This window comes from Phaeovulum vinaykumarii, assembly GCF_900156695.1.
Lineage (GTDB): Bacteria > Pseudomonadota > Alphaproteobacteria > Rhodobacterales > Rhodobacteraceae > Bieblia_A > Bieblia_A vinaykumarii.
Window position 1 is genome coordinate 221,108 of the sequence record NZ_FTOM01000002.1, and the last position, 54,175, is coordinate 275,282.

General features: G+C 66.8%; 60 protein-coding genes and 1 tRNA gene (1 of these 61 only partly in view). 54 read left to right on the plus strand and 7 right to left on the minus strand.

Translation table 11 applies throughout. From position 1 onward, the window contains the following. The 4 genes in view from rapZ to BW949_RS05400 are tightly spaced (at most 60 nt apart) and all read left to right on the plus strand, a layout consistent with a single transcriptional unit that may run on beyond the window. Positions 1-304: the 3' portion of an RNase adapter RapZ gene (gene rapZ / locus BW949_RS05385; protein WP_076363923.1), read on the plus strand. Its footprint begins 674 nt before the window's first position; only the last 304 of its 978 coding nucleotides appear in the window; the start codon falls outside the window, past its left edge; the stop codon is at positions 302-304. Then, positions 301-702, plus strand: coding sequence for a PTS sugar transporter subunit IIA (locus BW949_RS05390; protein WP_076363924.1), 402 nt, complete (start codon positions 301-303; stop codon positions 700-702). Before rapZ ends, BW949_RS05390 begins: the two co-directional genes overlap by 4 nt. Before the next feature lie 28 nt (positions 703-730). Further along, positions 731-1,006 (plus strand): HPr family phosphocarrier protein, encoded by a 276-nt coding sequence (locus BW949_RS05395; protein ID WP_076364801.1) that lies wholly within the window; start codon positions 731-733, stop codon positions 1,004-1,006. Between the two features lie 60 nt (positions 1,007-1,066). Beyond that, positions 1,067-1,945 (plus strand): lysophospholipid acyltransferase family protein, encoded by an 879-nt coding sequence (locus tag BW949_RS05400; RefSeq protein WP_076363925.1) that lies wholly within the window; start codon positions 1,067-1,069, stop codon positions 1,943-1,945. A 25-nt stretch (positions 1,946-1,970) separates the two neighbouring features. Here the strand turns inward: BW949_RS05400 and BW949_RS05405 are convergent, their stop codons facing one another. Beyond that, entirely contained in the window at positions 1,971-2,846 is an 876-nt protein-coding gene (locus tag BW949_RS05405) for a 3-hydroxybutyryl-CoA dehydrogenase (RefSeq protein WP_076363926.1), read from the minus strand. A 174-nt stretch (positions 2,847-3,020) separates the two neighbouring features. Between BW949_RS05405 and BW949_RS05410 the strand changes: the two genes are divergently transcribed. Further along, positions 3,021-3,842 carry a DUF6473 family protein gene (locus BW949_RS05410; RefSeq protein WP_076363927.1) on the plus strand — a complete coding sequence of 274 codons (822 nt, stop codon included), beginning with the start codon at positions 3,021-3,023 and terminating at the stop codon, positions 3,840-3,842. A gap of 69 nt (positions 3,843-3,911) precedes the next feature. Here the strand turns inward: BW949_RS05410 and BW949_RS05415 are convergent, their stop codons facing one another. The 3 genes from BW949_RS05415 to BW949_RS05425 form a co-directional block, all read right to left on the minus strand. Continuing rightward, a complete protein-coding gene (locus tag BW949_RS05415) occupies positions 3,912-4,838 on the minus strand; it encodes an electron transfer flavoprotein subunit alpha/FixB family protein (RefSeq protein WP_076363928.1) in 927 nt (308 codons plus the stop codon). Continuing rightward, the gene (locus BW949_RS05420) at positions 4,838-5,596 is read right to left on the minus strand and encodes an electron transfer flavoprotein subunit beta/FixA family protein (protein WP_076363929.1); all 759 of its coding nucleotides are present in this window, start codon (positions 5,594-5,596) and stop codon (positions 4,838-4,840) included. The genes BW949_RS05415 and BW949_RS05420 overlap by 1 nt, the downstream gene beginning before the upstream one ends. Before the next feature lie 174 nt (positions 5,597-5,770). Further along, positions 5,771-6,598, minus strand: a complete 828-nt coding sequence (locus BW949_RS05425; RefSeq protein ID WP_076363930.1) for an SDR family NAD(P)-dependent oxidoreductase — start codon at positions 6,596-6,598, stop codon at positions 5,771-5,773. A gap of 49 nt (positions 6,599-6,647) precedes the next feature. Here BW949_RS05425 and parC point away from each other — a divergent pair, with 49 nt between their 5' ends. Then, the gene (gene parC / locus BW949_RS05430; protein WP_076363931.1) at positions 6,648-8,909 is read left to right on the plus strand and encodes a DNA topoisomerase IV subunit A; all 2,262 of its coding nucleotides are present in this window, start codon (positions 6,648-6,650) and stop codon (positions 8,907-8,909) included. A 103-nt stretch (positions 8,910-9,012) separates the two neighbouring features. Then, the gene (gene tuf / locus BW949_RS05435; RefSeq protein WP_076363932.1) at positions 9,013-10,188 is read left to right on the plus strand and encodes an elongation factor Tu; all 1,176 of its coding nucleotides are present in this window, start codon (positions 9,013-9,015) and stop codon (positions 10,186-10,188) included. 85 nt (positions 10,189-10,273) lie between these two features. Here the strand turns inward: tuf (BW949_RS05435) and BW949_RS05440 are convergent, their stop codons facing one another. Both BW949_RS05440 and BW949_RS05445 read right to left on the minus strand, forming a co-directional pair. Continuing rightward, complete coding sequence (locus BW949_RS05440; RefSeq protein WP_235816211.1) at positions 10,274-11,311, minus strand: M23 family metallopeptidase; 1,038 nt, start codon at positions 11,309-11,311, stop codon at positions 10,274-10,276. A gap of 86 nt (positions 11,312-11,397) precedes the next feature. Next, positions 11,398-12,795: a diguanylate cyclase gene (locus tag BW949_RS05445; protein ID WP_076363933.1), complete on the minus strand. Its 1,398-nt coding sequence runs from the start codon at positions 12,793-12,795 to the stop codon at positions 11,398-11,400. Between the two features lie 104 nt (positions 12,796-12,899). Here BW949_RS05445 and BW949_RS05450 point away from each other — a divergent pair, with 104 nt between their 5' ends. From BW949_RS05450 to BW949_RS05485, 8 genes are all read left to right on the plus strand, one after another. Continuing rightward, entirely contained in the window at positions 12,900-13,184 is a 285-nt protein-coding gene (locus BW949_RS05450; RefSeq protein ID WP_076363934.1) for a DUF3572 domain-containing protein, read from the plus strand. Between the two features lie 32 nt (positions 13,185-13,216). After that, the gene (locus BW949_RS05455) at positions 13,217-13,948 is read left to right on the plus strand and encodes an HAD family hydrolase (RefSeq protein WP_076363935.1); all 732 of its coding nucleotides are present in this window, start codon (positions 13,217-13,219) and stop codon (positions 13,946-13,948) included. A gap of 162 nt (positions 13,949-14,110) precedes the next feature. Continuing rightward, positions 14,111-15,832, plus strand: a complete 1,722-nt coding sequence (locus BW949_RS05460; protein WP_076363936.1) for a DUF4153 domain-containing protein — start codon at positions 14,111-14,113, stop codon at positions 15,830-15,832. A 114-nt stretch (positions 15,833-15,946) separates the two neighbouring features. Further along, positions 15,947-16,552 (plus strand): heme NO-binding domain-containing protein, encoded by a 606-nt coding sequence (locus BW949_RS05465; protein WP_076363937.1) that lies wholly within the window; start codon positions 15,947-15,949, stop codon positions 16,550-16,552. Continuing rightward, the gene (locus BW949_RS05470) at positions 16,549-17,628 is read left to right on the plus strand and encodes a GGDEF domain-containing protein (RefSeq protein WP_083947599.1); all 1,080 of its coding nucleotides are present in this window, start codon (positions 16,549-16,551) and stop codon (positions 17,626-17,628) included. The genes BW949_RS05465 and BW949_RS05470 overlap by 4 nt, the downstream gene beginning before the upstream one ends. A gap of 254 nt (positions 17,629-17,882) precedes the next feature. Continuing rightward, positions 17,883-18,494 carry a nicotinate-nucleotide adenylyltransferase gene (locus tag BW949_RS05475; RefSeq protein ID WP_076363938.1) on the plus strand — a complete coding sequence of 204 codons (612 nt, stop codon included), beginning with the start codon at positions 17,883-17,885 and terminating at the stop codon, positions 18,492-18,494. 132 nt (positions 18,495-18,626) lie between these two features. Then, positions 18,627-20,141 (plus strand): D-alanyl-D-alanine carboxypeptidase/D-alanyl-D-alanine endopeptidase, encoded by a 1,515-nt coding sequence (gene dacB, locus BW949_RS05480; RefSeq protein WP_076363939.1) that lies wholly within the window; start codon positions 18,627-18,629, stop codon positions 20,139-20,141. Positions 20,142-20,209: 68 nt separating this feature from the next. Then, positions 20,210-21,325 (plus strand): THUMP domain-containing class I SAM-dependent RNA methyltransferase, encoded by a 1,116-nt coding sequence (locus tag BW949_RS05485; RefSeq protein ID WP_076363940.1) that lies wholly within the window; start codon positions 20,210-20,212, stop codon positions 21,323-21,325. A 13-nt stretch (positions 21,326-21,338) separates the two neighbouring features. On the opposite strand, the gene BW949_RS05490 is transcribed toward BW949_RS05485, so the two are convergent. Then, positions 21,339-22,223, minus strand: coding sequence for a hypothetical protein (locus BW949_RS05490; protein WP_076363941.1), 885 nt, complete (start codon positions 22,221-22,223; stop codon positions 21,339-21,341). Between the two features lie 150 nt (positions 22,224-22,373). Between BW949_RS05490 and BW949_RS05495 the strand changes: the two genes are divergently transcribed. The 39 genes from BW949_RS05495 (at position 22,374) to BW949_RS05685 (ending at position 54,119) form a co-directional block, all read left to right on the plus strand. Beyond that, a tRNA-Trp gene (locus tag BW949_RS05495) sits at positions 22,374-22,449 on the plus strand. Positions 22,450-22,637: 188 nt separating this feature from the next. After that, positions 22,638-22,829, plus strand: coding sequence for a preprotein translocase subunit SecE (gene secE, locus BW949_RS05500; RefSeq protein ID WP_076363942.1), 192 nt, complete (start codon positions 22,638-22,640; stop codon positions 22,827-22,829). Positions 22,830-23,078: 249 nt separating this feature from the next. Beyond that, on the plus strand, positions 23,079-23,615 hold the full coding sequence (gene nusG, locus BW949_RS05505) for a transcription termination/antitermination protein NusG (protein ID WP_076363943.1): 537 nt from the start codon (positions 23,079-23,081) through the stop codon (positions 23,613-23,615). A gap of 81 nt (positions 23,616-23,696) precedes the next feature. Next, on the plus strand, positions 23,697-24,149 hold the full coding sequence (gene rplK, locus BW949_RS05510; protein WP_076363944.1) for a 50S ribosomal protein L11: 453 nt from the start codon (positions 23,697-23,699) through the stop codon (positions 24,147-24,149). Positions 24,150-24,152: 3 nt separating this feature from the next. Continuing rightward, positions 24,153-24,851 (plus strand): 50S ribosomal protein L1, encoded by a 699-nt coding sequence (gene rplA / locus BW949_RS05515; RefSeq protein ID WP_076363945.1) that lies wholly within the window; start codon positions 24,153-24,155, stop codon positions 24,849-24,851. Positions 24,852-25,095: 244 nt separating this feature from the next. Next, the gene (gene rplJ, locus BW949_RS05520; RefSeq protein ID WP_076363946.1) at positions 25,096-25,611 is read left to right on the plus strand and encodes a 50S ribosomal protein L10; all 516 of its coding nucleotides are present in this window, start codon (positions 25,096-25,098) and stop codon (positions 25,609-25,611) included. Between the two features lie 66 nt (positions 25,612-25,677). After that, complete coding sequence (rplL, locus tag BW949_RS05525; RefSeq protein WP_076363947.1) at positions 25,678-26,055, plus strand: 50S ribosomal protein L7/L12; 378 nt, start codon at positions 25,678-25,680, stop codon at positions 26,053-26,055. A 461-nt stretch (positions 26,056-26,516) separates the two neighbouring features. Continuing rightward, a complete protein-coding gene (gene rpoB / locus BW949_RS05530) occupies positions 26,517-30,650 on the plus strand; it encodes a DNA-directed RNA polymerase subunit beta (RefSeq protein WP_076364807.1) in 4,134 nt (1,377 codons plus the stop codon). A gap of 49 nt (positions 30,651-30,699) precedes the next feature. Further along, positions 30,700-34,944, plus strand: a complete 4,245-nt coding sequence (gene rpoC / locus BW949_RS05535; protein WP_076363948.1) for a DNA-directed RNA polymerase subunit beta' — start codon at positions 30,700-30,702, stop codon at positions 34,942-34,944. 264 nt (positions 34,945-35,208) lie between these two features. Further along, positions 35,209-36,042, plus strand: coding sequence for a DMT family transporter (locus BW949_RS05540; protein ID WP_076364809.1), 834 nt, complete (start codon positions 35,209-35,211; stop codon positions 36,040-36,042). Between the two features lie 79 nt (positions 36,043-36,121). Then, on the plus strand, positions 36,122-36,889 hold the full coding sequence (locus BW949_RS05545) for a phosphatase PAP2 family protein (RefSeq protein WP_076363949.1): 768 nt from the start codon (positions 36,122-36,124) through the stop codon (positions 36,887-36,889). A 264-nt stretch (positions 36,890-37,153) separates the two neighbouring features. Further along, positions 37,154-37,525 (plus strand): 30S ribosomal protein S12, encoded by a 372-nt coding sequence (gene rpsL / locus BW949_RS05550; RefSeq protein ID WP_076363950.1) that lies wholly within the window; start codon positions 37,154-37,156, stop codon positions 37,523-37,525. Between the two features lie 12 nt (positions 37,526-37,537). After that, the gene (rpsG, locus tag BW949_RS05555) at positions 37,538-38,008 is read left to right on the plus strand and encodes a 30S ribosomal protein S7 (protein WP_076363951.1); all 471 of its coding nucleotides are present in this window, start codon (positions 37,538-37,540) and stop codon (positions 38,006-38,008) included. A 12-nt stretch (positions 38,009-38,020) separates the two neighbouring features. Next, a complete protein-coding gene (fusA, locus tag BW949_RS05560) occupies positions 38,021-40,144 on the plus strand; it encodes an elongation factor G (protein ID WP_076363952.1) in 2,124 nt (707 codons plus the stop codon). A gap of 47 nt (positions 40,145-40,191) precedes the next feature. Next, positions 40,192-41,367: an elongation factor Tu gene (tuf, locus tag BW949_RS05565; RefSeq protein WP_076363932.1), complete on the plus strand. Its 1,176-nt coding sequence runs from the start codon at positions 40,192-40,194 to the stop codon at positions 41,365-41,367. 154 nt (positions 41,368-41,521) lie between these two features. Continuing rightward, positions 41,522-41,830 carry a 30S ribosomal protein S10 gene (rpsJ, locus tag BW949_RS05570; protein ID WP_071469578.1) on the plus strand — a complete coding sequence of 103 codons (309 nt, stop codon included), beginning with the start codon at positions 41,522-41,524 and terminating at the stop codon, positions 41,828-41,830. A 16-nt stretch (positions 41,831-41,846) separates the two neighbouring features. After that, positions 41,847-42,560: a 50S ribosomal protein L3 gene (rplC, locus tag BW949_RS05575; protein WP_076364811.1), complete on the plus strand. Its 714-nt coding sequence runs from the start codon at positions 41,847-41,849 to the stop codon at positions 42,558-42,560. Then, a complete protein-coding gene (gene rplD / locus BW949_RS05580; RefSeq protein ID WP_076363953.1) occupies positions 42,557-43,177 on the plus strand; it encodes a 50S ribosomal protein L4 in 621 nt (206 codons plus the stop codon). Before rplC ends, rplD begins: the two co-directional genes overlap by 4 nt. Continuing rightward, positions 43,174-43,470 carry a 50S ribosomal protein L23 gene (locus tag BW949_RS05585; RefSeq protein WP_076363954.1) on the plus strand — a complete coding sequence of 99 codons (297 nt, stop codon included), beginning with the start codon at positions 43,174-43,176 and terminating at the stop codon, positions 43,468-43,470. The genes rplD and BW949_RS05585 overlap by 4 nt, the downstream gene beginning before the upstream one ends. Positions 43,471-43,642: 172 nt before the next feature. Further along, complete coding sequence (gene rplB / locus BW949_RS05590; protein ID WP_076363955.1) at positions 43,643-44,479, plus strand: 50S ribosomal protein L2; 837 nt, start codon at positions 43,643-43,645, stop codon at positions 44,477-44,479. 3 nt (positions 44,480-44,482) lie between these two features. Continuing rightward, entirely contained in the window at positions 44,483-44,761 is a 279-nt protein-coding gene (gene rpsS / locus BW949_RS05595; RefSeq protein ID WP_076363956.1) for a 30S ribosomal protein S19, read from the plus strand. Between the two features lie 3 nt (positions 44,762-44,764). Beyond that, a complete protein-coding gene (gene rplV, locus BW949_RS05600) occupies positions 44,765-45,145 on the plus strand; it encodes a 50S ribosomal protein L22 (RefSeq protein ID WP_076363957.1) in 381 nt (126 codons plus the stop codon). Then, positions 45,145-45,855, plus strand: coding sequence for a 30S ribosomal protein S3 (rpsC, locus tag BW949_RS05605; protein ID WP_076363958.1), 711 nt, complete (start codon positions 45,145-45,147; stop codon positions 45,853-45,855). Before rplV ends, rpsC begins: the two co-directional genes overlap by 1 nt. A gap of 13 nt (positions 45,856-45,868) precedes the next feature. Continuing rightward, the gene (gene rplP / locus BW949_RS05610) at positions 45,869-46,282 is read left to right on the plus strand and encodes a 50S ribosomal protein L16 (protein ID WP_076363959.1); all 414 of its coding nucleotides are present in this window, start codon (positions 45,869-45,871) and stop codon (positions 46,280-46,282) included. Between the two features lie 240 nt (positions 46,283-46,522). After that, positions 46,523-46,723, plus strand: a complete 201-nt coding sequence (gene rpmC / locus BW949_RS05615) for a 50S ribosomal protein L29 (protein ID WP_076363960.1) — start codon at positions 46,523-46,525, stop codon at positions 46,721-46,723. 13 nt (positions 46,724-46,736) lie between these two features. Beyond that, entirely contained in the window at positions 46,737-46,976 is a 240-nt protein-coding gene (rpsQ, locus tag BW949_RS05620) for a 30S ribosomal protein S17 (protein ID WP_076363961.1), read from the plus strand. Between the two features lie 70 nt (positions 46,977-47,046). After that, positions 47,047-47,415: a 50S ribosomal protein L14 gene (rplN, locus tag BW949_RS05625; protein ID WP_022705624.1), complete on the plus strand. Its 369-nt coding sequence runs from the start codon at positions 47,047-47,049 to the stop codon at positions 47,413-47,415. Next, positions 47,415-47,720, plus strand: a complete 306-nt coding sequence (rplX, locus tag BW949_RS05630; protein WP_076363962.1) for a 50S ribosomal protein L24 — start codon at positions 47,415-47,417, stop codon at positions 47,718-47,720. Before rplN ends, rplX begins: the two co-directional genes overlap by 1 nt. Then, positions 47,720-48,280: a 50S ribosomal protein L5 gene (gene rplE, locus BW949_RS05635; RefSeq protein WP_076363963.1), complete on the plus strand. Its 561-nt coding sequence runs from the start codon at positions 47,720-47,722 to the stop codon at positions 48,278-48,280. The genes rplX and rplE overlap by 1 nt, the downstream gene beginning before the upstream one ends. 19 nt (positions 48,281-48,299) lie before the next feature. Then, positions 48,300-48,605, plus strand: coding sequence for a 30S ribosomal protein S14 (gene rpsN, locus BW949_RS05640; protein WP_076363964.1), 306 nt, complete (start codon positions 48,300-48,302; stop codon positions 48,603-48,605). Positions 48,606-48,617: 12 nt separating this feature from the next. Next, positions 48,618-49,016 carry a 30S ribosomal protein S8 gene (rpsH, locus tag BW949_RS05645; protein WP_179747533.1) on the plus strand — a complete coding sequence of 133 codons (399 nt, stop codon included), beginning with the start codon at positions 48,618-48,620 and terminating at the stop codon, positions 49,014-49,016. A gap of 10 nt (positions 49,017-49,026) precedes the next feature. Then, positions 49,027-49,560 carry a 50S ribosomal protein L6 gene (gene rplF, locus BW949_RS05650; protein ID WP_076363965.1) on the plus strand — a complete coding sequence of 178 codons (534 nt, stop codon included), beginning with the start codon at positions 49,027-49,029 and terminating at the stop codon, positions 49,558-49,560. Between the two features lie 11 nt (positions 49,561-49,571). Continuing rightward, entirely contained in the window at positions 49,572-49,931 is a 360-nt protein-coding gene (gene rplR / locus BW949_RS05655; RefSeq protein WP_076363966.1) for a 50S ribosomal protein L18, read from the plus strand. A gap of 113 nt (positions 49,932-50,044) precedes the next feature. Next, the gene (gene rpsE / locus BW949_RS05660; RefSeq protein WP_076363967.1) at positions 50,045-50,605 is read left to right on the plus strand and encodes a 30S ribosomal protein S5; all 561 of its coding nucleotides are present in this window, start codon (positions 50,045-50,047) and stop codon (positions 50,603-50,605) included. A 12-nt stretch (positions 50,606-50,617) separates the two neighbouring features. Next, a complete protein-coding gene (rpmD, locus tag BW949_RS05665; RefSeq protein ID WP_076363968.1) occupies positions 50,618-50,806 on the plus strand; it encodes a 50S ribosomal protein L30 in 189 nt (62 codons plus the stop codon). A gap of 86 nt (positions 50,807-50,892) precedes the next feature. Further along, a complete protein-coding gene (locus tag BW949_RS05670; RefSeq protein WP_076363969.1) occupies positions 50,893-51,225 on the plus strand; it encodes a ribonuclease E inhibitor RraB in 333 nt (110 codons plus the stop codon). Positions 51,226-51,373: 148 nt separating this feature from the next. Then, a complete protein-coding gene (gene rplO, locus BW949_RS05675; RefSeq protein WP_076363970.1) occupies positions 51,374-51,853 on the plus strand; it encodes a 50S ribosomal protein L15 in 480 nt (159 codons plus the stop codon). A gap of 222 nt (positions 51,854-52,075) precedes the next feature. After that, positions 52,076-53,437: a preprotein translocase subunit SecY gene (gene secY / locus BW949_RS05680; protein ID WP_076363971.1), complete on the plus strand. Its 1,362-nt coding sequence runs from the start codon at positions 52,076-52,078 to the stop codon at positions 53,435-53,437. A gap of 22 nt (positions 53,438-53,459) precedes the next feature. Beyond that, positions 53,460-54,119 (plus strand): adenylate kinase, encoded by a 660-nt coding sequence (locus BW949_RS05685; protein ID WP_076363972.1) that lies wholly within the window; start codon positions 53,460-53,462, stop codon positions 54,117-54,119. Positions 54,120-54,175: the final 56 nt, after the last annotated feature.

The window sequence follows — 54,175 nt, forward strand, 5'->3', positions numbered from 1 at the left end:
GCGGCATGGCGACTTCATGGCGCATCTGATGGGGCTGATCGAATTTCTGCTGCCCGCCTCCGAGGCCGAGGGCAAGGCGCATCTGGCCATCGGCTTTGGCTGCACCGGCGGCCAGCATCGGTCGGTTTCCGTTGCGGAAAAGGTCGCCCATGGCCTTGCAGAGAAGGGGTGGCGGGTGTCTATACGTCACCGCGAGCTTGAGCGCCGCGCCCAGGCCGAGGGGCGCGCCGCCGCCTTGGTCGAAGGTGCGGCAGGCCCGCAGGCAGCGGCGGGGACCACTTCTGGAACGGGGCGCGGGGCGTGATCGGGATCGTGATCGTGGCACATGGCGGGCTGGCGCGGGAATATCTTGCGGCGGTCGAACATGTGGTGGGCCCGCAGCCCGGCATCCGGGCCATTTCCATCGAGCGCGAGCATTCGCGCAGCGCCAAGCAGGCCGAGATTGCCGATGCGGTCGATGCCGTGGACATGGGCGAAGGTGTTGTCGTGGTGACCGATCTCTATGGCGCCTCGCCCTCGAACCTCAGCCTCATGGCGTGCCAGAATTGCGCGCGCGAGGTGATCTATGGTGCGAACCTGCCGCTTCTCATCAAGCTGGCGAAGTCGCGGCAACTGAACCTGAACGACGCCGTCGAGGCGGCGCTGGGGGCCGGGCGCAAATATATCGACAGCATCCGCACCGGCGCGCCCCGCGAGGGCTGAGACGGTGCCGGAGGCCCTTTCGGAGAACATGATGACCACCACGCGTGTCCTGAAGATCGTGAATGAAAAGGGGCTGCATGCCCGTGCCTCGGCCCGTTTCGTCGAGGTGGTCGAGGATTTCGACGCCTCGGCCGAGGTCGCGCGCGAGGGGATGAATGTCTCGGGGGATTCGATCATGGGCCTCTTGATGCTGGGGGCGGCGCGTGGCACCACCATCGAGGTCACGACCTCGGGGCCGCAGGCGGTCGAGCTGGCCGATGCGCTCGAGGCGCTGGTGTCGGGCCGCTTCGGCGAGGAGAGCTGAGCCGGGGCCAAACGCGGTCGCCGCGCCGCCAGACGAGGCCGCCAGACGAGGAGGGTCGCCATGGACGAGCTTACGCCCCGAACCGGCACCGCAGGAGCGCCCCCACCGACCGTCCCCCCCCGGCCCTATGACAAGCGGCGGCTGTCCTATGCCGGCACTTTCACCAACCCGTGGAAGGCCGGCACCATCCGCACGCTGGAATGGCTGACCGCCAAGCCCAGGCTCCTGAGCCTGATCCGCAAGTTCGAGGCCCAGGGCGCCCCCGTCGGCCGCGCGTTCTGGGCGCAGGCGATCCAGGTGATGGGGATCGACATCCTGACCCCGCCCGAGCAGGTGGCGCGCATCCCCGCGACCGGGCCGCTGGTGGTGGTGGCCAACCATCCGCACGGGCTGGTTGACGGCATGGTGATGGCGGAACTGATCGGCCGGGTCCGGGGCGATTTCAAGATCCTGACGCGCTCGCTGCTGACCGGCATCCCCGAGATCGCGGAATTCATGATCCCGGTGCCCTTCCCGCATGAGGCCAACGCCCGCGAAGACGGCCTGCGCATGCGCGAGGCCTGCATGGCGCAGCTCAGGGCCGGGGGCGTCATCATCCTGTTCCCGGCCGGTCGGGTGGCGGCCTCGGAAAGCTGGTTCGGCCCCGCGATCGAAGGCGAATGGAACCCCTTCACCGCCAAGATGCTGGCGCGCTCCGGGGCGACGGTGCTGCCGATCCGCTTTCCGGGGCAGAACACCCGCGCCTATCAGATCGCCAACCAATTGTCGGCCACGCTGCGTCAGGGGCTGCTGCTGCACGAGATCCGCGCCGCCCTGGGCAAGCCGCAAGCGCCGGTGATCGGTCCGCCGATCCCCCCCGAGGAGGTGGCCGAACGGGTGCGCCAGCCGCGCGAATTCCTGGCCTGGCTGCGCGCGCATACCCTGTCGCTCGAGGGCTGAGGCCGCGCGCGGCGTCCGGGCCCGCTCAGCGCGTGGGGATCGGCGTCTCGCCGCTATAGTCGTAGAAGCCCCGGCCGGTCTTGCGGCCCAGCCAGCCGGCCTCGACATATTTGGTCAGCAGCGGGCAGGGCCGATACTTGGTGTCGGCCAACCCGTCGTGCAGCACGTTCATGATGGCCAGACAGGTGTCCAGCCCGATGAAATCGGCCAGCTCCAGCGGCCCCATCGGGTGATTGGCCCCCAGCTTCATCGATTCGTCGATCGACCGGACCGAGCCCACCCCCTCGTAGAGGGTATAGACGGCCTCGTTGATCATCGGCATCAGGATGCGGTTAACGATGAAGGCAGGAAAATCCTCGGCGCTGGCGGCGGTCTTGCCCAGTTGCCGGACCACCGCATGCAGCGTGTCGAAGGTTTCCTGGTCGGTGGCGATGCCGCGGATCAGCTCGACCAGCTGCATCACCGGCACCGGGTTCATGAAGTGAAAGCCCATGAACTTGCCCGGCCGGTCGGTGCGCGAGGCCAGCCGCGTGATCGAGATCGACGAGGTGTTCGAGGTCAGGATCGTCTCGGGCTTCAGGTGCGGGATCAGATCCTCGAAGATCGCCTGCTTGACGGTCTCGCGCTCGGTCGCGGCTTCGATGATCAGGTCCGACGGCCCCAGATCCTTGAGCGAAAGCGTTGTTCTGATACGGGAAAGTGCCTCGGCGCGGGCTTCGGCGGTGATCTTGCCGCGCGCGACCTGGCGTTCGGTGTTGCGCTCGATCTGCGCGATCGCGGCATCCAGCGCGGTCTGGCTGATGTCGCTCAGCAGCACGTCATAGCCGGCCAGCGCGAAGACATGCGCGATGCCGTTGCCCATCTGGCCTGCGCCCACGATCCCAACCGACCGGATCTCCATGCCATCCCTCGCGTGCTGTGCGTCCCTGTCTCGGCTGCGACCTTATGCGCGCGCCCGCGTCCCGCGCAAGGGCGAAGGCCCGGCCCGCCGGAAACGCGGTGCATTTTCATTTTAGGACTTTGGCAAGACTTGCGGCGCAGTCTCGGCGCGGGTGAATGAAAACAGGTGGGTGAGATGTCGTTTGCGTCTCAGGGCCGGGGGGCCCTTGACTACGTTCCGTGCCGCTATGGCAAATCGAAACTGTTGTTCCGGGGACCGAAGCGCAAGCTGGACAGCCCCTTCTGCGCCGCGATCGGCGGTACCGAGACCTATGGCAAGTTCGTGGCCGAACCCTGGCCCGTGCTGCTGGAACGGCGCCTGGGGATGCCGGTGGTCAACTTCGGCTATGTGAATGCCGGGGTCGATGTCTTCGTGGGCGATGCCGAGCTGAGCGACGTGATCCGCCCCGCGGCGGTGTCGGTCATCCAGCTGATGGGCGCGCATAACATGTCCAACCGCTTCTATGCGGTCCATCCGCGCCGCAACGACCGGTTCTTGCGCGCCTCCTCGCTGATGCGCAACCTGTTCCGCGACGTGGATTTCTCGGAATTCAACTTCACGCGGCACATGCTGATGTCGCTGCGCGAGCGGGCGCCCGACCGTTTCGAGGTGCTGGTCGAAGAATTGCGCACCAGTTGGGTTGCGCGGATGAAGCTGCTGCTCTCGCGGCTCGAGGGCGAGGCCGTCCTGATGTGGCTGGGCGAGTATCGCGCGCAGCCGGCCGCCGATCCGCTGGGCCCTGATCCGCTGTTCATTGATCCCGACATGGTCGCGCAGATCCGCCCCTTCGCCTCGGAGCTGGTGCGGGTCGATCCCTCGAAGACGGCCTGCGAGGCGGGCACGGCGGGGATGCAATTCGCCCCGCTCGAGGCGCCGGCGGCGGCCGGGATGCCCGGCCCGGCGGTGCATCAGGAGATGGCCGAGGCGCTGGAACCGGTGTTGCGCCGCTTCCTCTAGGGCGAGCCCCTGGAACGAAAACGCCGCCCCTCGCGGGGCGGCGTTCGCATGCTCCGGGCCGAAGGGCGCTCAGAGCTTCTCGGTCAGCTCGGGCACGGCGTCGAAGAGATCGGCCACCAGGCCGTAATCGGCCACCTGGAAGATCGGGGCTTCCTCGTCCTTGTTGATGGCGACGATGACCTTCGAATCTTTCATCCCCGCAAGGTGCTGGATCGCCCCCGAGATGCCCACGGCGACATAGAGTTCGGGCGCCACGACCTTGCCGGTCTGACCCACCTGCCAGTCGTTGGGCGCAAAGCCCGAGTCGACGGCGGCGCGGCTGGCGCCCACGGCGGCGCCCAGCTTGTCGGCCAGTTTCTCGATCACGGCGAAGTTCTCTTCCGAGCCCACGCCGCGGCCGCCCGACACGACCGCCTTGGCCGAGGTCAGCTCGGGGCGGTCGCTTTCGGCCACCTTGTCCTCGACCCATTGGCTCAGCGCCGGATCGGCGGGCACCGCCACGGCTTCCGCGGGCGCCGAACCGCCGGCACCGGCGGCGTCGAAGCTGGCGGTGCGGATGGTGGCGACCTTCACCGGATCGGCGGACTTCACCGTCTGCATGGCGTTGCCGGCGTAGATCGGGCGCTCGAAGGTGTCGGCGTCGATCACGGCGGTGACGTCCGACAGGATCATCACGTCGAGAAGCGCGGCCACACGCGGCAGCACGTTCTTGGCCGAGGCGGTCGAGGGCGCCACGATATGGCCATGCCCCGGCGCCAGCGACACGATCAGCGCGGCCAGCGGTTCGGCCAGCCCATGCGCCAGCGCGGCATCATCGGCCACCAGAACCTTGGACACGCCGTCAAGCGCACCGGCCGCCGCGGCGGCATCGGCCACGTTCTGGCCCGCGACCAGCACCTCGACCGGGCCCAGCGATTTCACCGCATTCAGCGCCTTGGCGGTCGCGTCCAGCGCCAGTTGGCTGCCATGCATTTCGGCAATCAGGAGAACGGCCATCAGATCACCCCCGCGTCCTTGAGTTTGCCCACCAGCTCGTCGACCGAGCCGACCTTGATCCCCGCCGCGCGGCCCGCCGGTTCGGCGGTCTTGACGGGGGTCAGGCGCGGCGTGACATCGACGCCGTAATCGGCGGCGGTCTTCTCGTCGAGCGGTTTCTTCTTCGCCTTCATGATGTTGGGCAGCGAGGCATAGCGCGGCTCGTTCAGGCGCAGGTCGGCGGTCACGATCGCCGGCAGCTTCACGCTGATCGTTTGCAGGCCGCCGTCCACCTCGCGGGTGACGCGCGCGGCGCCGTCGGCGATGTCGAGGGCCGAGGCGAAGGCCGCCTGGCTCCAGCCCAGAAGCGCCGAGAGCATCTGCCCGGTGGCGTTCATGTCGTTGTCGATCGCCTGCTTGCCGGCGATGACCAGGCCGGGCTGTTCCTCGGCCACGACCTTGGCCAGGATCTTGGCCACGGCCAGCGGCTCGATGTCTTGATGGATGTCATCGGCGGCCACGACCAGGATGGCACGGTCGGCGCCCATCGCCAGCGCGGTGCGCAGCGTCTCGGCGGCCTGTTTCACGCCGATCGAGACCACGACGATCTCATCGGCCGCGCCCTTTTCCTTCAGACGGATCGCCTCTTCCACGGCGATCTCGTCAAAGGGGTTCATCGACATCTTCACGTTGGCAAGATCGACGCCCGTGCCATCCGCTTTCACACGGACCTTCACGTTGTAGTCGATCACGCGCTTGACAGGCACGAGGACCTTCATCGGCGGTGTCTCCCTTTCGACATTTCGTGGCCCCCGGATCGGCGGCCGGCAATCGGTTCGGCAGGTTTGTTACCCAATCGCCCCCGCCAAGGACAGAAAAAAATCGACGCGTCGCAGCATGGGAACGTCACGTCGGTCCGTTCTCCGTGCCGATCGGCGGTGCGCGCGGGCGGCTCAGCCCTTGGCGGCCAGCCAGTCCAGCGCCGGGGTGGGCAGCACGCGCCGCGCCAGTGCCATCAGTTTCGTGGGGGTGGTGATGGCGTACCGCGCGCGCGGGCGCGGGCTTTCGACGGCATGGATCAGCGCCCTGGTCACCGCCGCGGGCGGCAATTGCCAGCGATCCGGCGCGCCGGGCTCGTAGAGCCTGCGCAGGAGCGACGCGCGGTATTGCCCGACGCGCGGGCTGTTTTCCCAGTCGATCCATTTCTCGAAATGCGGGATCGAGTTCTGCCGGATGCGGGTGGCAATGGGGCCGGGTTCGAGCAGGATCACCTTGATCGGGGTGTCGGCCATCTCGAGGCGCAGCACGTCGGTCAGCCCCTCGAGCGCGAATTTGGTGGCGACATAGGGGCCGCGCCAGCGGATGCCCACCAGCCCCAGCACCGACGAGCAATTGACGATTCGCCCGAAGCCCTGCGCGCGCATCAGCGGGATGACCCGCCGCGTCAGGTCGTGCAGGCCGATCAGGTTGACCTCGAAGATCTCGCGCAGGGCACCGGGGGGCACGTCCTCGACCGCGCCGGGACAGGCGAAGGCAGCGTTGTTGTAAAGCGCGTCGATGCGCCCGCCGGTGCGGTCGATCAGCGTCTCGACCCCGGCGGCGATGCTCTCGGGGCTGGCCATGTCCAGAACGAAGCTCTCCAGCCCCGCCTCGGTCAGCCGCGCCACGTCCTCGGGCTTGCGGCAGGTGGCCAGCACCCGCCAGCCGCGCGCCTTCAGCCCATGTGCGGCGTCGTGGCCGATGCCCGACGAACATCCGGTGATCAGGATCGTGCGTGTCATCGGCGCCTTCCGTCTGGACCTGTGCTGCGGCCCCGTTTACACCCAAGCCATGAGCGACGCCACCGACGATCCCCAGCCCCATGATGAAGGTCTGACCCTGTCCGAGCCCCTCTCGCGGGCCATCGGCGAACGGTATCTGACCTATGCGCTGTCCACGATCATGCACCGGGCGCTGCCCGATGCGCGCGACGGCCTGAAGCCCGTGCATCGCCGCATCCTGTTTGCCATGCGCGAACTGAAGCTGGCGCCCACGGGCGGGTTCCGCAAGTCGGCCAAGATCTCGGGCGACGTGATGGGGAATTATCACCCCCATGGCGATGCCGCGATCTATGACGCGATGGCGCGTCTCGCCCAGCCCTTTGCCATGCGCTATCCGCTGGTCGACGGGCAGGGAAATTACGGCAACATCGACGGCGACGGCCCCGCCGCCAGCCGCTATACCGAGGCCCGGCTGACCCGCGCCGCCGAGATGCTGATGGAGGGGCTGGCCGAGAACGCGGTCGACTTCCGCCCCAATTACGACGGCACGCTGGAAGAGCCCGTGGTTCTGCCCGCGGCCTTCCCCAACCTTCTGGCCAATGGCGCCAGCGGCATCGCGGTGGGGATGGCGACGAACGTGCCGCCGCACAACCTCGACGAGCTGATCGCCGGCTGTCAGGCGATGATCGACAATCCCGCGATCACCGACGACGAGCTGGTGCGCCACATCCCCGGTCCCGATTTCCCGACCGGCGGCGTGCTGGTCGAGCCGCCCGAGAACATCCTCGAGGCCTATCGCACCGGCCGCGGCGCCTTCCGGCTGCGCGCGCGCTGGCATCAGGAGGATCTGGGCCGTGGCACCTGGCAGATCGTGGTCACCGAGATCCCCTATCAGGTGCAGAAATCCAAGCTGATCGAGCGCCTGGCCGAGCTGATCCAGACCCGCAAGGTGCCCGCGCTGGCCGATGTCCGCGACGAGAGCGCCGAGGATGTGCGCATCATCCTCGAGCCGCGCGCCCGCACGGTCGAGCCCGAGATGCTGATGGGGATGCTGTTCCGGAATTCGGACCTCGAGATCCGCTTCAGCCTCAACATGAACGTGCTGATCGACGGCCGCGTGCCCAAGGTCTGCGCGCTTTCCGAGGTGCTGCGCGCCTTCCTCGATCACCGCCGCGAGGTGCTGGTGCGCCGCGCCCGCCACCGGGTCGAGAAGATCGACGCGCGTCTCGAGGTGCTGGCCGGTTACATCATCGCCTTCCTGAACCTGGATCGGGTGATCCAGATCATCCGCACCGAGGATGACCCCAAGGCGGTCATGCTGGCCGAGGATTGGGGCGGCGGCGTCTTCCTGACCGAGCCGCAGGTCGAGGCGATCCTGAACATGCGCCTGCGCAGCCTGCGCAAGCTCGAGGAAATGGAGCTGCGCCGCGAGCACGAGACCCTGACCGCCGAGCGCGCCGATCTGGTGGCGCTGCTCGAGGACGAGGGCCGGCAATGGGCGCGCATCTCCGCCGAGCTGGCCGAGGTGCGCCGCCTCTTCGGCAAGGAGGCGCCGGGCGGCGCGCGCCGGACCGGCTTTGCCGAGGCCGGCACCGTCGAGGAAGTGCCGATCGAGGCGATGATCGAGCGCGAGCCGATCACCGTCATCTGTTCGCGCATGGGCTGGGTCCGGGCGATGAAGGGGCACCAGCCGCTGGATGCCGAGGTCAAGTTCAAGGACGGCGACGGGCCGGGCTTTGCCATCCACGCCGAGACCACCGACCGCATCCTTCTGATCGGCTCGAACGGGCGGGTCTACACGCTTCTGGGGGCCAACCTGCCCGGCGGCCGCGGCATGGGCGAGCCCGTGCGCCTGATGGTCGATCTGCCCAACGAGGCCGCGATCACCGGGCTGGTCGTCGTGCGGCCGGGGCAGAAGTTCCTGATGGCCTCCTCGGAGGGGGATGGGTTCATCGCCCCGGCCGAGGATCTGGTGGCGCAGACCAAGGCCGGCAAGCAGGTGCTGAACCTGCGCGGCGGGGCCCGGACCGCGGTCTGCCGTCCGGTTGCGGGCGATCACGTCGCCGTGGTCGGCGAGAATCGCAAGATGCTGGTCTTTGCGCTCGAGGAACTGCCCGAAATGGCGCGCGGCAAGGGGGTTCGGCTCCAGAAATACAAGGACGGCGGGCTGTCGGATGCGCAGACCTTCACCCTGGCCGAGGGGCTGAGCTGGAAAGACCCCGCCGGGCGCACCCGCACAGAACGCGACCTGACCGAATGGCTGGGCAAGCGGGCCGGAACCGGGCGCATGGCCCCGCGCGGGTTCCCGCGTGACAACCGCTTTACATCCTGAGCCTTGCGTGCCAAGCGGGCTTGATTTTTCCCGTGCGACCCAATAGGGAACGCGCGAAGTTGAATCGGGCCATCCGGCCCCCTAAACCAGAGGCGCCCGCGACATGGCAAAGGCAAAGTTTGAACGGACGAAACCGCACGTCAACATCGGCACGATCGGCCACGTTGACCACGGGAAGACGACGCTGACGGCTGCGATCACGAAATACTTCGGCGAGTTCAAGGCCTACGACCAGATCGACGGCGCGCCGGAAGAGAAGGCGCGCGGGATCACGATCTCGACGGCGCACGTTGAATACGAGACGGAGAGCCGTCACTACGCGCACGTGGACTGCCCCGGCCACGCCGACTACGTGAAGAACATGATCACGGGTGCGGCGCAGATGGACGGCGCGATCCTGGTTGTGAACGCGGCCGACGGCCCGATGCCGCAGACGCGCGAACACATCCTGCTGGGCCGTCAGGTCGGCATTCCGTTCATGGTGGTTTACCTGAACAAGGTTGACCAGGTGGATGACGAGGAACTGCTGGAGCTGGTCGAGATGGAAGTGCGCGAGCTTCTGTCGTCCTACGACTACCCCGGCGACGACATCCCGATCATCAAGGGGTCGGCTCTGGCCGCTCTGGAAGGCCGCGACGAGGAAATCGGCGAGAAGTCGATCCGCGCGCTGCTGGAAGCCTGCGACAGCTACATCCCGACGCCGGAACGTGCGGTTGACCAGCCGTTCCTGATGCCGATCGAGGACGTGTTCTCGATCTCGGGCCGCGGCACGGTGGTGACCGGGCGTGTGGAACGCGGTGTGATCAACGTCGGCGACGAGATCGAGATCGTGGGGATCCGCGACACCAAGAAGACGGTGTGCACGGGCGTCGAGATGTTCCGCAAGCTGCTGGATCGCGGTGAGGCGGGCGACAACATCGGCGCGCTGCTGCGCGGCGTGGACCGTGACGGCGTGGAGCGCGGCCAGGTGCTGTGCAAGCCCGGCTCGGTGAAGCCGCACACCAAGTTCGAGGCCGAGGCCTACATCCTGACCAAGGAAGAAGGTGGCCGTCACACGCCGTTCTTCGCCAACTACCGCCCGCAGTTCTACTTCCGCACGACCGACGTGACGGGCACGGTGAAACTGCCGGAAGGCACGGAAATGGTGATGCCGGGTGACAACCTGAAGTTCGAGGTCGAACTGATCGCCCCGATCGCCATGGAAGAGAAACTGCGCTTCGCCATCCGCGAAGGCGGCCGCACCGTCGGCGCCGGCGTCGTCTCGAAAATCATCGAGTAATCGACCCCATCGGGTTGAAACGGATCGGGCCGCCCTTCGGGGCGGCCCTTTTCATGTCTGCGTGCCGCGGCGGGGGGATGAGGGATCAGCCCTCGATCCGGATGCGGATGGCGCGGCGCTCGAGGATCTGGCCCGCGCGCAGAAGCTGCACGGTGCCGCTGTAGACGCCCGCAGGCCAGCCCTGCACGCCGCCGGGGTTGCGCTTGCCCGCGGCGCGAAAGAACCGGGCCTGGGCGCGGGGCAGGCTTTCGCGGTTGCGCACCAGCACCCCGGATGGCCCGGCCAGCTCCAGCGCGATCTCGTCGCCGGCGCGCGCCCCGAAGGCATGGGCCCAGAGCACCAGCACAGGCGCCTTGGCGGGCAGCGTGGTCGCGGCGGGCGGCCCGGCCTTGACGGTGTCGTAATCGGGCATGAAGGGGGTGATCCCCACCGCGATCAGCCCGCCGGGGCGATAGGGCAGGGGCGGGTCCCACAGCCCGCTGGCCGCCGGATCGCAGGCCTCTGCTGCATCGGGGGCGAAGGGGTCCACGCGAGTCTCGCCGTGAAAGACGCTCAGGTGGACATGGGGAAATTCGCTGCGCCCCGACAGGCCGACCCGCCCCAGCACCGCCCCGCGCGCGACCGTCGTGCCGGGGCGCACGGTGATCGAACCACGCGCCAGGTGGCAATATTGGGTGCGCCAGCCGTTGCCGTGGTCGATCATCACGCCGTTGCCGCAGTCGCGCCCGCCAAGATCGGCGCCCGTCAGGAAGGCGCCGTCTTCCTCGCCGTCGCGGGTGCCGGTCACGCGGCCGGGAGCGGCTGCGCGCACATCCACCCCCGCGCGCATCGCCGCAAGCGAGGGCAGCGCGAAATCGGTGCCGCGGTGGCCGTCATAGCTGAGCGCGCCGCAGCCGTGATCGCGCACGCCGGGGCCGGGGTCGCGGTCAAAGGCGTTCTGGATGAAGCAGGTCTGATCCAGCGTGCACTCCAGCGGCAGCGACAGCCGCGGCGCATCGCCGGGCGTCGTCTGCGCCAATGCCCCGGCCGCGCCCATCGCCCCGCTTGCCCCCAGCGCCAGCGCGAGGGTCAGTGCAAGGCGCCGAAGCTGCGGCGCGGCGGCAGGGCAAGGGGGCTGGGGCATGGCGTCGTCCTGAAGCGCGGATGCCTGCGACGATAGGGGCGGGCAGGGGGCGCTGTCCATCCGCGCCGGCAGCAGCTGGCCCGACGTCAGGCGGCCGAGGCGCTGATGGTGACATGGTTGCGTCCGCCGGCCTTGGCCTCGAGCAGCGCCATGTCCGCGCGCACCAGCGCGGTCTCGAAATCCGGGGCGCCGGTCTCGCCGCCGCCCATTGCCAGGCCGATGGAGACGGTCACCGGGATCTGCTGGTCGGTGCCGGCGATCTCGACCGGGCGCGCATCGAGGGTGGTGCACAGCCGTTCGGCCACGCGATGCGCATCCTCGAGCACGGTCTCGGGCATGACGATCAGGAATTCCTCGCCGCCGATGCGGGCGACCAGATCGGTTTCGCGCATGTTGCGCGCGATCCGGCGGGCCACATCCACCAGAACGGCATCGCCCGCGGCATGGCCGTAGGTGTCATTGACCGACTTGAAGTGATCGAGGTCGAGCACCATCACCGCATAGGGCCGCCCGGTCTCGCCCGCGCGCTTGGCGATGCGCGCCAGATGCGGCAGCGCATAGCGGCGGTTATAGAGCCCGGTCAGCGGGTCGGTCACCGCAAGGCGCAGCCCGTCGGCCACCGAATCGCGCAGCTGGTCGGCGATCCGCTTGCGCTTGAGCTGCACCTCGATGCGCAGGGCGGTTTCCTCGGCGGCGCGGGGGGCGGTCAGGTCGCTGGGCACCAGATCCGACGCCCCGAGGTCGAGCGCCACCGCCGCGGTTTCGCGCATGGTCGCGTTGACGCCGATGCAGACCGCGGCATGGCGCGTCGCCGCGCGCGAGCGCAGTTCGGACATCAGCCGCAGCCCCTCGCCGGGGCGGCCCAGATCGGCCGCGATCACGAAGGCGTCGGGGGCGGTGTGGCCGGTGGCCTCGGACAGGGCCTCGTCGCGGTTCATCACCACCAGTTCGGAATTGCGCAGGCAGGGGGTCAGCGCGCGTTTCCACGCCGCCGACACGTCGCGCGACGGCGCGATCAGCGCCACGCGGGCAGGCCGGACGAATTGGGTGCCATGTTCGGCAAAGCCCAGCTCGCGGCAGGTGCTCTCGCGCAGGCGCAATTCTTCGTCGCTTTCGCGCATCCGCATCAGGCTGCGCAGGCGGGCCAGCAGGACCAGTTCGTCCAGCGGCTTGGGCATGAAATCTTCGGCGCCGGCCTTGAGCGCGGCGATCCGGGCCTCGGGCGTGGCGAAGGCGGTCACCACGATGATCGGGATCGAATAGGTCAGCGGGTCGGATTTCAACTCCCGGCAGATGTCGATGCCGTTGCGGTCGGGAAGCTGGAGATCCAGAAGAATCAGGTCGGGCCGTTCCGCCCGCGCAAGGCGCAGGGCCTCGGCGCCGCTGGCGGCCTGAATCGTGACATAGCGCGCGCCCGAAAGCTTCACGCGCAAGACGACTCGGTTGGTCGCAACATCATCGACTATAAGGATTTTTCCTGCCACGACGGGCACGCTCCTTTACTGGCACTGCCAATGCGGTCATCATTTGTTTTAAAAGGTTAATAAAGCCTTTCCGGCGGAATACAGCAACAAAAGGTGGCAAGATTATGCGCATCGGGCAAGATACCGCCGAGGACCTGGCGGCTTCGGCAACGATCTGGCTGGCGGGCGATCCCGAGATCGCCGGGGGCTTCCTGTCGGCGACGGGTCTTGCGCCCGAGGATCTGGCGCAGGTGGCGGGCGATCGCGGATTTCTGCTGGCGGTTCTGGATTACCTGCTGCAACGTGACGACTGGGTTCTGGCCTTCGCGCGCGATCAGGGGATAGACCCCGCGCTGCCGATGCTGGCGCGCCAGGTTCTGGCGGGCCGGGCGGGCATGAACTGGACCTGAGCCGGGATGCGGCCACGCAGGAGGAGGCAGCCGTGACAGGGGCGATCAAGGCGCTCATCTTCGACAAGGACGGCACGCTCTTTGATTTCGAGGCGACCTGGTGCGCCTGGTCGCGGGGGCTGCTTCTCGATCTGGCCGAGGGCGATGCGGCCCATGCGGCGCGGATGGGCGCGGCGGTGGGCTATGTCTTCGACCCCGCGGGCGGTCCGGGCCGGTTCGAGCGCACCAGCCCGGTGATCGCAGGCACTGCCGACGGCGTGGCGCGCCTTTTGCTGCCGCATCTTCCGGGCATGGATGCGGCCGGGCTGATCGCACGGATGAACGCCCGCGCCAGCGCCGCGCCCCAGGCCGAGGTCGTGCCGCTGGGCCCGCTGCTGGCGCGGTTGCGCGGGCGCGGGCTGCGGCTGGGCGTGGCCACCAACGACAGCGAGGCGCCGGCGCGGGCGCATCTGCGCGCGGTCGGTGCCGAGACGGCCTTCGATTTCATCGCCGGGGCCGATTCGGGCTATGGCGGCAAGCCCGAGGCGGGGCAGTTGCTGGCCTTTGCCGACCGGTTCGATCTTGACCCCGCGCAGGTGGCGATGGTGGGCGACAGCCTGCACGATCTGGCCGCGGCCCAGGCGGCGGGCATGCGCGGCGTGGGCGTGCTGAGCGGCTTTGCCACCGCCGGGGATCTGGCGCCGCACGCCCATGCGGTGCTGCCCCATATCGGCGCGCTCGAGGTCTGGCTCGATGCCGGGGCGCCGGCCGGTGTCGCGCCCTGAGACGGCGGGCTTAGACGGTGGGCTGAGAGGGCGGGCTGATACCGCGGGCCTGGGCCTGATCGCGCCCACGCCGCGCGGGCTGGCCATCGCCGCGATGCGGGGCTAGCGTTTTCAAGGGCCTGCCGCCGCCTGGCGGGGCCGATGAGGGAAGAGGGCATCGCCATGTCGCGGAACCGGATCGTTCATGTGCTGATCGGGGTGCTGGCCGGGCTGGCCGCCTGGCTGAATGCCGAGATCCTGCCCGATGCCGCGCTGCCGCGGGCCGCCCTGGCCAGCAGCGTTGCCGCGGGCGTCTTCTTCGGAACCGGGCTGGCCATGCTGAACGATCTGGGCGTTCGTCGCGCAATGGCGATGGCGGGCGTGCTGGCGGCCTTTGTCACCGGCTTCGTGGTCGCCGGGTCGTATCGCTTTGACACGGTGTCGGAATATCTGGCCTCCGGGCATACGGTTCTGGCCGGACTGATCCTGACCGGGGTGCCGCTGCCCTTTTTGATGGCGCGGATGCAGCTGGGGCCGCAGGGCTGGGCGCATTACCCAACATTGTTCATGAATTCCTGGAACATCGTCGTGCGCTATGCCGCGGCGGCCTCGTTTCTGGGGGTGGTCTGGATCTCGCTCTGGGCCTCGGCTGAACTCTTGCGGATCGTCGGGCTCGATGTCTTCAGCCAGATCCTGAACGAGCCCCTCTTCGGCTGGGTTCTGTCGGGGGCGGTGATGGGGCTGGGGCTGGCGGTGGTGGGCGAGATGGCGGATCTGGTCTCGCCCTATCTGCTGCTGCGCCTCCTGCGCCTGCTCGAACCGCTGATCCTGGTGGTGACGCTGGTCTTTCTGGCGGCGGTGCCCTTCCGCGGGCTGGACCTGCTGTTCGGCCCGCTGTCGACGGCCGCCATGCTGATGGGCGTGGCGCTGGCCGCGGTGGGGCTGATCTCGATCAGCGTGGACCAATGCGACGACGACGGCGTGCGCGGCGCGCTGATGGGCTGGGTCACGCGCATCCTGGCGCTGACGCTGCCGCTTCTGGGGGGGCTGGCGGCCTGGGCGGTGACGGTGCGCATCACCCGTTACGGCCTGACGCCCGACCGGGTTGCCGCGGCGATGGTGGCGGTGGGGGTGCTGGGCTATGCCGTTCTCTATGCCCTGTCGGTCCTGCGCCGCAGCGGCTGGAAACAGCGCATCCGCAGCTCGAACCGGATCATGGCGATCGCGGGGGTCTGCATGGCGGGCCTGTGGTTCTCGCCGCTGCTCGATGCCGAGACGATGTCGACCCGCAGCCAGATGGAGCGCTTTGCCGACGGGCGCGCCGCGCCGCAGGATCTGCCGCTTTGGGAAATGGGCCGGGGCGAATGGGGCCGGGCCGGCAAGGCGGCGCTGGCCGATCTGCGTGCGCGCAGCGCCGACACCCCCGCGCTTGCCGCCGAGATCGCGCGTTATGACGCCGCCGAGAGCCGCTGGGAACTGGCGGCGATGCGCCGGGCCCACCCCGATGCCGAACGCGATGCCCGGCTGATCGAGAACGCCCCGACGATCTTCGGTTCGGTGCGCTTCGCCGAGATCGTGGCCGATCTCGACCCGACCGAGGTCGAAAGCTACGCCAATGTCTGCGCCGAGGGCTGCTATCTGCTGTCGGCCGACCTGTTGCCCGACGTGCCGGGCGAGGAGGCGATCCTTCTCAAGCGGACCGAACGCTTCACCCCGGAATATTCGACCCATCTCTTTGTCCATACCCCGGAGGGCTGGCGGCTGAGCGGGCGCATCGTCGAGATCACGCCCGATCTTGCGGCGCGCGCCGACACCACCGAGGAGGCGATCCGCAGCATCCGCCGCGTGCCGGCGGGTCTCATGGCGCTTGAACTGGGGGGGGTTCGTCTGGTCGTCTTGCCCTGACGGCCCATGCCACCCTGACCGCCGGTGAACCGGATTGTTCAAAGAAAGAAGGCCTGAATAAGGTATTTTTTAAGGCCGCGTCCCTAACGTCATGCCCAAGGAGAGGACTTGGTCATGCACGGTATCGTCAACCGATCGATCCAGCAGTTCATCGTCGATGTCTACGGCGCGTCGCTGTGGGCCGAGATCGCCGTGCTTGTCGGTGCGCCTGCGGATGGGTTCGAGGCGCTGCTCCAATACGATGACACCATGACCCTGGCCTTGATCGAGACCGCCGCGCTGCGCCTGGGTCGCCGCCGCGAGGCCTTTCTCGAGGATCTGGGCGCGCATCTCATCAGCCGCGAAACCCTGCGCCGCCTCCTGCGTTTCGGGGGCATGGACTACGCCGATTTCCTGTTCTCGCTGAACGAATTGCAGGGCCGGGCGCAGATGGCGCTGCCGGATCTGGAACTGCCGTCGCTGTCGCTGCGCGCGCGGGCGGACGGGCAATTCACCCTTGAGGTGCGGGCCGAAACCGAAGGCTGGGGCGCGGTCTTCACCGGTCTTCTGCGGGCCATGGCCGATGATTACGGCGCGCTCGTGCTGATCGAGATGGTCTCGGCCGAACCGCCCCGGCAGGGCCGTCCGGGGATCGAACGGGTCGAGATCACGCTCCACGAGGCCCGCTTTGCCTCGGGGCGGCGGTTCGATCTGGTCCTGCCGCAAGGGGTCGCCTCGTGAGTGCGGCGGCGCGCCTCTGTCTCGATGCCGTCACCCTGGGGCGGCTGATGCCGATGTTCCTGTGGCTGGACACCGACGGCATGATCCGCGCGATGGGGCCGACGCTGACCAAGCTGGTGGGTGCGGATGCGGTGGGCGCCCATGCGTCGGATCATATCCGCATGGAAGGGTGCGGCGGCACCGAGGCGCAGCTGTGGCAGATGGCGCAAGACCCCGAGCGCGCGCGCCGGATCAAGCTGCGTCTGAAGGCGCATCCCGATTGCGTGCTGCGCGGACATGCCGTGCCCATCGGCGATGCGACCTGCGGCCCCTCGGGCGGGGTCGGCATCCTGGTCGCGCTGTCCTTCGGGATCGGGCTGATCGCGGCGGTGCGCGCGCACGACCTGACCGATGCCGATTTCGCGCCCACCGACATGGCGATGGAGCTTCTCTTCCTCAACGAATCGCGCTCGGGGGTGATGGCCGAGCTGCGTGCGCTGAACGAGCGTCTCGAGGACGCCCGCCGCGAGGCCGAGGCCCAGGCGATGTCCGATCCGCTGACCGGCCTGGCCAACCGCCGCGCGCTCGAGCAGGAGCTGGAGCGCGTCGTGGCGCTGGCGGCGCGCGGGGGCTCGCCCTTCGCGCTGGCGCATATCGACCTTGACCACTTCAAGGAGGTCAACGACACCCTCGGTCATGCCGCGGGCGACGGCGTTCTGGCGCGCGCCGCCGAGATCCTGCGCGAGGAAACCCGGCGCTCGGACATGGTGGCGCGGATCGGGGGCGACGAATTCGTCATGGTGCTGCGCGGGACGGTGTCGCGCCCGCGCCTGAAGGCACTGGGCGAACGCATCATCGCCCGGCTCGAGACCGCCGAACTGGCCGACGGGCAGCCCTGCCGGGTCTCGGCCAGCATGGGCGTGGCGATCTCGAGCGATTACCGCCCCCCGGAGGCCGAGCGCATGCTGGCCGATGCCGATGCCGCGCTCTATGTCTCCAAGCGCGCCGGCCGGGGCTGCTGCACCGTGGCCGAGGGGCCGCGTGTGCCCGGTGGTCCGGTCGGGGGCGTTGCCGCCCCGCGGGCCGCCGAGGCCTGAGCGAGCGCCCCACTCCGACACACAACCACACGGGATGCGCCCGCACGGGATGCCCCGCGCCACCGGCCCGGCTGCGGGATGGGCTGACCGGGATGTGTTGACCAGGATGGGTGGCGGACAGGGGCGCATTGATTGGGCGGGTGGACGGGCGGGCGCGGCCGGGTTCTCGGGGCGGCATCTTCGGACAGGCGCGCGCCGCCACGTCGCTTGCGAAAGCTATTCCGCCAGCGGCGCCGATGCGCTAGGCAACGGTTATGAAACAGGGATTTCCCATCGCGCTTCCCGGCATGCGGATCGGGCTTCTGGGCGGGTCGTTCGATCCGGCCCATGACGGCCATGTCCGCATCACCCGCGAGGCGCTGCGGCGGTTCGGGCTGGACCGGGTCTGGTGGCTGGTCAGCCCCGGCAACCCGCTCAAGGCCCATGCGCCGGCGCCGATGCCGCTGCGGGTGGCGCGGGCGCGGGCGTTGATGCGCCATCCCAGGGTCGAGGTCACCGCGATCGAGGCGCAGCTGGGCACCCGTTTCACCGCCGACACGCTGGCGCGGCTGGGCGCGCTCTATCCCGGTGTGCGCTTCGTCTGGCTGATGGGCGCCGACAACCTGATGGGCTTTCACCGCTGGGACAATTGGCGCGCGATCATGGCGCAGGTGCCGGTGGGGGTGCTGGCGCGTCCGGGCTGGCAGATCCGCGCGCGCCTGTCGCCGGCGGCGCGGGCCTATGCGCGCGCGCGCCTGCCGGCCGATGCCGCGGGGCGGCTGGCGCTGATGCCGCCGCCGGCCTGGTGTTTCGTGGACCTGCCCATGCTGGACCTGTCCTCGAGCCTTCTGCGCGCGCGCCGGTCACAGGGTGCGGCATCGCGGTGACGCTGCGCCGAAAGGGGCGGCGGCCTGTTGACCCCGCCCTTGATGCAGGGCCTGCGGCCGCGCTAGACCGGAGGAAACGCACCGCCCCTCACGGCGCCGGGGCCGTCGGGGCAGGGTGTGGGGAGCTCGCGAATGACACTGACGCGACGCATGCTTCTGGCGGGGCTGGCCTCGGGCCTGGGCGAGGCCACGCTGGCGCAGGGCGCGCGTCTTCCGACCCTGGGGCGGGCGGGCGCGGCGCTGGTTCCGGCGATGGTCACCAATGCGGTTGCGGCGCCGGCGTCGGCCCGCGTGGGCGCCCCCTCGGCCGAGGATCTGATCCGCGCCGCCGATCTGGGGGGCGATGTGGCCTATGCGCTGGCGGATGCGCGCACCGGGCTGGTGCTGGAAACGCGCGCGGGCGGCAAGGCGCTGCCGCCGGCCTCGACCGCCAAGACGATCACCGCGCTCTATGCGCTCGACACGCTGCATGCCGAGGCGCGCTTCAAGACCCGGCTGATCGCCACGGGGCCGATCTCGGGCGGCCAGATCCGCGGCGACCTGATCCTGGCGGGGGGCGGGGATCCCACGCTCGACACCGATGACCTGGCGGCCATGGCGCGGGCGCTGCGGGCGCGCGGGGTGACCGGTATCACCGGGCGGTTCCTGGTCTGGGCCGGCGCGCTGCCCTTCGCCCACGAGATCGCCGGCGATCAGCCCGAGCATGTCGGCTACAACCCCGCCGTCTCGGGGATCAACCTCAATTACAACCGCGTGCAACTGGTCTGGGCCCGCGGGCAGAACGGCTATCGGCTGGGCATGGATGCCGCCAGCGAACATATCGCGCCCAAGGTCTATTCGGTGCGCGTCACGCTGGCCAACCGCAAGAGCCCGCTTTTCACCTATGCCGAGCATGACGGGCGCGAGGAATGGACCGTGGCCGCGGCCTCGCTCAGCCAGCGCGGCAGCCGCTGGCTGCCGGTGCGCCGGCCCGATCTCTATGCCGGCGATGTGTTCCAGACGCTGGCGCGCGCGCAAGGCACGCCGCTGCCCGCCCCCCAGCCGGTCCAGACCCTGCCGGGCGGCGAGGTGGTCGTGGATCACGACAGCCGTGCCCTGCGCGATATCCTGCGCGAGATGTTGAAATATTCCAACAACATGACCGCCGAAGCCGTGGGCATGGCCGCAAGTCTTGGCCGGGGTCAGCGCGGCGATATCCGCGCCTCGGCCCGCGCCATGACCGACTGGCTGCGCAGCGCTTCGGGCGCGCAGGGCGCGCGCTTCGTCGATCATTCCGGGCTGGGCGTGGCCTCGCGCATCCCGCCGGCCGAGATGGTCTCGGCCATCGTCGGGCTGGGCGGCCGCGCGGGCCTGCGCCCGATCCTCAAGCGCATTCCGTTGCGCGACGCGCAGGGCCGGGTTCAGGACAACCACCCGATCCGGGTCGACGCCAAGACCGGGACGCTGAATTTCGTGTCGACGCTGACCGGCTACATGACCGCGCCGGACGGCACCGATCTGGTCTTTGCCATCTCGACGGCGAACATGGGGCTGCGGCAGGCGGCCGGGCGCGTGGAACGCCCCGAAGGCTCGCGCGCCTGGGTGGGCCGGTCCAAGCGCCTGCAACAGCAGCTGATCGAGCGCTGGGGCATGGTCTACGGGCGCTGAGCTGCGGTCCGGCGCGCGCCGGATCATGGGGGCTCGCCTGGGCCGGGTTTTCGGGCTATGCGGGCGCGATGGACACCACTGATGATTTCGAGATCTTCCTCGTCGCCACGCCCGGCCTCGAGGGCCCGCTTCTGGAGGAGGCCCGCGAAAGGGGCTTTGCCGGGGCCGAACCCGTGGCGGGGGGCATCGCCTTCCGCGGCGGCTGGCCCGAGGTCTGGCGCGCCAATCTCGAGATGCGCGGCGCCGCGAAGGTGCTGGCGCGGATCGGGGCGTTCCGGGCGATGCATCTGGCGCAGCTCGACAAGCGGGCGCGCAAGTTTCCCTGGGCCGAGGTGCTGCGCGCGGATGTGCCGGTCAAGGTCGAGGCGACCTGCCGGCGCTCGCGCATCTATCATGCGGGTGCCGCGGCCCAGCGGATCGCGCGGGCCCTGACCGAGGAGCTGGGCGCGCCCGTGGCCGAGGATGCGCCGTTGCGCCTGATGGCGCGGATCGAGGACGATCTGGTGACGCTCAGCCTCGATACCTCGGGCGAGCCTTTGCACCGGCGCGGCCACAAGGAGGCGGTCAACAAGGCCCCCCTGCGCGAGACGCTGGCCGCGCTGTTCCTGCGCGAATGCGGCTATGACGGGACCGAGCCGCTGGTGGACCCGATGTGCGGCTCGGGCACCTTCCCGATCGAGGCGGCCGAGATCGCGGCGGGGCTGGCGCCGGGACGTGCACGCCGCTTCGCCTTCGAGGATCTGGCCAGTTTCGACCCCGCCGCCTGGGCCGATATGCGGGCGCCGCGCCCCGGCCCGGCGCCGGTTCCGCGCTATCACGGCTATGACCGCGACGCCGGCGCCATCCGCATGAGCACGGCCAATGCCGCGCGTGCGGGTGTCGAGGGCTGGACGCGCTTTGCCTGCCAGCCGGTTTCGGATCTGGTGCCGCCCGAGGGCGGGCCGGGGCTGGTCATGGTGAACCCGCCCTATGGCGCGCGGATCGGCAATCGCAAGCTGTTGTTCGGGCTTTACGCCACCCTGGGGCAGGTGCTTCAGGCGCGGTTTCAGGGCTGGCGCGTGGGGCTGGTGACGGCCGATGCCGGGCTGGCCAAGGTCACGGGTCTGCCGTTCCTGCCCAAGGGGGCGCCGGTGGCGCATGGCGGCATGAAGGTCTGGCTGCACCGGACCGACATCCTGCGCTGAGACGCGCGCAGGATCAGGCCGCGGTTTCGGCCAGAGGCGGGCGCATCTCCCAGCCCTTGCGCGTGCCGGGATTGGCCAGAAGCCAGGTCATCTGTGCGCGGTGCATCGACAGGGGCACCTGCGGCGACAGCGCCTGCGCGGCGCGCGATGCGGCCGCGGCCAGCGCGGTGTCGGTCATCTGCGCGGTGCGGATCGCGGCCAGCGCGCCGGGATCGGGCGCGGCGGTGCAGCCCAGAAGGACGCTGGCCCGGCCCACCTGCGCGATCGGCGTGAACCAGGGCCGCAGCAGGTCGAATTGCGCCGCAAGCCAGGGCAGCGCCGGGTCCATCATGTCGCGGATCAGCACGACGCCGCGTCCGGGTTGAAGCGCCGGCAGGAAGGCCGCGGCGACATGATCGGCCACGCGCGCATCGCGCCCGGCGTCCTGCACCAGGATCCCGATCGGGCCCCCGGCCCAGCGCTGCCGGCCGACATCGCCGCGATACCAGGTCAGCCGATGCTCCCACGGCGCGGTCAGCCGATGCGCCAGCGGCAAGATGTCGTCGCCCTCGGCTTCGATCTGCCCGGCATGGGCCAGCCATTGGTTGCGGATCCGGGGCTTGGCGCGAAACCAGTCATAGGCATGCACCAGCACCGGGTCGGGCTCGCCGCCCTGCGGATGGCCTGCCTCGGCATGCCCTGCCGCCATGCGCGCCGCCGCCCCGCCGACGAAGGTGCCCAGATCGACGCTCTGGCCCCGGCCGTCGGCCCATTCCGCCGCCAGCCAGAACACGAGCGCCTGTTCCTCGTCGTGCAGCATGCTGGGCACATGGGCGCAGGTCTTTCGCGCGCGCGACAGTGCCGCGTTCCAGGGACGCGAGCGGAGGGGCTCGAAATACGGATCGGGATGCGCGCTCATGGGGTTAGCCTAGCATCGGCCCTTGCGCGCTGCCAAGCGACCAGGTGTCCGCGCCGCCGCATCCGGGGGGCGACGAAACGGCCCTGCACGCGGTGGGAAAGAGGGCTTGATTTCCCCCCGCAGGTGCCTTAGCAGACGGTTCCACGGCCTAGGGGTATAGCTCAGTTGGTAGAGCATCGGTCTCCAAAACCGAGGGTCGGGGGTTCGAGTCCCTCTGCCCCTGCCAGGCCTTTCCCGAAAATTCGCCGCCAGTGCCGTGCCGATCCCGGCGGGCGTTTCATGCGGTGGCGCGAATCGCGCCCGCGGCCCGGCCGGCATAATGCTTGAATTCGGGGCCGGCGGCGCGTATCTGGGCGGCAAGCGTGGGCGCAGGCTTCGGGGCGCCACGGCCGGAAACACGGAACAGGAAACGTCATGGCAAATCCGCTTCGCTTCATCCAGCAGGTCCGCTCCGAGGTGGGCAAGGTCGTCTGGCCGACGCGGCGTGAGGTGGTGCTGACCACGATCATGGTCTTCACCATGGCCGCCCTAACGTCGGTGTTCTTCTTCTTCGTCGACCTGGCGATCCGTTCGGGGCTGACGTATGGGCTGACCCTGGCGGGCTGATCCCGGCGTTCGGGGTGGCCGGTCTGGAACGGCGGGGCGCAGGCCGCATCCCGCGCACGACTTTGCCGGACAGTGGGGGCATTCGGGGGCACGAGGGCTTGAATTATGGCCTTCGGACCTGTAAGGCAGCCCAAATTCTCCGCAAATGGCGTGCATCGATTCGCTGATGCACGCTGTTTTTTGTTCAGCGGAATCATGACAGGAAAAGCCGGCACAGGCCGGATGACAAGTTCAGGGGCTGGGGCGAGCATGGCCAAACGTTGGTATTCGGTGAGCGTTCTCTCGAACTTCGAGAAGAAGGTGGCCGAACAGATCCGTCAGGCCATCGTGGAACAGGGCCTCGAGGATCAGATCGAGGAAGTTCTGGTTCCGACCGAGGAAGTGATCGAGATCCGCCGCGGCAAGAAGGTGACATCCGAGCGGCGCTTCATGCCCGGCTATGTGCTGGTGCGCATGGAGATGTCGGACAAGGCCTATCACCTGGTCAATTCGATCAACCGGGTGACGGGGTTCCTGGGTCCGCAGGGCAAGCCGATGCCGATGCGCGACGCCGAGGTGAACCAGATCCTCAACCGCGCCGAGGAAGGGGTCGAGGTCGCGCCGCGCAACCTGATCCGCTTCGAGGTCGGTGAGAATGTGAACGTGACCGACGGCCCGTTCGAGGGCTTCTCGGGCATGGTCGAGGAGGTCGACGAGGTGGCCAGCCGCCTCAAGGTCACCGTCTCGATCTTTGGCCGGCCGACGCCGGTCGAGCTGGAATTCACGCAGGTGACCAAGACCGCCTGACGTGCATCCGTGGGAGGCGGGCGTGCCCGCTGCACCACTAAACTGCGCCCGTCGCGGCGCCAGTGATGAAGGAGAGGCCGGATGGCCAAGAAAGTTGTCGGGCAGCTGAAGCTGCAAGTGAAGGCGGGGCAGGCGAACCCCTCTCCGCCCATCGGTCCGGCGCTGGGTCAGCGCGGGATCAACATCATGGAATTCTGCAAGGCGTTCAACGCCAAGACGCAGGAAATCGAAGCCGGCTCGCCGGTTCCGGTGGTGATCACCTATTACGCCGACAAGTCGTTCACCTTCGAGATGAAGACGCCGCCGGCGTCCTTCCTGCTCAAGAAGGCGGCCGGCCTGAAGCCGGTGGGCAAGCGCAACCGCCCGAAAGGGTCGACCAAGCCGGGTCGTGAAGTTGCGGGCACCGTCACCGCCGCGCAGATCCGCGAGATCGCCGAGATCAAGATGAAGGATCTGTCGGCCAACGACGTCGAGGCCGCCATGCAGATCGTTCTGGGGTCGGCCAAGTCGATCGGTATCGAGGTGAAAGGGTAAGCCATGGCCAAGGTTGCGAAACGCACTGCGGCCGCGCGCGCCGCTTTAGAAGGCAAGTCGAACCTGTCGGTCGAGGATGCCGTCAAGCTGATCAAGTCCACCGCCTCGGCCAAGTTCGACGAGACGCTGGAGATCGCCATGAACCTGGGTGTCGACCCGCGTCACGCCGACCAGATGGTCCGCGGCGTGGTCACCCTGCCCAACGGCACCGGCAAGACGGTGCGCGTGGCGGTCTTCGCCCGTGCCGCCAAGGCCGATGAAGCCAAGGCCGCCGGGGCCGACATCGTCGGCGCCGAGGACTTGATGGAAGCCATCCAGGGCGGCAAGATCGACTTCGATCGCTGCATCGCCACGCCGGACATGATGCCGCTGGTCGGCCGTCTGGGCAAGATCCTGGGCCCGCGCAACCTGATGCCGAACCCCAAGGTCGGCACGGTGACGATGGATGTCACCGCGGCCGTTGCGGCGGCCAAGGGTGGTGAAGTCCAGTTCAAGGTCGAGAAGGCCGGCATCATCCACGGCGGCATCGGCAAGGTGTCGTTCTCGGAAGAAGCCCTGGCCCAGAACGTCCGCGCCTTCGTGGGTGCGGTCGCCAAGGCCAAGCCGGCGGGCGCGAAGGGGACCTATCTCAAGAAGGTCTCGCTCAGCTCGACCATGGGTCCGGGCGTCAGCCTCGACCTCAGCTCGGCCAACGCCGAGTAACGAATTCCCGGCCCTTCGGGGCTGGAGAATGGCGGGGCCATCCGGCCCCGTCCGTCCGAGACGGAGGGTGCCCGCGATCGTCAGATCAACGGCTTAATGTCCTTCCCGAGGCGGGGAACGAGACCATTTCCGGGGGCGACCTCGGGCGATCTCGGGACCCGGTTGCGGACCCGACCCCCCACCCCTTGCGGGCGACGGGGGACAATGTGAGCCGGGGGGGAACCCCCACACTTGGAGTGAAACCGTGGATAGAGCCCAGAAAGAGAAAGTGGTCGAGGAACTCGGCCAGATCTTCGCAAGCTCTGGCGTCGTGGTGGTTGCCCACTACGAAGGCATGACGGTCGCACAGATGCAGGACCTGCGCGCGAAAATGCGTGAAGCGGGTGGGTCCGTGCGCGTTGCCAAGAACAAGCTCGCCAAGATCGCCCTTGATGGTCAGCCCTGCGCCAGCATCGCTGATTACCTCACGGGCATGACCGTGCTGTCCTATTCCGAAGACCCTGTCGCTGCTGCGAAGGTCGCGGATGCCTATGCCAAGACGAACGACAAGTTCGTGATCCTTGGCGGGGCCATGGGCGACACGGCCCTGGATCCGGCCGGTGTGAAAGCCGTCGCCCAGATGCCGTCGCGTGAAGAGCTCATCGCTTCGATCGTCGGCTGCATCGGTGCGCCTGCTTCGAACATCGCCGGTGCCATTGGCGCGCCTGCTTCGAACATCGCCGGCATCCTCAAGACGCTTGAGGAGCGGGAAGCCGCCTGAGCGAACCCCATACCTTCGTCGGAAACCTGACGTCGGAAACCCAATTATCGAGAATGGAACGGAAAAATGGCCGATCTCAAAGCCCTTGCCGAGCAAATCGTCAACCTGACGCTGCTCGAAGCCCAAGAACTGAAAACCATCCTGAAGGATGAATACGGCATCGAGCCCGCCGCCGGCGGCGCCGTGATGATGGCTGGCCCCGCCGCGGGTGGCGCTGGCGAAGCCGCTGAAGAAAAGACCGAATTCGACGTCGTCCTCACCGACGCCGGCGCCAACAAGATCAACGTGATCAAGGAAGTGCGCGCGATCACCGGCCTGGGCCTGAAAGAAGCCAAGGAACTGGTGGAAGCCGGTGGCAAGGTCAAGGAAGGCGCGGCCAAGGCCGAAGCCGAAGAAATGAAGAAAAAGCTCGAAGACGCTGGCGCGAAAGTCGAGCTGAAGTAATCGCCCGCGGCTGCGGCCGCATGGTGATGAAAGATCGAGGCTGGGTCCGGGATTTCCGGGCCCGGCCAAACGCCGTCTGTGGGGGGCGTTGCAGCCTCTCTGCCCCCGGATCGGGGATCCCTGATCGGGACATGACGGTGCCGGCTGGCGGCCAGAAGGCCGTTTTTCATGCCACGGCGCCCCAGCGCGCCGGGTTTCGGGGCGAAGCGCCCGGACAGGAGGGAGTTTCCGGCGTTTGGGAGGCGCCGCCAATGCGACAATTCAGGCCCCCGGCGGGGGCGGTCCTTCGCCATCTTGGCAAGCCTCGGCCCCGTGCCGGGTCTTTCCAAGGCGGCAGCTACGGTTCGGGAGCCTTCCTTTGGGACGGGAGGCATGAATGGAACCGGCCCCTTCATTCGCAAGCGGCGCGCACCGGGCCCCGACGGTTCGCACCCGCGAAGAGACGAAAGGTGACGATGAGCATGGCTCAAGCATACGTTGGTCAGAAGCGTATCCGCCGCTACTACGGCAAGATCCGTGAAGTTCTCGAGATGCCGAACCTCATCGAGGTTCAGAAATCCTCCTACGACCTGTTCCTGCGCTCGGGCGACGGGGACAAGGCCCAGGACGGCGAGGGCATCCAGGGTGTCTTCCAGTCGGTGTTCCCGATCAGCGATTTCAACGACAATGCCACGCTCGAGTTCGTGAAATACGAGCTTGAAAAGCCCAAATACGACGTCGACGAATGCCAGAGCCGCGACATGACCTTTTCGGCGCCGCTGAAGGTCACGCTGCGCCTGATCGTGTTCGATGTCGACGAGACCACCGGCGCGCGTTCGGTGAAGGACATCAAGGAGCAGGATGTCTACATGGGCGACATGCCGCTCATGACGCAGAACGGCACCTTCATCGTCAACGGCACCGAGCGGGTCATCGTGTCCCAGATGCACCGCTCGCCGGGCGTGTTCTTCGACCATGACCGCGGCAAGACCCATTCCTCGGGCAAGCTTCTGTTCGCCTGCCGCATCATTCCCTACCGCGGCTCGTGGCTGGACTTCGAATTCGACGCCAAGGATCTGGTCTTCGCGCGCATCGACCGTCGCCGCAAGCTGCCGGTGACGACCCTTCTCTATGCGCTGGGGCTGGATCAGGAAGGCATCGTTTCCGCCTATTACGACACGGTGAACTATCGCCTCGAGGGGCGTCGCGGCTGGGTCACCAGGTTCTTCCCCGAGCGTGTGCGCGGCACCCGCCCGGCCTATGACCTGATCGACGCCGGCACCGGCGAGGTGATCTGCAAGGCCGGCGACAAGGTCACGCCGCGGATGGTCAAGAAACTGATCGACGAAGGCCAGGTGACGGAACTTCTGGTGCCGTTCGAGCATATCGTCGGCCGTTTCTGCGCGCGCGATCTGATCAACGAGGATACCGGCTATATCTACATCGAGGCCGGCGACGAGCTGACCGCGGAATACGACCGCGACGGCGAACTGGTGGGGGGCTCGCTCAAGGCGCTGCTGGATAACGGCATCACCGAGATCCCGGTTCTCGACATCGACAACGTGAATGTCGGCCCCTACATCCGCAACACCATGGCCGCGGACAAGAACATGAACCGCGAGACCGCGCTCATGGACATCTACCGCGTCATGCGTCCGGGCGAGCCGCCGACCGTCGAAGCGGCCTCGACGCTGTTCGACACGCTGTTCTTCGACGCCGAGCGCTATGACCTGTCGGCCGTGGGCCGGGTCAAGATGAACATGCGTCTTGATCTGGATGCGCCCGACACCCAGCGCACGCTGCGTCCGGCCGACATCATCGCCTGTATCCGCGGGCTGGTCGAGCTGCGCGACGGCAAGGGCGAGATCGACGACATCGACCACCTGGGCAACCGCCGGGTGCGCTCGGTCGGCGAGCTGATGGAGAACCAGTATCGCGTTGGCCTGCTGCGCATGGAACGCGCGATCAAGGAACGCATGTCCTCGGTCGAGATCGACACGGTGATGCCGCAGGATCTGATCAACGCCAAGCCGGCGGCGGCGGCGGTGCGCGAATTCTTCGGCTCCTCGCAGCTGTCGCAGTTCATGGACCAGACCAACCCGCTGTCGGAAGTCACCCACAAGCGCCGTCTCTCGGCGCTGGGGCCGGGCGGTCTGACCCGCGAACGCGCGGGCTTCGAGGTGCGCGACGTGCACCCGACCCATTATGGCCGGATGTGCCCGATCGAAACGCCCGAAGGTCAGAACATCGGTCTGATCAACTCGCTCGCCACCTTCGCGCGGGTGAACAAGTATGGCTTCATCGAGACCCCCTATCGCCGGGTCGTGGATGGCAAGGTCACCGACGAGGTGGTCTACATGTCCGCCACCGAGGAAATGCGTCACACCGTGGCGCAGGCCAACGCCGAGCTGGATGACGAGGGCCGCTTCGTCAACGAGCTGGTCTCGACCCGTCAGGCGGGCGAGTTCATGCTCAACCCGCGCGAGGCCGTGGACCTGATCGACGTGTCGCCGAAACAGCTGGTGTCGGTGGGGGCGGCGCTCATCCCGTTCCTTGAAAACGACGACGCCAACCGCGCGCTCATGGGCGCCAACATGCAACGTCAGGCCGTGCCGCTCCTGCGTTCCGAGGCGCCCTTCGTCGGCACCGGGATGGAAGCCGTGGTCGCCCGCGACTCCGGTGCCGCCATCATGGCGCGCCGCAGCGGCGTGATCGACCAGGTCGACGCCCAGCGGATCGTTGTCCGCGCCACCGAGGATCTGGAACCCGGCGATCCGGGCGTGGACATCTACCGTCTGCGCAAGTTCAAGCGTTCGAACCAGTCGTCGTGCATCAACCAGCGCCCGCTGGTGAAGGTGGGCGACAAGGTCTCGCGCGGTCAGGTCATCGCTGACGGTCCGTCGACCGATCAGGGGGAACTGGCGATCGGGCGCAACGTGGTCGTGGCCTTCATGCCCTGGAACGGCTACAACTACGAGGACTCGATCCTGATCTCGGAGCGGATCCACCGCGACGACGTGTTCACCTCGATCCACATCGACGAATACGAGATCGCCGCGCGGGACACCAAGCTGGGCCCGGAAGAGATCACCCGCGACATCCCCAACGTCGGCGAGGAAGCCCTGCGCAACCTCGACGAGGCCGGCATCGTCTATATCGGCGCCGAAGTGGGGCCGGGCGATATCCTGGTCGGCAAGATCACGCCCAAGGGCGAAAGCCCGATGACCCCCGAGGAGAAACTTCTCCGCGCCATCTTCGGTGAAAAGGCCTCGGACGTGCGCGACACCTCGCTGCGGCTGCCGCCGGGGGCCTATGGCACCATCGTCGAAGTGCGGGTCTTCAACCGTCACGGCGTTGACAAGGACGAGCGCGCGCTCCAGATCGAGCGCGAGGAGATCGAGCGCCTGGCCCGTGACCGCGACGACGAGATGGTGATCCTCGAGCGCAACATCTACGCGCGCCTGAAGTCGCTGATCCTGGGCAAGGTGGCGGTCAAGGGGCCGAAGGGCGTCAAACCCGGCGTGACCATCGACGAGGATCTGCTGGGGCAGCTCTCGCGCGGTCAATGGTGGCAGCTGGCGCTTGAAAGCGAGGAGGACGCCAAGGAAGTCGAGGCGCTGCACGACCAGTTCGACGCGCAGAAACGCGCGCTCGAGCACCGCTTCGAGGACAAGGTCGAGAAGGTCCGCCAGGGCGACGACCTGCCTCCGGGCGTGATGAAGATGGTCAAGGTCTTCGTGGCCGTGAAGCGCAAGCTGCAAGCCGGCGACAAGATGGCCGGCCGTCACGGCAACAAGGGCGTCGTGTCGAAGGTCGTGCCCATGGAGGACATGCCCTTCCTGGCCGACGGCACCCCGGTCGACCTGGTGCTGAACCCGCTGGGCGTGCCCAGCCGGATGAACGTCGGGCAGATCCTCGAGACCCACATGGGCTGGGCCGCGCGCGGTCTGGGCCTGAAGATCGACGAGGCCTTGCGCGAATACCGCCGGTCGGGCGACATGTCCCCGGTGCGCGAGGCCATGCGCCACGGCTACGGCGACGAAACCTATGAGGACATCTTCGCGGAGATGGAGGACGAGCGTTTCGTCGAATGCGCCGAGACGGTGCGTGGCGGCATCCCGATCGCCACGCCGGTCTTCGACGGGGCCAAGGAAGGCGACGTCAACGACGCGCTGCGCCGTGCGGGCTTTGACACCTCGGGGCAGTCGATCGTCTTCGACGGCCGGTCCGGCGAGCAATTCGCGCGTCCGGTCACGGTGGGGATGAAATACATCCTCAAGCTGCACCACCTTGTCGACGACAAGATGCACGCGCGCTCGACCGGGCCCTATTCGCTGGTGACCCAGCAGCCGCTGGGCGGCAAGGCCCAGTTCGGCGGGCAGCGTCTCGGGGAGATGGAGGTCTGGGCACTCGAGGCCTATGGCGCCGCCTATACCCTTCAGGAAATGCTGACGGTGAAGTCGGACGACGTGGCGGGCCGGACCAAGGTCTATGAATCGATCGTCAAGGGCGAGGACAATTTCGAGGCCGGCGTGCCGGAATCGTTCAACGTTCTCGTCAAGGAGGTTCGTGGCCTCGGCCTCAACATGGAACTCCTGGATTCGGAGGAAGAGTGAGGGCGGCCCCCGCCCCCATTCGGCCATCCCCTGAGATTAAGGACGCAAGATGAACCAGGAACTCAGCACCAACCCGTTCAACCCGCTGGCCTCGCCCAAGGCGTTCGACGAGATCAAGGTCTCGCTGGCCAGCCCCGAACGGATCCTTTCGTGGTCCTACGGCGAGATCAAGAAGCCCGAGACGATCAACTACCGCACGTTCAAGCCCGAGCGTGACGGCCTGTTCTGCGCGCGCATCTTCGGTCCGATCAAGGATTACGAATGCCTGTGCGGCAAATACAAGCGCATGAAATATCGCGGCGTCGTCTGCGAGAAATGCGGCGTCGAGGTCACCCTCCAGAAGGTGCGCCGCGAGCGGATGGGCCATATCGAACTGGCCGCGCCGGTTGCGCATATCTGGTTCCTGAAGTCGCTGCCCTCGCGCATCGGCCTGATGCTGGACATGACGCTGCGCGATCTCGAGCGCATCCTCTATTTCGAGCAATATGTGGTCATCGAGCCGGGTCTGACGGACCTGAGCTATGGCCAGCTGTTGACCGAAGAGGAATATCTCGACGCGCAGGACCAGTATGGCGCTGACGCCTTCACCGCCAATATCGGCGCCGAGGCGATCCGCGAGATGCTGTCGATGATCGACCTCGAGGCGACGGCCGAGCAGCTGCGCGAGGAGCTGAAGGAAGCCACCGGCGAGCTGAAGCCCAAGAAGATCATCAAGCGGCTGAAGATCGTCGAATCCTTCCTGGAATCGGGCAACCGCCCGGAATGGATGGTGCTGACCGTCATCCCGGTCATTCCGCCGGAACTGCGCCCGCTGGTGCCGCTGGATGGCGGCCGTTTCGCCACTTCGGACCTCAACGATCTCTATCGCCGGGTCATCAACCGCAACAACCGCCTCAAGCGGCTGATCGAGCTGCGCGCGCCCGACATCATCGTGCGCAACGAGAAGCGGATGCTTCAGGAATCGGTCGACGCGCTGTTTGACAACGGCCGCCGCGGCCGCGTCATCACCGGCACCAACAAGCGGCCGCTGAAGTCGCTGTCGGACATGCTCAAGGGCAAGCAGGGTCGCTTCCGCCAGAACCTTCTGGGGAAACGGGTCGACTTCTCGGGCCGTTCGGTGATCGTGACCGGGCCGGAACTCAAGCTGCATCAATGCGGCCTGCCCAAGAAGATGGCGCTCGAGCTGTTCAAGCCGTTCATCTATTCGCGCCTCGAGGCCAAGGGCCTCAGCTCGACGGTGAAACAGGCCAAGAAACTGGTCGAGAAGGAACGCCCCGAGGTCTGGGACATCCTCGACGAGGTGATCCGCGAACACCCGGTGCTTCTGAACCGCGCGCCGACGCTGCACCGTCTGGGCATCCAGGCGTTCGAGCCGCAGCTGATCGAGGGCAAGGCGATCCAGCTTCACCCGCTGGTCTGTTCGGCCTTCAACGCCGACTTCGACGGTGACCAGATGGCCGTTCACGTTCCGCTTTCGCTGGAAGCCCAGCTGGAAGCGCGCGTGCTGATGATGTCGACCAACAACGTGCTGTCGCCCGCCAACGGCAGCCCGATCATCGTGCCGTCGCAGGACATGGTTCTTGGCCTCTATTACACCACGATGGAGCGTCAGGGCATGAAGGGCGAAGGCATGGTCTTCGCCAGCGTCGAGGAAGTCGAACACGCGCTCAACGCCGGCGAAGTGCATCTGCACGCCCGCATCCAGGCGCGCGTGAAACAGATCGACGAGCACGGCAACGAGGTCTGGAAACGCTTCGAGACCACGCCCGGCCGGGTGCGTCTGGGCGCGCTTCTGCCGCTCAACGCCAAGGCGCCGTTCGAGCTGGTCAACCGCCTGCTGCGCAAGAAGGACGTCCAGAACGTCATCGACACCGTCTACCGCTACTGCGGCCAGAAGGAATCGGTGATCTTCTGTGACCAGATCATGGGCATGGGCTTCCGCGAGGCCTTCAAGGCCGGGATCTCGTTCGGCAAGGACGACATGGTGATCCCGGACACCAAGTGGGACATCGTCAACGAGACCCGCGATCAGGTGGCCGGCTTCGAACAGCAATACATGGATGGTCTGATCACCCAGGGCGAGAAATACAACAAGGTCGTCGACGCCTGGACCAAGTGCAACGACAAGGTCACCGAGGCCATGATGTCCACCATCTCGGCGGCGCGTCATGACGAGGACGGCTCCGAACGCGAACCGAACTCGGTCTACATGATGGCGCACTCGGGCGCGCGGGGCTCGGTCATCCAGATGAAGCAGCTGGGCGGCATGCGGGGCCTGATGGCCAAGCCGAACGGCGAGATCATCGAGACGCCGATCATCTCGAACTTCAAGGAAGGCCTGACCGTGCTGGAGTATTTCAACTCCACCCACGGCGCGCGGAAGGGGCTGTCGGATACCGCTCTGAAGACGGCGAACTCGGGCTATCTGACCCGCCGTCTGGTCGACGTGGCGCAGGATTGCATCGTGCGCAGCCACGATTGCGGCACCGATCGTGCGATCACGGCCTCGGCCGCGGTCAACGACGGCGAGGTCATCGCGCCCCTGGGCGAGCGCGTCCTGGGTCGTGTCGCGGCCGACGACGTGCTGGTTCCGGGTTCGGACGAGGTGCTGGTCCGCAAGGGCGAGCTGATCGACGAGCGCAAGGCCGACGCGATCGAGACCATGGGCATCCAGAGCGTGCGCATCCGCTCGCCGCTGACCTGCGAGGCCGAAGAGGGCGTCTGTGCGCTGTGCTACGGCCGTGACCTTGCGCGCGGCACGCTGGTCAACCAGGGCGAAGCGGTGGGCATCATCGCCGCCCAGTCGATCGGCGAACCGGGCACGCAGCTGACGATGCGGACCTTCCACATCGGCGGCGTTGCGCAGGGGGGTCAGCAATCCTTCCTCGAGGCCAGCCAGGAAGGCCGGATCGAGTTCCGCAACCCCTCGCTCATCGTCAATGCGGCGGGCGAACAGATCGTCATGGGCCGCGCGATGCAGCTGGTCATCATGGACGAGCAGGGCGAGGAACGCGCCAGTCACAAGCTGGGCTACGGCACCAAGCTGTTCGTCAAGGAAGGCGAGACGGTCGCGCGCGGCACCAAGCTGTTCGAATGGGACCCCTACACCCTTCCGATCATCGCCGAGAAGGACGGTGTGGCGAAGTTCGTGGACCTCATCTCGGGGATCTCGGTGCGCGAGGATACCGACGATGCGACGGGCATGACGCAGAAGATCGTCTCCGATTGGCGCACCGCGCCGCGCGGCAACGAACTCAAGCCCGAAGTCATCCTGGTCGATCCGGCCAGCGGCGAGCCCGTGCGCAACGATGCGGGCAACCCGGTCAGCTATCCGATGTCGGTGGATGCCATCCTCTCGATCGAGGACGGGCAGGCGCTGCGGGCCGGTGACGTGGTGGCGCGGATCCCGCGCGAAGGGGCCAAGACGAAGGACATCACCGGCGGTCTGCCGCGGGTGGCCGAACTCTTCGAGGCCCGTCGTCCCAAGGATCACGCGATCATCGCCGAGGCCGATGGCTATGTGCGCTTTGGCAAGGACTACAAGAACAAGCGCCGCATCACCATCGAGCCGGTGCAGGAAGGTCTGGAGCCGATCGAATACATGGTGCCGAAAGGCAAGCACATCCCGGTGCAGGAAGGCGACTTCGTGCAGAAGGGTGATTACATCATGGACGGCAACCCGGCCCCGCATGACATCCTGCGCATCATGGGGATCGAGGCGCTGGCCGATTACCTGATCGACGAGGTGCAGGACGTCTACCGGCTGCAAGGCGTGAAGATCAACGACAAGCACATCGAGGTGATCGTGCGGCAGATGCTGCAAAAGATCGAGATCCTCGATTCGGGCGACACCACGCTTCTCAAGGGCGAGCACATCGACAAGGCCGAGTTCGACGAGGAGAACGAGAAGGTCATCGCCCGCGGCGGCCGTCCGGCCACCGGCGAACCGGTCCTTCTGGGGATCACCAAGGCGTCGCTGCAAACGCGCAGCTTCATCTCGGCGGCCTCGTTCCAGGAAACGACGCGCGTGCTCACCGAGGCTTCGGTTCAGGGCAAGCGCGACAAGCTGGTCGGCCTGAAGGAAAACGTGATCGTCGGCCGTCTGATCCCGGCGGGCACCGGCGGGGCCACGACGCGCGTCAAGAAAGTGGCGGCGGACCGCGACCACAAGGTCATCGAGGCGCGCCGCGCCGAGGCCGAAGCGGCGGCGGCTCTGGCGGCCCCCTTCGAGGAGCCGGCCGAGGCCGACACCGACCTGGGTCTGGTCGACACGCCGGAAAGCCGCGATCTCTGATCGCCGCGCCTCAGGCATGAAAACTGCGGGACCGCGCCGGCCATCGGCGCGGTCCCTTTCGTTTTGCGGCCCGGTTTTACGGTCACGTCTCATCGCCCGGCTTGACAGGCCCGCGTCCCGGATCAAGCGTGCCGGGGGCCCGGCAACGGGTGGTAAATGGGCAAGGGGCAGGGCCATGAACCGACGCAGCTTGACCGGCGCGCGGGGCGCGCAATGAACAGGCCGGCCAATCTGTTGGGGGCCAATCTGCGCGGCGCTGCCCTGATGAGCGCCGCAATGGCGGCCTTCATCTGCAACGACGCGCTGATGAAGCAGATCACCCAGAGCCTGCCCCTGCCGCAGGCGATGGTGCTGCGCGGGCTGGTCGCGCTGGCGGGGCTGTTGCTGGTCGCGGCCTGGCGCCGGCCCTGGGCGGGGCTGCGGCTGCGCGGGCGGGATCTGCATCTGCTGGGCTGGCGGTCGCTGGCCGAGATCGGCTCGACCCTGACCTATCTGACCGCGCTGGCGCATATGCCGTTGGCCAATCTGGTGGCGATCTTGCAGGCGCTGCCGCTGGCCGTGGCGCTGACGGCCGCGCTGGTCCTGTCCGAACCTCTGGGCCGGCGGCACCTGCTGGTCATCCTGGTGGGCTTTGCCGGTGTCCTGCTGATCGTGCGGCCGGGTCCGCAGGGCTATGACCTCTGGGCGCTTCTCGGGGTGGCGACGGTCGGGCTGGTGGTGCTGCGCGACCTGAGCACGCGGGCGATGTCGGCGGCGGTGCCCTCGCTTGTCGTGGCGATCGCCGCGGCGGCGGTGGTGACGCTGGCGGGGGCGCTGCTCAGCCTGGGAACGGGGTGGGTGCGGCCCGCGCCGGTCACGCTTGTCCAGATCGCGGGGGCGGGGGCGCTGCTGGTCGTGGGCTATCTCAGCATCGTCGCGGCCATGCGCGCAGGCGAGGTCGCGCGCATCGCCCCCTATCGCTATACCGCCCTGGTCTGGGGGCTGGGGCTGGGCTGGTTCGTCTTCGGCGAATGGCCCGAGCCGCTGGCCTGGGCGGGGGCTGCGCTGATCGTCGGCGCGGGGCTTTACGGCTATCGCCTCTCGGGGCGGCCGGCCTAGGGTCGCGGATTGCCCCGCCGCCGGGGCTCGGTTATCACGGGGCTGCCTTGCATGCGGCGGGGACGACGAGGACGGCGCGATGACGGACGACAGCACGCAGGCCGACGGCCGGCACCGCATGGCGGGACGCCGGGGCGCGCTGACATGGGCGGTGGGTCTTGCGGCGCTGACGGCGGGGCTCTTGTGGGTCTTTGCCCGCTGGCCGGAGCTGGATCTGGCGGCGACGGCGGCCTTCTTCACCCCCGGTCAGGGCTTTGCCTGGGCGCGTGTCCCGCAGCTGGTCGAGATGCGCCAGGATATCTGGGATATCGCGCTGGTGCCGCTGGCGGTGGCGCTGGTCGCGGGTCTGGCGGGGCTGGTCCTGCGCCGGGGCCGGGTGATGGGGGTGGCCACGCGGCTGTGGGGCTTTGTCGTGCTGCTCTATCTGCTGGGGCCGGGCCTTCTGGTCAACGCGCTGCTCAAGGCGCATTGGGGGCGCGCGCGTCCCGAGACGGTGGCTGAATTCGGCGGCTCGGCGCGGTTCACCCCGCCGCATTTGCCCGCGGATCAATGCCTGTCGAACTGTTCCTTCGTCTCGGGCGAGGCGGCGGCGGTGGCGGCGCTGGCGATCTCGGTGCATCTGGTTCTGCGCGACGCGCTGCCGGACGAACGCGCGGTGCGCCGCATCATCGACCTGTGCCTGGCGTTCCTGGTCGTGGCGGGCGCGGGGCTGCGGGTGGCCTTCGGGCGCCACTTCCTGTCCGACGTGACCCTGGCCGCCGTCCTGACCGCGCTGGTCGCGGCGATCCTGTGGGCGATCTTGCGGCCTGCGGGGCAGGGCGGCCACGGCGGGGCGCGCAGGCGCTGACAACCGGGCTCGTCTGTTGACAAGCTGTCCGACTCCCCCTATAGCCCGCCTACCTGACGGGCGAGCCATGCCTGCCGGGGGCCAAACATGTTCCTGTGGTCAAGATCCGGGCCGCCGCCCCGATCCTCTGGAATTCCACCGCGTCGTCCCGAAGCAAGGGGGCGAATGCGGTTTAGGCGTTTGCGGACGCGCAGGCGCCGTGACGAAAACTCGTGCGCCCCCGGGGGCGTGAAACAGAACGGTTGAGAACGGGAAAGCACCGGAATGCCGACGATTCAACAGCTGATCCGCAAACCGCGGGATCCGAAAGTCAAACGGTCCAAGTCGCAGCACTTGGAATCCTGCCCGCAAAAGCGCGGCGTCTGCACGCGCGTCTACACCACGACGCCGAAGAAGCCGAACTCCGCTATGCGGAAAGTTGCCAAGGTTCGCCTGACCAACGGTTATGAAGTGATCAGCTACATCCCCGGCGAAAAACACAACCTGCAAGAACACTCGGTCGTGCTGATCCGCGGCGGCCGCGTCAAGGACCTTCCCGGCGTTCGTTACCACATCCTGCGCGGCGTGCTCGACACCCAGGGCGTCAAGGATCGTCGTCAGCGCCGCTCGAAATACGGCGCCAAGCGTCCGAAGTAAGGAGAGCATTCGATGTCTCGTCGTCACGCTGCTGAAAAGCGCGAAGTCCTGCCTGACGCCAAGTTCGGCGACCGGGTGGTCACCAAATTCATGAACAACCTGATGATCGACGGCAAGAAATCGGTTGCCGAGCGCATCGTCTATTCGGCGCTCGACCGCGTTCAGTCGAAACTGAAGCGCGAGCCGATCGAAGTCTTCCACGAGGCGCTGGACAACGTGAAGCCGGCCGTCGAGGTGCGTTCGCGCCGCGTCGGTGGTGCCACCTACCAGGTTCCGGTCGAGGTTCGTCCGACCCGCCGCGAAGCGCTGGCCATCCGCTGGCTGATCGCTGCCGCCAAGAACCGCAACGAGCACACCATGGAAGAGCGCCTGGCCGGCGAGCTTCTGGATGCGGTGAACTCGCGCGGGGCGGCCGTCAAGAAGCGCGAAGACACCCACAAGATGGCCGACGCCAACAAGGCGTTCAGCCATTACCGCTGGTAAGAGGAACAGATCATGGCGCGCGTCTATCCGCTGACCCGTTATCGCAACTTCGGTATCATGGCCCACATCGACGCGGGCAAGACGACCACGACCGAACGGATCCTCTACTACACCGGCAAATCGCACAAGATCGGCGAAGTCCATGATGGCGCGGCCACCATGGACTGGATGGAGCAGGAGCAGGAGCGCGGCATCACGATCACCTCGGCGGCCACGACCACGTTCTGGCAACGTCAGGAAGATCCGACCGCCGAGGGCACCTCGGACACCAAGTACCGCTTCAACATCATCGACACCCCCGGACACGTCGACTTCACCATCGAAGTCGAACGTTCGCTGGCCGTTCTTGACGGTGCCGTCTGCCTGCTCGACGCCAACGCCGGCGTTGAACCGCAGACCGAAACCGTGTGGCGTCAGGCTGACCGCTACAAGGTTCCGCGGATCGTCTTCGTCAACAAGATGGACAAGATCGGCGCCGACTACTTCAAGTGCGTCGAGATGATCAAGGACCGCACCGGCGGCACTCCCTGCCCGGTGGTGCTTCCGATCGGGGCCGAGGACAAGCTGGAAGGCATCATCGACCTCATCAAGATGGAAGAATGGGTCTGGAAGGGCGAAGACCTCGGCGCGAGCTGGGTCCGTCAGCCGATCCGTGACGACCTGAAGGATCTGGCCGACGAATGGCGTTCCAACATGATCGAGCTTGCCGTCGAGCAAGACGATGACGCGATGGAAGCCTATCTCGAAGGCAACGAGCCCGACGAAGACACGCTGCGCAAGCTGATCCGCAAGGGCACGCTGGCGATGGCCTTCTTCCCGGTGCTGTCCGGTTCGGCGTTCAAGAACAAGGGCGTGCAGCCGCTGCTGAACGCGGTCATCGACTTCCTGCCGGCGCCGATCGACGTGCCGACGCTGAAGGGCTTTGCCCCCGACGACGAGAGTGAGACCCGCAACATCGAGCGTCCCGCCGATGACGCGGCGCCCTTCTCGGCGCTGGCCTTCAAGATCATGAACGACCCCTTCGTGGGCTCGCTCACCTTCACGCGGATCTATTCGGGTGTCCTCAAGAAGGGCGACCAGATGCTGAACGCGACGAAGGGCAAGCGCGAGCGCGTCGGCCGGATGATGATGATGCACTCGATCAACCGCGAGGAGATCGAGGAAGCCTTTGCGGGCGACATCATCGCGCTGGCCGGTCTGAAGGAAACCACCACGGGCGACACGCTCTGCGATCCGTCGAAACCGGTGGTTCTGGAAACCATGACCTTCCCCGAGCCGGTGATCGAGATCGCCGTCGAGCCGAAGTCGAAAGCCGACCAGGAGAAGATGGGCCTGGCGCTGGCGCGTCTGGCGGCCGAAGACCCGTCCTTCCGCGTCGAGACCGATTTCGAATCGGGCCAGACGATCATGAAGGGCATGGGCGAGCTTCACCTCGACATTCTCGTCGATCGCATGCGGCGCGAGTTCAAGGTCGAGGCCAACATCGGCGCGCCGCAGGTGGCTTATCGTGAAACCATCTCGACCTCGGCCGAGATCGACTACACGCACAAGAAACAGACCGGTGGCACCGGCCAGTTCGCCCGCGTGAAGCTGATCATCGAACCGACCGAACCGGGCGAAGGCTATTCCTTCGAAAGCCGGATCGTCGGTGGTGCGGTGCCCAAGGAATACATTCCGGGCGTCGAGAAGGGCATCAAGTCGGTGATGGATTCCGGTCCGCTGGCGGGCTTCCCGGTGATCGACTTCAAGGTGGCGCTGATCGACGGTGCCTTCCACGACGTCGACTCGTCGGTCCTGGCCTTCGAGATCGCTACCCGTGCCGCGATGCGCGAAGGTCTGAAGAAGGCCGGCGCCAAGCTGCTCGAGCCGATCATGAAGGTCGAAGTGGTGACCCCGGAAGAATACACCGGCGGCATCATCGGCGACCTGACCAGCCGTCGCGGCATGGTGCAGGGGCAAGACACCCGCGGCAACGCGAATGTCATCAACGCCTTCGTGCCGCTGGCCAACATGTTCGGCTACATCAACAACCTGCGGTCGATGTCCTCGGGCCGCGCGGTCTTCACCATGATCTTCGATCACTATGAAGCCGTGCCGCAGAACATCTCGGACGAGATCCAGAAGAAATACGCGTAAGGGCAGGGCGACAGCCCTCCCCTCACCCCACGGAACAGGAGGCCATCATGGCAAAGGCAAAGTTTGAACGGACGAAACCGCACGTCAACATCGGCACGATCGGCCACGTTGACCACGGGAAGACGACGCTGACGGCTGCGATCACGAAATACTTCGGCGAGTTCAAGGCCTACGACCAGATCGACGGCGCGCCGGAAGAGAAGGCGCGCGGGATCACGATCTCGACGGCGCACGTTGAATACGAGACGGAGAGCCGTCACTACGCGCACGTGGACTGCCCCGGCCACGCCGACTACGTGAAGAACATGATCACGGGTGCGGCGCAGATGGACGGCGCGATCCTGGTTGTGAACGCGGCCGACGGCCCGATGCCGCAGACGCGCGAACACATCCTGCTGGGCCGTCAGGTCGGCATTCCGTTCATGGTGGTTTACCTGAACAAGGTTGACCAGGTGGATGACGAGGAACTGCTGGAGCTGGTCGAGATGGAAGTGCGCGAGCTTCTGTCGTCCTACGACTACCCCGGCGACGACATCCCGATCATCAAGGGGTCGGCTCTGGCCGCTCTGGAAGGCCGCGACGAGGAAATCGGCGAGAAGTCGATCCGCGCGCTGCTGGAAGCCTGCGACAGCTACATCCCGACGCCGGAACGTGCGGTTGACCAGCCGTTCCTGATGCCGATCGAGGACGTGTTCTCGATCTCGGGCCGCGGCACGGTGGTGACCGGGCGTGTGGAACGCGGTGTGATCAACGTCGGCGACGAGATCGAGATCGTGGGGATCCGCGACACCAAGAAGACGGTGTGCACGGGCGTCGAGATGTTCCGCAAGCTGCTGGATCGCGGTGAGGCGGGCGACAACATCGGCGCGCTGCTGCGCGGCGTGGACCGTGACGGCGTGGAGCGCGGCCAGGTGCTGTGCAAGCCCGGCTCGGTGAAACCGCACACCAAGTTCGAGGCCGAGGCCTACATCCTGACCAAGGAAGAAGGTGGCCGTCACACGCCGTTCTTCGCCAACTACCGCCCGCAGTTCTACTTCCGCACGACCGACGTGACGGGCACGGTGAAACTGCCGGAAGGCACGGAAATGGTGATGCCGGGTGACAACCTGAAGTTCGAGGTCGAACTGATCGCCCCGATCGCCATGGAAGAGAAACTGCGCTTCGCCATCCGCGAAGGCGGCCGCACCGTCGGCGCCGGCGTCGTCTCGAAAATCATCGAGTAACGTCCGTTTCTGGCTGAATTCCGGTTCCGCGCCTCGGCGCGGGGCCGGCCCCCTCGGGGCCCTCGGGCCCCGCTCCGTTTTTTTCGGTTCGAAGCAGGTCGGGCATGAGGTCCGGTCTGCCTCTCAACCGCAGCCCCCGCGAGAGGCAAGGACTATGCAAGGTCAGAACATTCGCATCCGGCTGAAGGCCTTCGATTACCGCGTGCTGGACGCCAGCACGCAGGAAATCGTGAACACGGCCAAGCGCACGGGTGCTCAGGTCCGCGGGCCCATCCCGCTGCCCAACAAGATCGAGAAATTCACCGTTCTCCGCGGTCCGCACATCGACAAGAAGTCGCGCGACCAATGGGAGATCCGGACGCACAAGCGTCTTCTGGACATCGTCGACCCGACCCCGCAGACGGTCGACGCGCTGATGAAGCTTGACCTCGCCGCCGGCGTGGATGTCGAGATCAAGGTCTGAGGAGGGCACTGGGATGCTGCGTTCTGGTGTTATCGCCAAGAAGCTGGGCATGACCCGGCTGTTCATGGAAGACGGCCGCCAGGTTCCGGTGACCGTCCTGTCGCTTGACGGCTGCCAGGTGGTCGCTCAGCGCACGGTCGAGAAAGACGGCTACACCGCCGTTCAGCTCGGCGCGGGTGCGGCCAAGGCCAAGCGGACCACTGCCGCGCTGCGCGGTCACTTCGCCAAGGCGAATGTGGCCCCCAAGCGCAAGCTGGTGGAATTCCGCGTCAGCCCGGAAAACCTGATCGACGTGGGGGCCGAGATCTCGGCCGATCACTACGCCGAGGGTCAGTTCGTCGACATCGCCGGCACCTCGATCGGTAAGGGCTTTGCCGGTGCGATGAAGCGCCATAACTTCGGTGGTCTGCGCGCCTCGCACGGCGTGTCGATCAGCCACCGTTCGCATGGTTCGACCGGCCAGTGCCAGGACCCCGGCAAGGTGTTCAAGGGCAAGAAGATGGCCGGCCACATGGGCGCTGCTCGTGTGACCACGCAGAACATTCAGGTCGTGAAGACCGACGCCGACCGCGGCCTGATCATGGTCAAGGGCTCGGTGCCGGGCTCGAAGGGCGGCTGGGTGACGATCAAGGACGCGGTCAAGAAACCGCTGCCCGAGAACGTCCCGACGCCGGCCGCGATCCGTTCGGACGCCGCTGCCGAAGCTCCGGCCGAAGGGGGTGAGGAATGAAACTTGATGTGATCAAGCTCGACGCGGGCAAGGCCGGCGAAATCGAGCTGGCGGACGAAATCTTCGGTCTCGCGCCGCGTGCCGACATCCTGCACCGCGTGGTGCGCTGGCAGCGCGCCAAGGCGCAAGCCGGCACCCATTCGGTTCTGGGCAAGTCCGACGTGTCCTATTCGACGAAGAAGATCTATCGTCAGAAGGGCACCGGGGGCGCGCGTCACGGCTCGAAGAAGGCGCCGATCTTCCGCCACGGCGGCACCTACAAGGGCCCGACCCCGCGCAGCCATGCGCATGATCTGCCCAAGAAGTTCCGCGCTCTGGGTCTCAAGCACGCGCTGTCGGCCAAGGCCGGCGCGGGCGAGCTGGTGATCCTCGAGGCGGCGACGATGGCCGAAGCCAAGACCGCGCAACTGGCGAAAGCCGCGCGCGAGCTGGGCTGGAAGCGCGTGCTGATCATCGACGGCGCCGAGATCGACGAGAACTTCGCCCGTGCGGCGCAGAACCTCGACGGCATCGACGTGCTGCCCTCGATCGGCGCCAACGTCTATGACATCCTCAAGCGTGACACGCTGGTGCTCACGAAGGCGGGTGTCGAAGCTCTGGAGGCTCGCCTGAAATGAGCACGAAGCCCGAACACTACGACGTGATCGTCAAGCCGGTCATCACCGAAAAGGCCACCATGGCCAGCGAAGCCGGTGCGGTGGTCTTCCAGGTGGCGCGCGACGCCACCAAGCCCGCCATCAAGGAAGCGGTCGAGGCGCTGTTCAATGTCAAGGTCAAGGCGGTCAACACCGTCCTGACCAAGGGCAAGACCAAGCGCTTCCGCGGCCGCCCCGGCGTGCGCTCGGACGTCAAGAAAGCCTATGTCACGCTCGAGGATGGAAACACTATCGACGTGACCACGGGCCTCTGATAGAAGGCACCGACTCAGCGGCCCCGGAGTTCCGGGGCCGCGGTTCATTTTGATGCGGCCCGCCCGTATCGGCCATGTGCCGGGGCGGGCCGCGTCAATACCCACACCGGGGGTTGCCCCTCGGTTCACGACGAAACGGACCTCTGGTCCAAGGCAACGGAAGACAGAAAGCATGGCACTCAAGTCGTATAAGCCGACGACGCCGGGCCAGCGTGGGCTGGTTCTGATCGACCGTTCGGAGCTTTGGAAAGGTCGCCCGGTCAAGACCCTCACGGAGGGTCTGACCAAGTCGGGCGGCCGGAACAACACCGGACGTATCACGATGCGCCGCATGGGCGGGGGCGCCAAGCGCCTCTACCGCGTGGTGGATTTCAAGCGCAACAAGTTCGACATGGCGGCGGTCGTCGAGCGGATCGAATATGACCCGAACCGCACCGCCTTCATCGCGCTGATCAAATATGACGACGGCGAGCTGGCCTATATCCTGGCCCCGCAGCGTCTGGCCGTGGGCGACAAGGTCGTCTCGGGCGCCAAGGTCGACGTCAAGCCGGGCAACGCGATGCCGTTCTCGGGCATGCCGATCGGCACGATCGTGCACAACGTCGAGCTGAAGCCCGGCAAGGGTGGCCAGCTGGCGCGCGCCGCGGGCACCTATGCCCAATTCGTCGGCCGCGACGGTGGCTATGCCCAGATCCGCCTGTCGTCGGGCGAGCTGCGCATGGTTCGTCAGGAATGCATGGCGACGGTGGGCGCGGTGTCGAACGCCGACCATTCGAACCAGGACCTCGGGAAAGCAGGCCGCAACCGTCACCTCGGCATCCGTCCGAGCGTCCGCGGTGTCGCCATGAACCCGATCGACCACCCGCACGGCGGTGGTGAAGGCCGCACCTCGGGCGGTCGGCATCCGGTCACCCCGTGGGGCAAGGGCACCAAGGGCAACCGCACCCGTAAGAACAAGGCGACGGACAAGTATATCGTTCGTTCGCGTCACGCGAAGAAGGGGCGCTGATCCATGGCACGTTCTGTTTGGAAAGGTCCTTTCGTCGACGCTTATCTGCTGAAGAAGGCAGAGAAGGCGCGCGCTTCGGGCAAGGGCGAAGTGATCAAGATCTGGTCGCGCCGCTCCACCATCCTGCCGCAATTCGTGGGTCTGACCTTCGGCGTCTACAATGGCCACAAGCATATCCCGGTGAACGTCACCGAGGAGATGATCGGCCAGAAGTTCGGCGAATACTCGCCCACGCGGACCTACTACGGCCACGCCGCCGACAAGAAAGCCAAGAGGAAGTAAGCCATGGGTAAGGAAAAGAATCCGCGCCGCGTGGCGGACAACGAGGCGATGGCCAAGTCCAAGATGCTGCGCGTCTCGCCGCAGAAGCTGAACCTTGTCGCCGGTCTGATCCGCGGCAAGCGTGTGGACCGCGCCCTTGCGGACCTGACGTTCTCGAAGAAACGCATCGCCGACGACGTGAAGAAATGCCTTCAGTCGGCCATCGCCAACGCCGAGAACAACCACGGCCTTGACGTCGACAACCTGGTGGTTGCCGAAGCCTGGGTTGGCAAGAACCTCGTGATGAAGCGCGGCCGTCCGCGGGCGCGTGGCCGTTTCGGCCGCATCATGAAGCCGTTTGCTGAAATCACCATCAAGGTGCGTCAAGTCGAGGAGCGTGCGTAATGGGTCAGAAGGTCAACCCGATCGGCATGCGTCTCCAGGTCAACCGCACCTGGGACAGCCGCTGGTTCGCCGAAAGCAAGGACTACGGGAACCTGCTTCTCGAAGACCTGCGGATGCGCGAATTCATCCACAAGGAAGCCAAGCAGGCCGGCGTCAGCCGCGTGATCATCGAGCGCCCGCACAAGAAGTGCCGCGTCACGATCCACGCCGCCCGTCCCGGCGTGATCATCGGCAAGAAGGGCGCCGACATCGAGGTGCTGCGCAAGAAGCTGGCCAACATGACCAGCTCGGAGCTGCACCTCAACATCGTCGAGGTTCGCAAGCCGGAAGTCGACGCCCAGCTGGTGGCGGAATCGATCGCCCAGCAGCTTGAGCGCCGCGTCTCGTTCCGTCGCGCCATGAAGCGCGCGGTTCAGAACGCGATGCGCATGGGCGCGCTCGGGATCCGGGTGAACGTGTCGGGCCGCCTGGGCGGCGCCGAGATCGCGCGCACCGAGTGGTACCGTGAAGGCCGCGTGCCGCTGCACACGCTTCGTGCCGACATCGACTATGCGCTGTCGGAAGCCTCGACCCCCTATGGGATCATCGGGGTGAAGGTCTGGATCTTCAAGGGCGAGATCATGGAGCACGATCCGCAGGCGCGTGACCGCCGTGCGGCTGCGGCCCAGGACGGCCCGGCGCCCCGCGGCCCGCGCCGCGACGCCCGCTGAGGAGAACTGAAAGATGCTGCAACCTAAACGGACGAAGTTCCGCAAACAGCACAAGGGCCGTATCCACGGCGAAGCCAAGGGCGGGTTCAACCTGAACTTCGGTTCCTTCGGCCTCAAGGCGACCCAGCCCGAGCGGATCACCGCGCGGCAGATCGAGGCGGCCCGCCGCGCGATCACCCGCCACATGAAACGTCAGGGCCGCGTCTGGATCCGCGTCTTCCCGGACACCCCGGTGTCCTCGAAGCCGACCGAGGTTCGGATGGGTAAAGGCAAGGGCTCGGTGGATTACTGGGCCGCCAAGATCAAGCCGGGCCGCGTCATGTTCGAGATCGACGGCGTGGCCGAGCCGATCGCGCGTGAAGCCCTGCGCCTGGGCGCCAACAAGCTTCCGGTGGCCTGCCGGATCGTGGCGCGCGAAGACTGGTGATCCCGGTCTGAGAGAGATGAACCCCCGCCCGTCCGGCGGGGGTTTTTCGTTGGCCGAACCGGGCCCCGCGGGGCTGCGGCGCGGCACGCGAGATAAGGGGAAAGCGGCGCTTGCAATACTGCGGGGAATCGCGTATCGAGCGCCGTCTACGCCGTATCCACCAGACACGGAGTCACCCAAGCCCCGCACAAGAGGGGGGCTCATGGGGCTTCCTGGTGTTTCGAAAAGGAAAGAATAGGCATGAAAGCCGAAGATCTGCGTTCCAAGACGCCGGACGAGCTGCGCGACACGCTCGTCGCGCTCAAGAAGGAAGCGTTCAACCTGCGCTTCCGTCAAGCGACCAACCAACTCGAGAACACGGCCCGCATGCGCGCCGTGCGTCGTGATGTTGCCCGCGTTCAGACCGTTCTGAACCAAAAAGCCGCCGAAGCGGCCAACTGAGAGGAGCGCCCAGATGCCCAGACGTATTCTGCAAGGGGTCGTGACCTCGGACAAGAACGACCAGACCGTCACCGTGCTGGTCGAACGCCGCTTCACGCATCCGGTTCTGAAGAAGACGGTGCGTAAGTCGAAGAAATACCGCGCCCATGACGCGGAAAACCAGTTCAAGACCGGGGACACCGTTCGCATCGTCGAATGTGCGCCGATCTCGAAGACGAAACGCTGGACGGTGGTCACTGACGCCACGGCGTGAGTTCATCGTTCAAGCCTGAACGAAACCCTGGGGCCCGGAGGCCGGGTCCCCAAAGGTCGGGAGAAACCATATGATCCAGATGCAGACCAATCTGGATGTCGCTGACAACTCCGGCGCCCGCCGGGTTCAGTGCATCAAGGTCCTGGGTGGTTCGCACCGTCGCTATGCGTCGGTGGGCGACATCATTGTCGTGTCCGTCAAGGAAGCCATCCCGCGCGGCCGCGTGAAGAAAGGTGACGTCCGCAAGGCCGTCGTCGTGCGCACCGCCAAGGAAGTCCGTCGTGAAGACGGCACCGCCATCCGTTTTGACCGCAACGCCGCCGTCATCCTGAACAACCAGGGCGAACCGGTCGGCACCCGTATCTTCGGGCCGGTCGTGCGCGAGCTGCGTGCCAAGAACTTCATGAAGATCATCTCGCTTGCTCCGGAGGTGCTGTAATGGCTGCCAAGCTCCGCAAGGGTGACCGCGTGGTCGTGCTCGCTGGCAAGGACAAGGGCAAGCAGGGCGAGATTACCGCCGTCATGCCCAAGGCCGGCAAGGCGATCGTCGATGGCGTGAACGTCGCCATCCGTCACACCCGCCAGTCGCAGATGAGCCAGGGCGGCCGCATCGCCAAGCCGATGCCGATCGACCTGTCGAACCTGGCGCTGCTCGATGCCAACGGCAAGGCGACCCGCGTCGGCTTCCGCTTCGAGGATGGCGCCAAGGTGCGCTTTGCCAAGACCACCGGGGAGGCGATCTGATGCTCGACCAAGCCACCTATACCCCTCGTCTCAAGGCGCTCTATGCGGAGACCATCCGCGCCGCGCTGAAGGAAGAGTTCGGCTACAAGAACGACATGCAGATCCCGCGTCTGGACAAGATCGTCCTGAACATGGGTGTCGGTGAAGCCGTCAAGGACACCAAGAAGGTCAAGCAGGCCGCCGAGGAGCTGTCGCTCATCGCCGGTCAGAAGGCTGTCATCACCAAGGCGAAGAAATCGGTTGCCGGTTTCCGCGTCCGTGAGGAAATGCCGCTGGGCTGCAAGGTGACCCTGCGCGCCGAACGCATGTATGAATTCCTCGATCGCCTGATCACCATCGCGCTGCCGCGTGTGCGTGACTTCCGCGGCGTCAAGGGGTCGTCGTTCGACGGCCGCGGCAACTACGCGATGGGCCTGAAGGAACATATCGTGTTCCCCGAGATCGACTTCGACAAGGTCGACGAGGTTCTCGGCATGGACATCATCATCTGCACCACCGCTGCCACCGATGCGGAAGCGAAGGCGCTGTTGAAGCATTTCAACATGCCGTTCAACAGCTGATCGCGGGGAGAGATACATAATGGCCAAGAAATCCATGGTTGCGCGCGAAGCCAAGCGCGCCAAGCTGGTGAAGCGCTACGCTGCCAAACGTGCCGAGCTGAAAGCGATCATCGAAGACCAGGAGCGCCCGATGGAAGAGCGCTTCAAGGCGTCGCTGAAGCTGGCCGAGCTTCCCCGCAACTCGTCGTCCACCCGGCTGCACAACCGCTGCCAGCTGACGGGGCGTCCGCATGCGTATTATCGCAAGCTCAAACTCTCGCGGATCATGCTGCGCGACCTGGCCTCGAACGGCCAGATCCCCGGCATGGTCAAGTCGAGCTGGTAAGGAGAACGAGAGATGTCGATGAACGATCCTCTCGGCGATATGCTGACCCGCATCCGCAACGCGCAAATGCGCGGCAAGTCCACCGTCCGCACGCCGGCTTCCAAGCTGCGCGCCTGGGTTCTGGACGTGCTTGCGACCGAAGGCTACATCCGCGGCTACGAGGCGACCACCTCGGCTGACGGCATGCCGGAGATCGAGATTTCGCTGAAGTATTTCGAGGGCACCCCGGTGATCCGCGAACTCAAGCGCGTCTCGAAGCCCGGCCGCCGCGTCTATGCGTCGGTCAAGGAAATCCCCCAGGTCCGCAACGGTCTGGGCGTTTCGATCGTGTCCACGCCGAAAGGCGTCATGTCGGACGCGGCGGCGCGCTCTGCCAACGTTGGCGGCGAAGTGCTCTGCACCGTGTTCTGAGGAGGGAAGAATGTCTCGTATTGGGAAAAAGCCGGTCGAGCTGCCCTCGGGGGTCACGGCGTCCGTGTCGGGCCAGACCATCGAGGTCAAGGGCCCGAAAGGCACCCGCAGCTTCACCGCGACCGACGACGTGACCATCACGATCGACGGTTCGTCCGTCACCGTCACGCCGCGCGGCACCTCGAAACGTGCCCGCCAGCAATGGGGCATGGCGCGGTCGATGGTGGCCAACCTGGTGACCGGCGTCACCACCGGCTTCAAGAAGGAACTCGAGATCCAGGGCGTGGGTTACCGCGCCCAGATGCAGGGCAACGTCCTGAAACTGTCGCTGGGCTATAGCCACGAAGTGAACTTCGAGGTGCCCGCCGGCGTGACGGTGACCGCGCCCAAGCAGACCGAGATCGTGGTGGAAGGCATCGACCAGCAGGTCGTGGGCCAGGTCGCCGCGAACATCCGCGAGTGGCGTGCGCCCGAGCCCTACAAGGGCAAAGGCATCCGCTACAGGGGCGAGTTCATCTTCCGCAAGGAAGGCAAGAAGAAGTAAGGGTGGCGACAATGGCGAACACGAAAAGAGATCTGTTCCTGAAGCGCCGCCTGCGCGTTCGGAACAAGCTGCGTGCGATGTCGAACGGGCGCCTGCGCCTGTCGGTTCATCGCTCGTCCAAGAACATCAGCGTCCAGCTGATCGACGACGTGAAAGGCGTGACCGTTGCGGCCGCCTCCACGCTCGAAAAGGATCTGGGCGTCGTTGGCAAGAACAACGTCGAAGCGGCGGCGAAAGTCGGCGCGGCGATTGCCGAGCGGGCGCGCAATGCCGGTGTCGAGGAATGCTACTTCGACCGCGGTGGCTTCCTGTTCCACGGCAAGATCAAGGCCCTGGCCGACGCGGCCCGCGAAGGCGGCCTGAAATTCTGATGAGGTGGGGGACGTCCGCGTCCCCCCGATGATCCGGGGGCGTGCCGATCCGGCGCGCCCACCTGGATTGGCCCAACGGCGTGCTACCACGCCATTCACGAAAGGTTTGCCTTATGGCAGAACGTGATAACCGCCGGGACCGTCGCTCCGAGCGCGAGGAAACCCCGGAATTCGCCGATCGTCTGGTTGCGATCAACCGTGTGTCGAAAACCGTGAAGGGTGGTAAACGCTTCGGCTTCGCCGCTCTCGTGGTCGTCGGCGACCAGCGTGGCCGTGTCGGCTTTGGCAAGGGCAAGGCCAAGGAAGTGCCCGAGGCGATCCGCAAGGCGACCGAGCAGGCGAAGCGCAACATGATCCGCGTGCCGCTGCGCGACGGGCGCACGCTGCACCACGACATCGAAGGGCGTCACGGCGCCGGCAAGGTCGTGATGCGCTCGGCCCCGGCCGGGACCGGGATCATCGCCGGTGGTCCGATGCGCGCCGTGTTCGAGATGCTGGGCGTCCAGGACGTGGTCGCCAAGTCGATCGGCAGCCAGAACCCCTACAACATGATCCGCGCCACGCTCGACGCGCTGAAACAGGAAGCCAGCCCCCGCATGGTCGCGCAGCGTCGCGGCAAGAAGGTGGCCGACATCCTGAAGAAGCCCGAAGCCGAAGCCGCGGCCGAAGCGTAAGGAGCATCTGACATGGGCAAGACCATCGTTGTGAAGCAAATCGGCTCGCCGATCCGCCGCCCCGACATCCAGCGCCGCACCCTGATCGGGCTGGGCCTGAACAAGCTGAACCGCACCCGCGAGCTTGAGGATACCCCCTCGGTCCGCGGCATGGTCGCCAAGATCCCGCACCTCGTCGAGATCATCGAAGAGCGCGGCTGATCCAGTTCGGCACGAGATTGGAAGACGCCCCGGTATTCTCCGGGGCGTTTTTCGTTGACGATGACGCCAAGCGGAGAGGACATCCGATGGAACTTGCGCAGCAAAAGGCCGAGACCGCGCAGATCCTGCGCGAGATCGCGGCGATGCAGGATCTGCCCGCGCGCGCGGTGATCGCCTTCCAGTTCGTGGCCGAGGATCCCGCCGCCGACTGGGATGCCCTTACCGCCGCCGCCGAGGCGCAGGGCTATCAGGTGGCCTGGTTCGAGGGCGGTGATGACGACGGGGACGCCTGCCTCGAGATCACCACGCCCGAGATCGCGTTCGGCTTCGAGACGCTCTGGGCCGAGGAGGAGAAGCTGACCCTTCTGGGCGCCATTCACGGCTTTGCCGCCGATGGCTGGGGCTTCATGGGGGCGTGATCCTGCGCGCGGCTGCGCTTTCGCTTGACCGCGCCGCGCCAAGCCCGCTATACGCCGCCGGTGGCCCTTGGGGTCACGGAATCAACAAGAAAAGCCGTGGTCGTCCCTCTGTCGCTTGTGGGGGCGTATCCGGCCAAGGAGAAGCGACATGAAACTTCATGAACTGCGCGACAACGAAGGCGCGGCCCGCAAGAAGAAGCGCGTTGCGCGCGGTCCCGGCTCGGGCAAGGGCAAGACCGCCGGCCGCGGGATCAAGGGCCAGAAATCGCGTTCGGGTGTGGCGCTGAACGGTTACGAAGGCGGCCAGATGCCGCTCTATCGGCGCCTGCCGAAGCGCGGCTTCACCAAGCCGAACCGGCTGGAATTCGCCGTGGTGAACCTGGGCCTGATCCAGAAATTCGTCGATGCCGGCAAGCTGGACGCCACCTCCGAGATCACCGAGGATGCGCTGATCGAAGCCGGCGTCACCCGCCGCAAGCGCGACGGCATCCGCGTTCTGGCCAAGGGCGAGATCACCGCGAAGGTGAACCTGGTCGTGACGGGTGCCTCGGCCACGGCCATCGAGGCCGTCGAAAAGGCCGGTGGCTCGCTCAAAGTCGCGGAGAAGGCCGTCGAGGCCGCCGAATAACGGTTGTGGGCGGCCCCTCGGGCGCTTAAACAATCCGTGGATTTCCAGCGCCGCCGACCGGAATCCGGTTCGGCGGCGTTGACGTGACCGTGGCCCCGGCAGGGGGCGGCACGGGACGGGGCGCGACCGGCGCCCGCCAAGATTCGCACAGGCCGGGGGCAGCCGCCCGCCGGCCTCGGGACCAGCGCGCGGGCCAGTCCGGGCGCAAACGAGAGGGTCGAGATGGCTTCTGCTGCGGAACAAATGGCCGCGAACTTCAGCTGGGGAACGCTGGGGCGGGCGAAGGACCTGCGTGCGCGCATCTTCTTCACCATCGGGCTGCTGATCGTCTACCGGATCGGCACCTATATCCCCGTGCCCGGCATCGACGGCGCGGCGCTTCAGAAATTCATGGCCGATGCGGGCGCGGGCCTGGGCGGCATCCTGTCCATGTTCACCGGCGGCGCGCTGGGGCGGATGGGTGTCTTCGCGCTGGGGATCATGCCCTATATCTCGGCCTCGATCATCGTGCAGCTTCTGGCGTCGATGGTGCCGGCGCTCGCGCAGCTCAAGAAGGAAGGCGAGATCGGCCGCAAGAAGATGAACCAGTACACCCGCTACGGCACGGTGGCGCTGGCGCTCTTCCAGGCCTACGGCCTTTCGGTCAGCCTCGAGGCCGGGGATCTGGCGCACGAGCCGGGCATGTTCTTCCGTGCGGGCGTGGTCATCACGCTGGTCGGCGGCACCATGTTCCTGATGTGGCTGGGCGAACAGATCACCGCCCGCGGCATCGGCAACGGCATCTCGCTCATCATCTATGTCGGCATCGTCGCCGAGATCCCGGCCGCGCTGGCGCAGTTCTTCACCCAAGGGCGCACGGGCGCGATCTCGCCGGCCGTCACCTTCGGCGTGATGGCGATGGTGGTCGCGGTGATCGGCTTCGTGGTGTTCATGGAACGCGCGCTGCGCAAGATCCACATCCAGTATCCGCGCCGGCAGGTGGGGATGAAGGTCTATGACGGCGGCTCCTCGCACCTGCCGATCAAGGTCAACCCGGCCGGCGTCATCCCGGCGATCTTCGCCTCGTCGCTGCTGCTGCTGCCGACCACGATCTCGACCTTCTCGGGCTCGGACACCGGGCCGGTGATGTCCACGATCCTGGCCTATTTCGGCCCCGGCCAGCCGCTCTATCTGGCGTTCTTCGCCGCGATGATCGTGTTCTTCGCCTATTTCTACACCGCCAACGTGTCGTTCAAATCCGATGACGTGGCCGAGAACCTGAAGAACCAGGGCGGGTTCATCCCCGGTATCCGGCCCGGCCGGAAGACCGAGGAATACCTCGATTACGTCGTGTCGCGCGTGCTGGTCGTGGGCTCGGGCTATCTGGCCGCGGTCTGTCTGCTGCCCGAGGTTCTGCGCAGCCAGCTGTCGGTGCCGTTCTATTTCGGCGGCACCTCGGTGCTGATCGTGGTGTCGGTGGCGATGGACACGATCAACCAGCTCCAGTCGCATCTTCTGGCCCATCAATACGAAGGGCTGATCGAACGTTCGCAACTGCGCGGCAAGCGCAAGCCGGGGTCCAAGCGCCCCGCCACGCGGCGCTGAGCCGCCAACGGGGAGGGGGCAGATGCCCAACATCATTCTTCTGGGTCCGCCCGGCGCGGGCAAGGGCACGCAGGCCCGTCGTCTGGTCGAGGAACGTGGCATGGTGCAGCTGTCCACCGGCGACATGCTGCGCGCGGCCATGGCCTCGGGGTCGGAAATGGGCAAGCGCGTCTCGGACGTGATGGCCCGCGGCGAGCTGGTCACCGACGAGATCGTCATCGGCCTGATCGAGGAACAGATGACCGGCGCCGAGGCCGGCACCGGCTTCATCTTCGACGGCTTCCCGCGCACGCTGGCGCAGGCCGATGCCCTGGGGGCGCTTCTCGAGCGTCTGGGCATGGGCCTTGATGCCGTGGTCGAGATGCGGGTGGATGACGCGGCGCTGGTGGCGCGCATCACCGGGCGCTTCACCTGCGGCAATTGCGGCGAGGTCTATCACGACGTCACCCGCCCGACCAAGGTGCCGGGCACCTGCGATGTCTGCGGCGCGACCGACATGAAGCGCCGGTCCGACGACAACGCGGACAGCCTGCGTCAGCGGCTGATGGAATACTACAAGAAGACCGCGCCGCTGATCGGCTACTATTACGCGCTGGGGCAGCTCAAGCGTGTGGACGGCCTGGCCGAGATCGACGAGGTGGCGCGCGCCATCGCCGAGATCCTCGACGCGCCGGCCGCCTGAACGGAGCTTCGGGCGGCAGCTTCACGCCGCCCGTGCGGGTCTTTGCGCCGCGACCT

Excerpts from the sequence above, each read along its gene's own strand:
- rpsN (WP_076363964.1), top strand. The coding sequence starts at position 48,300 with ATGGCCAAGAAATCCATGGTTGCGCGCGAAGCCAAGCGCGCCAAGCTG.
- rpsC (WP_076363958.1), top strand. The coding sequence starts at position 45,145 with ATGGGTCAGAAGGTCAACCCGATCGGCATGCGTCTCCAGGTCAACCGC.
- rplR (WP_076363966.1), top strand. The coding sequence starts at position 49,572 with ATGGCGAACACGAAAAGAGATCTGTTCCTGAAGCGCCGCCTGCGCGTT.
- rpsS (WP_076363956.1), top strand. The coding sequence starts at position 44,483 with ATGGCACGTTCTGTTTGGAAAGGTCCTTTCGTCGACGCTTATCTGCTG.
- rplV (WP_076363957.1), top strand. The coding sequence starts at position 44,765 with ATGGGTAAGGAAAAGAATCCGCGCCGCGTGGCGGACAACGAGGCGATG.
- rpsH (WP_179747533.1), top strand. The coding sequence starts at position 48,618 with ATGTCGATGAACGATCCTCTCGGCGATATGCTGACCCGCATCCGCAAC.
- tuf (WP_076363932.1), top strand. The coding sequence starts at position 9,013 with ATGGCAAAGGCAAAGTTTGAACGGACGAAACCGCACGTCAACATCGGC.
- BW949_RS05585 (WP_076363954.1), top strand. The coding sequence starts at position 43,174 with ATGAGCACGAAGCCCGAACACTACGACGTGATCGTCAAGCCGGTCATC.
- rpsQ (WP_076363961.1), top strand. The coding sequence starts at position 46,737 with ATGCCCAGACGTATTCTGCAAGGGGTCGTGACCTCGGACAAGAACGAC.
- tuf (WP_076363932.1), top strand. The coding sequence starts at position 40,192 with ATGGCAAAGGCAAAGTTTGAACGGACGAAACCGCACGTCAACATCGGC.
- rpsJ (WP_071469578.1), top strand. The coding sequence starts at position 41,522 with ATGCAAGGTCAGAACATTCGCATCCGGCTGAAGGCCTTCGATTACCGC.
- fusA (WP_076363952.1), top strand. The coding sequence starts at position 38,021 with ATGGCGCGCGTCTATCCGCTGACCCGTTATCGCAACTTCGGTATCATG.
- nusG (WP_076363943.1), top strand. The coding sequence starts at position 23,079 with ATGGCCAAACGTTGGTATTCGGTGAGCGTTCTCTCGAACTTCGAGAAG.
- BW949_RS05410 (WP_076363927.1), top strand. The coding sequence starts at position 3,021 with ATGTCGTTTGCGTCTCAGGGCCGGGGGGCCCTTGACTACGTTCCGTGC.
- BW949_RS05465 (WP_076363937.1), top strand. The coding sequence starts at position 15,947 with ATGCACGGTATCGTCAACCGATCGATCCAGCAGTTCATCGTCGATGTC.
- rpsE (WP_076363967.1), top strand. The coding sequence starts at position 50,045 with ATGGCAGAACGTGATAACCGCCGGGACCGTCGCTCCGAGCGCGAGGAA.
- BW949_RS05395 (WP_076364801.1), top strand. The coding sequence starts at position 731 with ATGATGACCACCACGCGTGTCCTGAAGATCGTGAATGAAAAGGGGCTG.
- rplD (WP_076363953.1), top strand. The coding sequence starts at position 42,557 with ATGAAACTTGATGTGATCAAGCTCGACGCGGGCAAGGCCGGCGAAATC.
- BW949_RS05460 (WP_076363936.1), top strand. The coding sequence starts at position 14,111 with ATGTCGCGGAACCGGATCGTTCATGTGCTGATCGGGGTGCTGGCCGGG.
- secE (WP_076363942.1), top strand. The coding sequence starts at position 22,638 with ATGGCAAATCCGCTTCGCTTCATCCAGCAGGTCCGCTCCGAGGTGGGC.
- BW949_RS05440 (WP_235816211.1), bottom strand. The coding sequence starts at position 11,311 with ATGCCCCAGCCCCCTTGCCCTGCCGCCGCGCCGCAGCTTCGGCGCCTT.
- rpoB (WP_076364807.1), top strand. The coding sequence starts at position 26,517 with ATGGCTCAAGCATACGTTGGTCAGAAGCGTATCCGCCGCTACTACGGC.
- rplP (WP_076363959.1), top strand. The coding sequence starts at position 45,869 with ATGCTGCAACCTAAACGGACGAAGTTCCGCAAACAGCACAAGGGCCGT.
- dacB (WP_076363939.1), top strand. The coding sequence starts at position 18,627 with ATGACACTGACGCGACGCATGCTTCTGGCGGGGCTGGCCTCGGGCCTG.
- parC (WP_076363931.1), top strand. The coding sequence starts at position 6,648 with ATGAGCGACGCCACCGACGATCCCCAGCCCCATGATGAAGGTCTGACC.
- rplN (WP_022705624.1), top strand. The coding sequence starts at position 47,047 with ATGATCCAGATGCAGACCAATCTGGATGTCGCTGACAACTCCGGCGCC.
- BW949_RS05485 (WP_076363940.1), top strand. The coding sequence starts at position 20,210 with ATGGACACCACTGATGATTTCGAGATCTTCCTCGTCGCCACGCCCGGC.
- rplK (WP_076363944.1), top strand. The coding sequence starts at position 23,697 with ATGGCCAAGAAAGTTGTCGGGCAGCTGAAGCTGCAAGTGAAGGCGGGG.
- BW949_RS05415 (WP_076363928.1), bottom strand. The coding sequence starts at position 4,838 with ATGGCCGTTCTCCTGATTGCCGAAATGCATGGCAGCCAACTGGCGCTG.
- BW949_RS05425 (WP_076363930.1), bottom strand. The coding sequence starts at position 6,598 with ATGACACGCACGATCCTGATCACCGGATGTTCGTCGGGCATCGGCCAC.
- rpoC (WP_076363948.1), top strand. The coding sequence starts at position 30,700 with ATGAACCAGGAACTCAGCACCAACCCGTTCAACCCGCTGGCCTCGCCC.
- rplA (WP_076363945.1), top strand. The coding sequence starts at position 24,153 with ATGGCCAAGGTTGCGAAACGCACTGCGGCCGCGCGCGCCGCTTTAGAA.
- BW949_RS05405 (WP_076363926.1), bottom strand. The coding sequence starts at position 2,846 with ATGGAGATCCGGTCGGTTGGGATCGTGGGCGCAGGCCAGATGGGCAAC.
- rpmD (WP_076363968.1), top strand. The coding sequence starts at position 50,618 with ATGGGCAAGACCATCGTTGTGAAGCAAATCGGCTCGCCGATCCGCCGC.
- BW949_RS05450 (WP_076363934.1), top strand. The coding sequence starts at position 12,900 with ATGCGCATCGGGCAAGATACCGCCGAGGACCTGGCGGCTTCGGCAACG.
- rpsG (WP_076363951.1), top strand. The coding sequence starts at position 37,538 with ATGTCTCGTCGTCACGCTGCTGAAAAGCGCGAAGTCCTGCCTGACGCC.
- BW949_RS05475 (WP_076363938.1), top strand. The coding sequence starts at position 17,883 with ATGAAACAGGGATTTCCCATCGCGCTTCCCGGCATGCGGATCGGGCTT.
- BW949_RS05490 (WP_076363941.1), bottom strand. The coding sequence starts at position 22,223 with ATGAGCGCGCATCCCGATCCGTATTTCGAGCCCCTCCGCTCGCGTCCC.
- rplF (WP_076363965.1), top strand. The coding sequence starts at position 49,027 with ATGTCTCGTATTGGGAAAAAGCCGGTCGAGCTGCCCTCGGGGGTCACG.
- rplE (WP_076363963.1), top strand. The coding sequence starts at position 47,720 with ATGCTCGACCAAGCCACCTATACCCCTCGTCTCAAGGCGCTCTATGCG.
- BW949_RS05670 (WP_076363969.1), top strand. The coding sequence starts at position 50,893 with ATGGAACTTGCGCAGCAAAAGGCCGAGACCGCGCAGATCCTGCGCGAG.
- rpmC (WP_076363960.1), top strand. The coding sequence starts at position 46,523 with ATGAAAGCCGAAGATCTGCGTTCCAAGACGCCGGACGAGCTGCGCGAC.
- BW949_RS05540 (WP_076364809.1), top strand. The coding sequence starts at position 35,209 with ATGAGCGCCGCAATGGCGGCCTTCATCTGCAACGACGCGCTGATGAAG.
- BW949_RS05545 (WP_076363949.1), top strand. The coding sequence starts at position 36,122 with ATGACGGACGACAGCACGCAGGCCGACGGCCGGCACCGCATGGCGGGA.
- rplO (WP_076363970.1), top strand. The coding sequence starts at position 51,374 with ATGAAACTTCATGAACTGCGCGACAACGAAGGCGCGGCCCGCAAGAAG.
- rplL (WP_076363947.1), top strand. The coding sequence starts at position 25,678 with ATGGCCGATCTCAAAGCCCTTGCCGAGCAAATCGTCAACCTGACGCTG.
- BW949_RS05420 (WP_076363929.1), bottom strand. The coding sequence starts at position 5,596 with ATGAAGGTCCTCGTGCCTGTCAAGCGCGTGATCGACTACAACGTGAAG.
- BW949_RS05685 (WP_076363972.1), top strand. The coding sequence starts at position 53,460 with ATGCCCAACATCATTCTTCTGGGTCCGCCCGGCGCGGGCAAGGGCACG.
- BW949_RS05400 (WP_076363925.1), top strand. The coding sequence starts at position 1,067 with ATGGACGAGCTTACGCCCCGAACCGGCACCGCAGGAGCGCCCCCACCG.
- rplB (WP_076363955.1), top strand. The coding sequence starts at position 43,643 with ATGGCACTCAAGTCGTATAAGCCGACGACGCCGGGCCAGCGTGGGCTG.
- rpsL (WP_076363950.1), top strand. The coding sequence starts at position 37,154 with ATGCCGACGATTCAACAGCTGATCCGCAAACCGCGGGATCCGAAAGTC.
- rplX (WP_076363962.1), top strand. The coding sequence starts at position 47,415 with ATGGCTGCCAAGCTCCGCAAGGGTGACCGCGTGGTCGTGCTCGCTGGC.
- secY (WP_076363971.1), top strand. The coding sequence starts at position 52,076 with ATGGCTTCTGCTGCGGAACAAATGGCCGCGAACTTCAGCTGGGGAACG.